General features: G+C 70.3%; 38 protein-coding genes and 1 pseudogene (2 of these 39 only partly in view). 18 read left to right on the top strand and 21 right to left on the bottom strand.

Features of this window, described 5'->3' with window-relative positions:
- From P3T34_RS39950 to P3T34_RS23925, 5 genes and pseudogenes are all read right to left on the bottom strand, one after another.
- A protein-coding gene (locus tag P3T34_RS39950) for an SDR family NAD(P)-dependent oxidoreductase (RefSeq protein ID WP_348534680.1) crosses the window boundary here: on the bottom strand, window positions 1–5,726 show its 5' portion. The gene continues 5,575 nt to the left of window position 1, outside the view; 5,726 of the gene's 11,301 nt are visible here — the first part of the coding sequence; its start codon is at window positions 5,724–5,726; its stop codon lies beyond the left edge, outside the window.
- 100 nt (window positions 5,727–5,826) lie between these two features.
- Window positions 5,827–12,897, bottom strand: a pseudogene (locus P3T34_RS39945) (type I polyketide synthase); the annotation flags it as partial.
- 169 nt (window positions 12,898–13,066) lie between these two features.
- Complete coding sequence (locus P3T34_RS23935) at window positions 13,067–14,608, bottom strand: long-chain fatty acid--CoA ligase (RefSeq protein ID WP_280668098.1); 1,542 nt, start codon at window positions 14,606–14,608, stop codon at window positions 13,067–13,069.
- Window positions 14,605–15,894 carry a 5-aminolevulinate synthase gene (hemA, locus tag P3T34_RS23930; RefSeq protein WP_280668097.1) on the bottom strand — a complete coding sequence of 430 codons (1,290 nt, stop codon included), beginning with the start codon at window positions 15,892–15,894 and terminating at the stop codon, window positions 14,605–14,607. The genes P3T34_RS23935 and hemA overlap by 4 nt, the downstream gene beginning before the upstream one ends.
- A gap of 55 nt (window positions 15,895–15,949) precedes the next feature.
- The gene (locus P3T34_RS23925; RefSeq protein ID WP_280668096.1) at window positions 15,950–17,533 is read right to left on the bottom strand and encodes a long-chain fatty acid--CoA ligase; all 1,584 of its coding nucleotides are present in this window, start codon (window positions 17,531–17,533) and stop codon (window positions 15,950–15,952) included.
- A gap of 288 nt (window positions 17,534–17,821) precedes the next feature.
- Here P3T34_RS23925 and lysS point away from each other — a divergent pair, with 288 nt between their 5' ends.
- Complete coding sequence (gene lysS / locus P3T34_RS23920) at window positions 17,822–19,477, top strand: lysine--tRNA ligase (RefSeq protein ID WP_280668095.1); 1,656 nt, start codon at window positions 17,822–17,824, stop codon at window positions 19,475–19,477.
- An 18-nt stretch (window positions 19,478–19,495) separates the two neighbouring features.
- Here lysS and P3T34_RS23915 read toward each other — a convergent pair whose 3' ends face one another.
- Complete coding sequence (locus P3T34_RS23915) at window positions 19,496–21,181, bottom strand: histidine decarboxylase (protein ID WP_280668094.1); 1,686 nt, start codon at window positions 21,179–21,181, stop codon at window positions 19,496–19,498.
- Window positions 21,182–21,292: 111 nt separating this feature from the next.
- On the opposite strand from P3T34_RS23915, the gene P3T34_RS23910 reads away from it, so the two are divergent.
- A complete protein-coding gene (locus tag P3T34_RS23910; protein WP_280668093.1) occupies window positions 21,293–21,784 on the top strand; it encodes an Lrp/AsnC family transcriptional regulator in 492 nt (163 codons plus the stop codon).
- Between the two features lie 35 nt (window positions 21,785–21,819).
- Here P3T34_RS23910 and P3T34_RS23905 read toward each other — a convergent pair whose 3' ends face one another.
- Entirely contained in the window at window positions 21,820–24,207 is a 2,388-nt protein-coding gene (locus P3T34_RS23905; protein WP_280668092.1) for an ABC transporter permease, read from the bottom strand.
- The gene (locus P3T34_RS23900; protein WP_280668091.1) at window positions 24,204–24,905 is read right to left on the bottom strand and encodes an ABC transporter ATP-binding protein; all 702 of its coding nucleotides are present in this window, start codon (window positions 24,903–24,905) and stop codon (window positions 24,204–24,206) included. Before P3T34_RS23900 ends, P3T34_RS23905 begins: the two co-directional genes overlap by 4 nt.
- 223 nt (window positions 24,906–25,128) lie before the next feature.
- On the opposite strand from P3T34_RS23900, the gene P3T34_RS23895 reads away from it, so the two are divergent.
- Window positions 25,129–26,442: a histidine kinase gene (locus P3T34_RS23895; RefSeq protein WP_280668090.1), complete on the top strand. Its 1,314-nt coding sequence runs from the start codon at window positions 25,129–25,131 to the stop codon at window positions 26,440–26,442.
- A complete protein-coding gene (locus tag P3T34_RS23890) occupies window positions 26,439–27,134 on the top strand; it encodes a response regulator transcription factor (protein WP_280668089.1) in 696 nt (231 codons plus the stop codon). Before P3T34_RS23895 ends, P3T34_RS23890 begins: the two co-directional genes overlap by 4 nt.
- Before the next feature lie 90 nt (window positions 27,135–27,224).
- Here the strand turns inward: P3T34_RS23890 and P3T34_RS23885 are convergent, their stop codons facing one another.
- Complete coding sequence (locus tag P3T34_RS23885) at window positions 27,225–27,863, bottom strand: TetR/AcrR family transcriptional regulator (protein WP_280668088.1); 639 nt, start codon at window positions 27,861–27,863, stop codon at window positions 27,225–27,227.
- A gap of 137 nt (window positions 27,864–28,000) precedes the next feature.
- Window positions 28,001–32,119, bottom strand: coding sequence for a beta-ketoacyl synthase N-terminal-like domain-containing protein (locus tag P3T34_RS23880; protein WP_280668087.1), 4,119 nt, complete (start codon window positions 32,117–32,119; stop codon window positions 28,001–28,003).
- A 337-nt stretch (window positions 32,120–32,456) separates the two neighbouring features.
- Between P3T34_RS23880 and P3T34_RS23875 the strand changes: the two genes are divergently transcribed.
- The 8 genes from P3T34_RS23875 to P3T34_RS23840 all read left to right on the top strand — a co-directional run bounded on the left by P3T34_RS23875 (window position 32,457) and on the right by P3T34_RS23840 (window position 42,493).
- Window positions 32,457–33,032, top strand: coding sequence for a hypothetical protein (locus tag P3T34_RS23875; RefSeq protein ID WP_280668086.1), 576 nt, complete (start codon window positions 32,457–32,459; stop codon window positions 33,030–33,032).
- Window positions 33,033–33,734: 702 nt separating this feature from the next.
- Window positions 33,735–34,715 (top strand): aldo/keto reductase, encoded by a 981-nt coding sequence (locus P3T34_RS23870; RefSeq protein WP_280672328.1) that lies wholly within the window; start codon window positions 33,735–33,737, stop codon window positions 34,713–34,715.
- A gap of 88 nt (window positions 34,716–34,803) precedes the next feature.
- Complete coding sequence (locus tag P3T34_RS23865) at window positions 34,804–36,489, top strand: GH3 auxin-responsive promoter family protein (RefSeq protein WP_280668085.1); 1,686 nt, start codon at window positions 34,804–34,806, stop codon at window positions 36,487–36,489.
- Window positions 36,486–37,364, top strand: coding sequence for an alpha/beta fold hydrolase (locus tag P3T34_RS23860; RefSeq protein ID WP_280668084.1), 879 nt, complete (start codon window positions 36,486–36,488; stop codon window positions 37,362–37,364). Before P3T34_RS23865 ends, P3T34_RS23860 begins: the two co-directional genes overlap by 4 nt.
- Window positions 37,357–38,532, top strand: coding sequence for an enolase C-terminal domain-like protein (locus tag P3T34_RS23855; protein WP_280668083.1), 1,176 nt, complete (start codon window positions 37,357–37,359; stop codon window positions 38,530–38,532). The genes P3T34_RS23860 and P3T34_RS23855 overlap by 8 nt, the downstream gene beginning before the upstream one ends.
- Window positions 38,529–40,283: a thiamine pyrophosphate-dependent enzyme gene (locus tag P3T34_RS23850; RefSeq protein ID WP_280668082.1), complete on the top strand. Its 1,755-nt coding sequence runs from the start codon at window positions 38,529–38,531 to the stop codon at window positions 40,281–40,283. Before P3T34_RS23855 ends, P3T34_RS23850 begins: the two co-directional genes overlap by 4 nt.
- A gap of 48 nt (window positions 40,284–40,331) precedes the next feature.
- Window positions 40,332–41,249: an FAH family protein gene (locus tag P3T34_RS23845; RefSeq protein WP_280668081.1), complete on the top strand. Its 918-nt coding sequence runs from the start codon at window positions 40,332–40,334 to the stop codon at window positions 41,247–41,249.
- Complete coding sequence (locus P3T34_RS23840) at window positions 41,246–42,493, top strand: hypothetical protein (protein WP_280668080.1); 1,248 nt, start codon at window positions 41,246–41,248, stop codon at window positions 42,491–42,493. The genes P3T34_RS23845 and P3T34_RS23840 overlap by 4 nt, the downstream gene beginning before the upstream one ends.
- A 9-nt stretch (window positions 42,494–42,502) precedes the next feature.
- On the opposite strand, the gene P3T34_RS23835 is transcribed toward P3T34_RS23840, so the two are convergent.
- Window positions 42,503–42,847 carry a helix-turn-helix domain-containing protein gene (locus P3T34_RS23835; protein WP_280668079.1) on the bottom strand — a complete coding sequence of 115 codons (345 nt, stop codon included), beginning with the start codon at window positions 42,845–42,847 and terminating at the stop codon, window positions 42,503–42,505.
- Between the two features lie 275 nt (window positions 42,848–43,122).
- Between P3T34_RS23835 and P3T34_RS23830 the strand changes: the two genes are divergently transcribed.
- From P3T34_RS23830 to P3T34_RS23820, 3 genes are read left to right on the top strand one after another with little or no spacing between them, the layout of a single operon-like run.
- Window positions 43,123–44,541, top strand: coding sequence for an MFS transporter (locus tag P3T34_RS23830; protein WP_280668078.1), 1,419 nt, complete (start codon window positions 43,123–43,125; stop codon window positions 44,539–44,541).
- Between the two features lie 21 nt (window positions 44,542–44,562).
- A complete protein-coding gene (locus P3T34_RS23825) occupies window positions 44,563–44,985 on the top strand; it encodes a 5-carboxymethyl-2-hydroxymuconate Delta-isomerase (RefSeq protein WP_280668077.1) in 423 nt (140 codons plus the stop codon).
- 37 nt (window positions 44,986–45,022) lie between these two features.
- On the top strand, window positions 45,023–45,736 hold the full coding sequence (locus P3T34_RS23820) for an SDR family oxidoreductase (RefSeq protein ID WP_280668076.1): 714 nt from the start codon (window positions 45,023–45,025) through the stop codon (window positions 45,734–45,736).
- Between the two features lie 102 nt (window positions 45,737–45,838).
- Here the strand turns inward: P3T34_RS23820 and P3T34_RS23815 are convergent, their stop codons facing one another.
- Both P3T34_RS23815 and mca read right to left on the bottom strand, forming a co-directional pair.
- Window positions 45,839–46,033 carry a hypothetical protein gene (locus P3T34_RS23815; RefSeq protein WP_280668075.1) on the bottom strand — a complete coding sequence of 65 codons (195 nt, stop codon included), beginning with the start codon at window positions 46,031–46,033 and terminating at the stop codon, window positions 45,839–45,841.
- A 112-nt stretch (window positions 46,034–46,145) separates the two neighbouring features.
- Window positions 46,146–47,042, bottom strand: coding sequence for a mycothiol conjugate amidase Mca (gene mca, locus P3T34_RS23810; RefSeq protein ID WP_280668074.1), 897 nt, complete (start codon window positions 47,040–47,042; stop codon window positions 46,146–46,148).
- A 118-nt stretch (window positions 47,043–47,160) separates the two neighbouring features.
- On the opposite strand from mca, the gene P3T34_RS23805 reads away from it, so the two are divergent.
- Both P3T34_RS23805 and greA read left to right on the top strand, forming a co-directional pair.
- On the top strand, window positions 47,161–47,574 hold the full coding sequence (locus tag P3T34_RS23805) for a DUF4307 domain-containing protein (RefSeq protein ID WP_280668073.1): 414 nt from the start codon (window positions 47,161–47,163) through the stop codon (window positions 47,572–47,574).
- A 199-nt stretch (window positions 47,575–47,773) separates the two neighbouring features.
- A complete protein-coding gene (gene greA, locus P3T34_RS23800; protein WP_280668072.1) occupies window positions 47,774–48,274 on the top strand; it encodes a transcription elongation factor GreA in 501 nt (166 codons plus the stop codon).
- A gap of 84 nt (window positions 48,275–48,358) precedes the next feature.
- Here greA and P3T34_RS23795 read toward each other — a convergent pair whose 3' ends face one another.
- The 5 genes from P3T34_RS23795 to P3T34_RS23775 all read right to left on the bottom strand — a co-directional run bounded on the left by P3T34_RS23795 (window position 48,359) and on the right by P3T34_RS23775 (window position 54,182).
- Window positions 48,359–49,222: an ABC transporter permease gene (locus tag P3T34_RS23795; protein ID WP_280668071.1), complete on the bottom strand. Its 864-nt coding sequence runs from the start codon at window positions 49,220–49,222 to the stop codon at window positions 48,359–48,361.
- Between the two features lies 1 nt (window position 49,223).
- A complete protein-coding gene (locus P3T34_RS23790; protein ID WP_280668070.1) occupies window positions 49,224–50,189 on the bottom strand; it encodes an ATP-binding cassette domain-containing protein in 966 nt (321 codons plus the stop codon).
- 126 nt (window positions 50,190–50,315) lie between these two features.
- Window positions 50,316–51,527, bottom strand: coding sequence for a threonine ammonia-lyase (gene ilvA, locus P3T34_RS23785; RefSeq protein WP_280668069.1), 1,212 nt, complete (start codon window positions 51,525–51,527; stop codon window positions 50,316–50,318).
- Between the two features lie 52 nt (window positions 51,528–51,579).
- Window positions 51,580–52,620 carry a ketoacyl-ACP synthase III family protein gene (locus P3T34_RS23780; RefSeq protein WP_280668068.1) on the bottom strand — a complete coding sequence of 347 codons (1,041 nt, stop codon included), beginning with the start codon at window positions 52,618–52,620 and terminating at the stop codon, window positions 51,580–51,582.
- Window positions 52,621–53,018: 398 nt separating this feature from the next.
- Complete coding sequence (locus tag P3T34_RS23775) at window positions 53,019–54,182, bottom strand: cystathionine gamma-synthase (RefSeq protein WP_280668067.1); 1,164 nt, start codon at window positions 54,180–54,182, stop codon at window positions 53,019–53,021.
- A 72-nt stretch (window positions 54,183–54,254) separates the two neighbouring features.
- Here P3T34_RS23775 and msrA point away from each other — a divergent pair, with 72 nt between their 5' ends.
- Window positions 54,255–54,920, top strand: coding sequence for a peptide-methionine (S)-S-oxide reductase MsrA (msrA, locus tag P3T34_RS23770; RefSeq protein ID WP_280668066.1), 666 nt, complete (start codon window positions 54,255–54,257; stop codon window positions 54,918–54,920).
- A 48-nt stretch (window positions 54,921–54,968) separates the two neighbouring features.
- On the opposite strand, the gene P3T34_RS23765 is transcribed toward msrA, so the two are convergent.
- From P3T34_RS23765 to P3T34_RS23755, 3 genes are all read right to left on the bottom strand, one after another.
- The gene (locus tag P3T34_RS23765) at window positions 54,969–56,210 is read right to left on the bottom strand and encodes an Ig-like domain-containing protein (RefSeq protein ID WP_280668065.1); all 1,242 of its coding nucleotides are present in this window, start codon (window positions 56,208–56,210) and stop codon (window positions 54,969–54,971) included.
- Window positions 56,211–56,339: 129 nt separating this feature from the next.
- Window positions 56,340–56,657 carry a hypothetical protein gene (locus P3T34_RS23760; protein ID WP_280668064.1) on the bottom strand — a complete coding sequence of 106 codons (318 nt, stop codon included), beginning with the start codon at window positions 56,655–56,657 and terminating at the stop codon, window positions 56,340–56,342.
- A gap of 447 nt (window positions 56,658–57,104) precedes the next feature.
- Window positions 57,105–57,671, bottom strand: partial view of a cystathionine beta-synthase gene (locus tag P3T34_RS23755; RefSeq protein WP_280668063.1) — the 3' portion only. Its footprint extends 834 nt past the window's final position; the window shows 567 of its 1,401 coding nt (coding positions 835–1,401); its start codon lies off the right edge, out of view — the gene reads right to left on this strand; the stop codon is at window positions 57,105–57,107.

Raw genomic sequence — 57,671 nt, 5'->3', positions numbered from 1 at the left:
CGTTCCTGGAGGGAGTTCCCGCCCGCCTGCTCGCCGACGGCGGCGCGCCGTGCCGGACGCACCAGGCCGTGGAAGAGCGCGGGCAGCGTGCCGTCCGCGCTCTGCGCCCGCAGTCCGGTGTAGTCCAGCAGCGCCGGAACGAGCACCGGCCGACGGGTCGCGAGGGCCGCGTCGAACAGCGCCAGCCCCTGCTCGCTGCCGATCGGGGCGATGCCGGCCCGGGACATCCGGGCGAGGTCGGCGCCGGTCAGGTGGCCGGTCATCCCGCTGCCCTCGGCCCACAGGCCCCAGGCCAGCGACGTACCGGGCAGGCCCAGGGCCTGGCGGTGCTGCGCCAGGGCGTCCAGATAGGTGTTGGCCGCAGCGTAGTTGGCCTGTCCCGGGGTGCCGACCGTACCGGCCAGTGAGGAGAACAGGACGAACGCGTCCAGCTCCAGGCCGGCCGTCAGCTCGTGCAGGTGCCGGGCGGCATCGACCTTGGGACGCAGTACGGTGTCGAGCTGCTCGGCCGTGAGGGCGTGCAGCGTGCCGTCGTCGAGGACGCCGGCGGTGTGCAGGACCGCGGTGAGCGGGTGCTCCGAGGGGATCGCGCCCAGCATCGCGGCGACCGCTACGCGGTCGGCCGTGTCACAGGCGACCACGGACACATCGGCTCCGTGAGCCGTGAGTTCGGCCTCCAGCTCCAGCATGCCCGCCGCGTCCCGGCCGCGGCGGCTCGCCAGCAGCAGGTGCCGTACGCCGTGTTCGGCGACGAGGTGGCGGGCGAACAGCTGGCCCAGGGTGCCGGTGGCGCCCGTGATGAGCACGGTGCCCTCGGGGTTGAGGGCGGGCACGGTGTCGCCCGCCGTGGGCGACGTGACCAGCCGCGGCACGAGCAGTGCCCCGTCCCGCAGGCTCACCTGCGCGTCCGGTACGGCCAGCGCACGCCCGAGCTCGGCCTCGGAGAGGTCCCAGTCCGTCAGGTCCAGCAGGCCGAACCGGCCGGGGTTCTCGGCCATGGCGGTACGCACCAGCCCCCAGACGGGAGCCGAGCCGAGTCCGGCCTCCGTGCGGGCGGTGGTCGCGTCACGGGTCACGAAGACCAGGCGCGAGTCGGCGAACCGCTCGTCGGCGAGCCACTCCTGGGCCAGCCGCAGCGCCCGGTGTGCCACGGCGCCGGGGCCGTCCTCGCCGGAGAAGGGGACCACGACGAGCGACGGGGTTCCGACCAGGCCGGCGAGGTCCGAGGAGGTGCCCAGCGGGGCGGGCAGACCGTGGCCGGAGTCGTCGAGGACGGCCCATCCGGCGGCCGGGGCGGCCTCCGGGGCGGTCGTCCACTCCACCTGGAGGAGCGGCTGGCGGGGGGCGCCCGAGCCGGCCAGCTGGGCGGGGTCCACGGCCCGCAGGCTGAGCGTCTGCACCGACGCGATCGGCGCACCGCTCGCGTCGGCGAGGGACAGGGCGGCACCCGAGCCTTCCGGGGTGATCCGTACCCGCAGCACGCTGGCGTTCACCGCGTGCAGCCGAACGCCGGTCCAGGCGAACGGCAGCACCAGGCGGCCGTCCTCCGCGAGCGCCAGCGGGTGCAGGGCGGCATCGAGGAGGGCCGGGTGGATCCCGAACTCGCCCGGGGGGACGTCCTTCGGGAGCGCGACCTCGGCGAACAGCTCCTGGCCGGCGCGCCACAGCGCCCGCAGGCCCTGGAAGGTGGGTCCGTACTGGAAGCCCCGCTCGGCGAGCGTGTCGTAGGCCACCGTCAGGTCGACCGGCTCGGCGCCGGCCGGGGGCCAGGCGGTGTCGGCCGGTACGCCCGCAGGTCCTTCCGCGTGACCCAGGACGCCGGTGGCGTGCAGGGTCCACGGGTGGATCGCGGCGTCGTCGGACTCGGGCTCCGGGCGGGAGTGGACCGACAGCGGGCGCCGGCCCTCCTCGTCCGGAGCGTCGACCACGACTTGGAGCTGCACTCCGCCGCGGCCGGCCAGCACCAGCGGTGCCTGGAGGGTCAGCTCGTCGAGCTGGTCGAGGCCCGTGTGGTCACCCGCCCGGATGGCGAGGTCCACGAAGGCGGTACCGGGGAGCAGCACGGTGCCGGCCACGGCGTGGTCCGCCAGCCAGGGCTGCGTGTTCAGGGCGATCCTGCTGCTCAGGACCAGCTTGTCCTCGTCGGCCATCCAGAGCGCGGCGCCGATCAGCGGGTGCCGCTCGGCGGCCATGCCGAGCCCGCCCGCGTCCCCGGACAGCGCCGGGCCCTCCAGCCAGTAGCGCCGGCGCTGGAAGGGGTAGGTCGGCAGGTCGACGACCGCGCCGGGTCCGCCGAGCACGGCAGCCCAGTCGAGCGGGGCGCCCGAGACGTGGGCCCGCGCCGCGGAGGCGAGGAAGTCGTCGAGTCCACCCTCGTTCCGGTGGAGCGAGGGCACGGTGACGGCGCTGTCGTACGACGTGTCGTCGATCGTCTCCTGGAGCGCGACGGTCAGCACCGGGTGGGCGCTGGCCTCGATGAAGACGCGGTGTCCCTGGTCGAGCAGGGTCCGGGTGGCCTCCTCAAGACGGACGGTCTGGCGCAGGTTGCGGAACCAGTACGCGCCGTCGAGCTCCGTGCCGTCCAGCGGCTGCCCGGTGACGGTGGAGAGGAAGGGCACCTTGACGGCGCGCGGGGTGAGCGAGGACAGGGCGTCGAGCAGCTCGTCCCGCAGGCTTTCGACATGCGCGGAATGGGAGGCGTAGTCGACCGCGATGCGCTTGGCGCGCATCTTGTTGTCCTTGCAGTAGGCGACCAGCTCCTCAAGAGCGATCACCCCTCCGGCGACCACCACGGAACGCGGGCCGTTGTGTGCGGCGATGTCGATGGCGCCGTCCCAACGGGTGATGAGCTCGCGGACCTCGTCGGCCGGCAGGGCCACCGAGACCATCCCGCCCGTACCCGCCAGCTTCACCAGCACCTGGCTGCGCAGCGCCACGACCTTCGCCGCGTCCTCCAGCGACAGCGCCCCCGACACCGCGGCCGCCGCGATCTCACCCTGCGAGTGACCGATCACCGCATCCGGCTCGATACCCACCGAACGCCACAACGCGGCCAGGGACACCATCACCGCCCACAGCGCCGGCTGCACCACCTCCACCCGATCGAAACCGGGCGCGCCCTCCGCACCGCGCAGGACCTCCAGCAGCGACCAGTCCGTGAACGGCGCCAACGCCCGCTCACACTCCACCAGCCGGGCGGCGAACACCGGGGAGGAGTCGAGGAGTTCCAGAGCCATGCCCTGCCACTGCGAACCCTGACCCGGGAAGACGAACACCGTCTTGCCCGAGCCCGTGACCGCGCCCTGCACCAGGTTCACCGCGGACCCACCCGAGGCCAGCGCCTCAAGACCCGCCAGCAGCTCATCCCGGCCGGCGCCCGAAACCGCTGCCCGGAAGGGGAGGTGCGGGACCCGGGTCGCGAGAGCCGAAGCCACCCGCGCCGGGTCGACGAGCTCCGAAGCCAGCAGCTCACGCACCTGGCCGGCCCGCGCCGCCAGGGCCGCCTCGCTCTTCGCCGAGACCACCAGCGGAAGCCCCGCCACCACCGGCTCACCGGCCACGACCGGCTCCGGGCCCTGCTCCAGGATCACGTGCGCGTTGGTACCACTGATACCGAACGAGGACACGCCCGCGCGACGCGGACGCGCCACCTCCGGCCACGCCCGACGCTCGGTGACCAGCTCCACCGCACCCGTCGACCAGTCGACGTGCGGCGTCGGCTCGTCCACGTGCAGCGTCGCCGGAAGCTCCCCGTTGCGCATCGCCATCAGCATCTTGATGATGCCCCCGACACCCGCGGCAGCCTGCGTGTGACCGATGTTCGACTTCAACGAGCCGAGCCGAAGCGGCTCTTCGCGGTCCTGGCCGTAGGTGGCCAGCAGCGCGTTGGCCTCGATCGGGTCACCGAGCCGGGTACCGGTGCCGTGCGCCTCGACCGCGTCCACCTCGTGCGGAGCGAGGCCGGCGTTGGCGAGGGCCTGGCGGATGACGCGTTCCTGCGAGGGCCCGTTGGGGGCGGTGAGGCCGTTGCTCGCACCGTCCTGGTTGACCGCGGAACCACGGATCACACCAAGGATGTTGTGCCCGAGCCGCTGAGCGTCCGACAGCCGCTCCAGCACCAGCAGGCCCGCGCCCTCGCCCCAACCCGTACCGTCCGCCGAGGCCGCGAACGACTTGCAGGTCCCGTCCGGCGACAGCCCACGCTGACGCGAGAACTCGACAAAGGTCGTCGGCGTGGACATCACGGTGACACCGCCGGCGAGTGCCATCGAGCACTCGCCCTGGCGCAGCGCCTGAGCGGCCAGGTGCACCGCTACCAGCGACGAGGAGCACGCCGTGTCCAGCGTCACCGCCGGCCCCTCGAAACCGAACGTGTAGGACACCCGGCCCGACAGGACACTCGCGATCGTGCCCGTCAGCAGATGCCCCTCGAAGCCCTCCGGAGCACTCGCCAGCCGCGACCCGTAGTCGTTGTACATCACACCCGCGTAGACACCGGTCGAGGAACCGCGCAGCGAGGCGGGGTCGACTCCCGCACGCTCCAGCGCCTCCCACGCGACCTCCAGCAGCACACGCTGCTGCGGGTCGGTCGCGGTCGCCTCACGCGGACTCAGACCGAAGAACTCGGCATCGAACTCCGCTGCCTGGTAGAGGAATCCGCCCTTGCGCGTGTACGACTTGCCGATCTTCTCGGGGTCCGGGTCGTAGAGGCCTTCCACGTCCCAGCCGCGGTCGGACGGGAACTCGTCGATCGCGTCCCGGCCCTGCGCCACGAGCCGCCACAGGTCCTCCGGTGAGGAGACCCCGCCCGGGTAGCGGCACGCCATACCGACCACGGCGATCGGCTCGTCCAGTCCCGGGGCGTGGGCGGCCACCGACGGGACGACAGCCGTTCCGGTCGCGTCGAGCCGGTCCAGCAGGAAGTCCGCCACCGCCTGGGGCGACGGGTGGTCGAACACGAGGGTGGTGGGCAGTCGCAGACCGGTCACCGAGTTGAGCCGGTTGCGCAGTTCGACACCCGTGAGGGAGTCGAAGCCGGTGGTCAGGAATGCCTTGGCGGGGTCGATGTCGGCGTTGGCCCCGCGCCCGAGAACCAGCCCCACGGTCTCCTTCACGGTCTGGAGTACGGCCTTTGCCCGCTCCTGCGCGGCCAGCGCTCTCAGCCGCTGGACCCACGACGAGTCGGCGCCGCGGGCGGCGCCGGCCGCCTGCCGGCGGCGGACGCGGACCAGGCCGGTGAACAGCTCGGGGAGCGCGTTCTCCTCGGCCCGGGCGCGCAGGGCGCCCAGGTCGAGTTCGGCGGGGACCAGCAGCGGCTCCGCCGAGGCGAGCGCCGCATCGAACAGCTCCAGACCCAGTTCCGGGGTCAGCGGGACGATTCCGCTCCGCTTCCACCGCGCGACGTCGGCGTCGGCGAGGGTTCCGGCCATGCCGTCGGCGCTGTCCCACAGGCTCCACGCGAGGGAGGTGGCGGGCAGGTCCTGGGCGCGGCGGTGCTGCGCGAGAGCGTCGAGGAAGGTGTTCGCGGCCGCGTAGTTGGCCTGGCCGGCGTTGCCCATGAGACCCGCGATGGACGAGAACATGACGAACGAGGCAAGGCCGAGGGACGCGGTGAGGCGGTGCAGGTTCCAGGCCGCGTCCACCTTCGGACGCATCACCCGCTCCAGCTGACCGGCCGACAGCGAGGCGACCGTCACATCGTCCAGGACACCGGCCGTATGCACCACGGCAGTCAGCGGACGCTCGACCGCGACCTCGGCCAGCAGACAGACCCGCCAGCGCGTCGAAGTCCGACACGTCACACGCCGCCACCCGAGCCCGCGCACCCAACTCCGCCAGCTCCGCCACGAACTCGGCAGCCCCCGGAGTCCCACCACCACGACGCGACACCAACAGCAGGTGCCGCGCACCGTGATGCGTCACCAACCGACGCGCCACCAGCCGGCCCAACGTCCCCAGAGCACCGGTCACCAGGACCGTACCCTCCGGATCCAGACCCTCCACCGCACCCGCCACGACACCCGCGGCACGCGCCAGACGCGGCACGAACAACCCGCCACCGCGCACCGCCACCTCAGGCTCACCCGAAGCCAGCACGGCAGGCAGCAGCTCCAGACCGCCCTCATCCACGTGGGCGAGGACCAGTCGGCCGGGCTGCTCGGTCTGCGCGGTACGGATCAGGCCCACGAGCGGGGCCGTGTGCAGCGCGCCGTCCGGCACGACGAGGACAAGGCGGCTCTCCGCGAACTGCGGGGCGGCCAGCCATTCCTGCACCGCCTCCAGCGAGCGCGCCGCCGTGGCGTGGGTCTGGTCGAGTACCTCACCGGTGCTGCCCACGACGAGCTCCTGCTCGCCGATCACCACGAACTCCGGTACGGCAGCTCCGGCGTCGACCGCAGCGCCGAGCGCGGCGCCGAGCGCGGCGAGGTCGGCGTAGGGCGTCTCGCCCAGCCGGACCCACTGCTGGTCGGCGACCGGCTCGGCCGCCGGGACGGCCTCCCAGGCCACCCGGTACAGGGACTCCACGGCCGGTGCGGCAACGGCGAGTTGATCGCGGGCGATCGGCCGCAGGGCGACCGACTCGATCGCCGCCACCGGAGCGCCGGCGCCGTCGGCGAGAACGAGACGGGCCGTGTCCTGGCCGGTACGGGTCCAGCGGACGCGCAGCACCGTGGCACCGACCGCGTGCAGCACGAAGCCCGAGAACGAGAACGGCAGACGGATCGTGCTGTCGTCCTGCGCCGAGGCCGCGGCCTCCAGCACGAGCGGGTGCAGCACCGCGTCGAGGGCGGCGGGGTGCAGGCCGAAGCGCGCGGCTTCGGTGTGGAGCTGCTCGGGCAGGGCGACCTCGGCGAAGAGGTCGTCGCCGGCGCGCCAGGCGGCGCGCAGGCCCTGGAAGGCCGGCCCGTAGCCGTAGCCCAAGTCGTCGAGGCGGTCGTAGACGCCGTCCAGCGGGATGGGGGTGCCATCGGCCGGGGGCCACTGGTCCAGGGAAACGCCCGGAGAGGGGACGGAGGACGTGAGCAGGCCGGCCGCGTGGGCGGTCCACTGCTCTTCGCCGGTCCGCGAGTACACGGTGAACTGACGATCACCGCGCGGGTCGGACCGGTCGACGGTCAGCCGCAGCTGAGCGCCCGTCCGCTCCGAGAGGATCAGGGGTGCCTGGAGGGTGAGTTCCTCGACGGTGGGGTAACCCAGCTGCTCGGCCGCGGTGCCCGCGAGCTCCAGGAACACCGTCCCCGGAACCAGGACCGTCCCACCGATCGCGTGATCAGCCAGCCACGGATGCGAGGACAACGACACCGAAGCCGAGAACTGCACCGCATCACCATCAGGCTCCGTGATCACCGCAGCCAGCAACGGGTGATCCACAGCCGTCAGACCCAGACCCGCCGCATCACCGGAACGCGGCGCATCCAGCCAGAAACGCTCACGCTGGAAGGCGTACGTCGGCAGCTCCACCACACCGGTACCCGGCAGGAACCGCTCCCAGTCCACCTCCACACCGTGTGCGTGCACAGCGCCCAAGGCGGCGAGCAGGGAACGCTTCTCGCCGCGGTCCTTGCGCAGCACCGGAACCACGACGATGCCCTCGGTGTCGGCCAGGCACTCGCCCGTCAGACCCGCAAGCGTCCCATCAGGACCCAGCTCCACGAACGCCGTCACACCAAGACCGGCCAGCGTGGCGACACCGTCGGCGAAACGGACCGCCGAACGGGCCTGCACAGCCCAGTACTCGGCAGTGAACTCCTCGACCACCTCACCGGTGACATTCGAAACGACCGGGATCCGGGGAGCCGAATAGGTCAGAGTCCGGGCGACCTCGGTGAGCTCCGCCAGCATTCCGTCCAGATGCGCGGAGTGGAAAGCATGGCTCACCTTCAGCCGCGTCGCCTTCACACCCTCCCCGCGAGCCAGCTCCAGGACCTCGAGCACTGCCGACTCGTCACCCGAAACCACCGTGCTGGCAGGGCTGTTGAACCCAGCCACGCCCACACCGGAACGACCCTCGAGCCACCCGGCAACACGCGCCTCACCCGCGTTCAGGGCAACCATCGCCCCACCCTGGGCAACACCCTCCATCAAACGCGCCCGCGCACAGACCAGACGCGCAGCATCCTCCAGCGACAGCACACCCGCCACATGGGCCGCCGCCAACTCACCCACCGAATGACCCACCAGATAATCCGGAGCCACCCCGTAATGCGACAGCAGACGGAACAGCGCCACCTCGACCGCGAACAACGCCGGCTGAGTGAACACCGTCCGCTGAAGCAGCTCCGACTCACCCTCGATCACCCCGGCGAGCGAACGCTCCAAATGGACATCCAACGCCCCGACAACCTCATCGAACGCAGCCGCAAACACCGGCTCCGCCCCATACAACTCACGTCCCATCCCCACACGCTGACTACCCTGCCCGGAGAACAGGAACGCCACCGAACCCGCCGGGACGGCCTTGCCCGGGGCCAGCGTCCGCAGAGCGTCCAGGAGTTCCTCGCGGGTCTCGCCCACGACCACCGCGCGGTGGTCGAAGCGAGCGCGCGATACGGCCAGCGAACGGCCCACAGCCACGGCGTCCAGCTCCGGCCGCTCCTCCAGGAACGACACCAGCCGATCCGCCTGCTCCGACAGAGCGGCCCCGGACTTGCCCGACACCACCCACGGCACCGGACCCGGCACCGACAGCTCCTCCACCGGAGCTTCGATCTCCATGGCCTGCTCGACGATGAGGTGGGCGTTGGTACCGCTGATGCCGAAGGACGAGATGGCCGCCCGGCGCGGACGGTCGAGCTCCGGCCACTCCTGGGCCTGCGTCAGCAGCTGCACCGCGCCGGCCGACCAGTCGACGTGCGAGGTCGGCTCGTCCACGTGCAGCGTCGCCGGGAGAACCCCGTGACGCATGGCCATGACCATCTTGATCACGCCCGCGACACCCGCCGCGGCCTGCGTGTGGCCGATGTTCGACTTCAGCGAGCCGAGTCGAAGCGGCTCTTCGCGGGCCTGGCCGTAGGTGGCCAGCAGCGCCTGCGCCTCGATCGGGTCGCCGAGCTTGGTGCCCGTGCCGTGCGCCTCCACCGCGTCCACCTCGGACGCCGACAGGCGGGCGTTGGCCAGCGCGGCGCGGATGACCCGCTCCTGCGAAGGCCCGTTCGGGGCCGTCAGACCGTTGCTCGCACCATCCTGGTTCACGGCGGAACCACGGATCACCGCGAGCACCTGGTGCCCGTTGCGCTCCGCGTCCGACAGCCGCTCCAGCACCAGCAGACCCACACCCTCGGCCCAGCCCGTACCGTCCGCCGACGAGGAGAACGCCTTGCAACGCCCGTCCGGCGACAGCCCGCGCTGCCGGGAGAACTCCACGAACATGCCGGGCGTGGCCATGACGGACACACCACCGGCGATGGCCACGGAGGACTCGCCCTGGCGCAGCGACTGCGCGGCAAGGTGGAGCGCGACGAGCGAGGACGAGCAGGCGGTGTCAACCGTCACCGCCGGGCCCTCAAGACCGAAGGTGTAGGCCAGCCGGCCCGAGGCCACACTGGCGCTGTTGCCCGTCAGCAGGTAGCCGTCGTAGCCGCCGGACGACTCGTGCAGCCGCGGCCCGTACTCCTGTGCCGTCGCGCCCACATACACACCGGTGCGGGTGCCGCGCAGCGCGGCGGGGTCGATGCCCGCCTGCTCGAAGGCCTCCCAGGCCGTCTCCAGCAGCAGCCGCTGCTGGGGCTCCATCGCCGCCGCCTCGCGGGGACTGATGCCGAAGAACTCGGCATCGAACCGGTCCGCATCGTGCAGGAATCCACCCTTGGTGGCGTAGGTCTTGCCGGGGCTGTCCGGATCGGCGGCGAAGAGCGAATCAAGGTCCCAGCCCCGATTGGTCGGGAATCCGTCGACCGCGTCGACCTCGCTGCTGACCAGACGCCACAGGTCCTCCGGAGAGGCGACCCCTCCCGGCAGCCGGCATGCCATGCCCACGATCGCGATCGGCTCGTCAAGGGCTGCAACCGCGTACACATCGTCATCCTGGCCCTGGCCCTGGTCCAGGCCGAGGAGTTGACCACCGAGGTATTCGGCGAGTACGACCGGGGTCGGGTAGTTGAAAAGGAGGCCGGCGGGCAGCGACAGCCCGGTGGCCGTATTCAGCGCGTTCCGAAGCTCGACGGCCGAGAGGGAGTCGAAGCCCAGGTCCTTGAAGGTCGTGTCAATGTCCACGTCGCGCGCCGATCCATGGCCAAGCACGGCTGCCACGTGCGCACGCACCAGCTCCAGCTCATCGCCTCGCGGCACGGACCGCTTCGGACCGCTCCGCCTTGCCGCAGCGGTCCGGACCTGGACCGGCCCGATCACCGAACCATCCAGCCAGAAGTGCTCACGCTGGAAGGCGTAGGTCGGCAGCTCCACCACACCGGTACCCGGCAGGAACCCCTCCCAGTCCACCTCCACACCGTGTGCGTGCACAGCGCCCAAGGCGGCGAGCAGGGAACGCTTCTCGCCACGGTCCTTGCGCAGCACCGGAACCACCACGATGCCCTCGGTGTCGGCCAGGCACTCGCCCGTCAGACCCGCAAGCGTCCCATCAGGACCCAGCTCCACGAACGCCGTCACACCAAGACCGGCCAGCGTGGCGACACCGTCGGCGAAACGGACCGCCGAACGGGCCTGCACAGCCCAGTACTCGGCAGTGAACTCCTCGACCACCTCACCGGTGACATTCGAAACGACCGGGATCCGGGGAGCCGAATAGGTCAGAGTCCGGGCGACCTCGGTGAGCTCCGCCAGCATCCCGTCCAGATGCGCGGAGTGGAAAGCATGACTCACCTTCAGCCGCGTCGCCTTCACACCCTCCCCGCGAGCCAGCTCCAGGACCTCGAGCACTGCCGACTCGTCACCCGAAATCACCGTGCTGGCAGGGCTGTTGAACCCAGCCACACCCACACCCGAACGACCCTCGAGCCACCCGGCAACACGCGCCTCACCCGCGTTCAGGGCAACCATCGCCCCACCCTCGGCAACACCCTCCATCAAACGCGCCCGCGCACAGACCAGACGCGCAGCATCCTCCAGCGACAGCACACCCGCCACATGCGCCGCCGCCAACTCACCCACCGAATGACCCACCAGATAATCCGGAGCCACCCCGTAATGCGACAGCAGACGGAACAGCGCCACCTCCACCGCGAACAACGCCGGCTGAGTGAACACCGTCCGCTGAAGCAGCTCCGACCCACCCTCGATCACCCCGGCGAGCGAACGCTCCAAATGGACATCCAACGCCCCGACAACCTCATCGAACGCAGCCGCAAACACCGGCTCCGCCCCATACAACTCACGACCCATACCCACACGCTGACTACCCTGCCCGGAGAACAGGAACGCCACCGAACCACCCGGGACCGCACGGCCCGACACCACACCAGCCGCGGGCACACCCGCAGCCAACGCCCGAACACCCGCCAGCAGCTCCTCACGGGTCTCGCCCACGGCCACCGCGCGGTGATCGAAACGAGCACGCGACACCGCAAGCGAACGGCCCACCGCCACGACGTCCAGCTCCGGCCGCTCCTCCAGGAACGACACCAGCCGATCCGCCTGACCGGCCACAGCCTCAGCCGACTTACCCGACACCACCCACGGCACCGGCCCCGACACCGACAGCTCCTCCGCCGCCGCCGACTCGGTGCGCCAGTCCGACAGCACGACGTGGCAGTTCGTACCGCCCATACCGAACGAGCTGACACCTGCGTAGAGCGGCTCGTCCGGCCGCGGCCATGGCTCGACGCTTCGCTGTACGGCGAGCTTGAACTCGTCGAACGCAATAGCTGGGTTGGGGGTTTCGAAGTTCAGGCTCGGCACGAGCTCGCGGTGACGGATGCAGAGCGCCGCTTTCAGCAAGCCGACGATGCCGGCAGCACCCTCAAGGTGTCCGACGTTGGTCTTCACCGATCCGACCCGCAACTCGGCACCGTCCACGCGGCCGTCACCGAGCACCGCGCCCAGAGCCGACGCCTCGATCGGGTCGCCCAACTTGGTACCCGTGCCGTGCAATTCGACGTACTGCACCTGCTCCGCGGACACCTTGGCACGCTCGTACGCCTGTCGCAGGACATCCTGCTGGCCGGCCGGACTCGGTACGGTGAGACCCTCGGTCGTCCCGTCGTTGTTCATCGCGCTGCCGTGCAGCACGCAGTAGACCGGGTCACCGTCCGCTACGGCGGCGTGCAGCGGCTTGAGCACCACGAACGCGCCGCCCTCACCGCGTACATATCCGTTCGCCCTCGCGTCGAAAGTGAAGCTGAGACCGTCTGGTGAAAGTGCGCCGAACCGCTCCGCGCTGATGGTGCTGTCCGGCACCAGATTGAGGTTGGCACCGCCGGCGATGGCCATGGCGGACTCGCCGCGGCGCAGGCTCTCGACTGCCAGGTGCACAGCGACCAGCGAGGAGGACTGGCCGGTGTCCACGGCCGCACTCGGTCCGTGCAGGCCCAGGGTGTAGGAGATCCGGTTGGCGACGACGCCGCGGTTGAGACCCGTCAGGGTGTGGCGGGTGATGCCTTCGGACCCCTGCTGATGCGTCAGGGCGGCATAGTCGTCGGCGATGACGCCGACGAAGACACCGGTCCGACTGTCGGCAAGATCGGACGGGAGGATCCTGGCGTCCTCCAGCGCTTCCCAGGCGAGCTCAAGCATGAGCCGCTGCTGCGGATCCATCGACGACGCCTCACGCGGACTGATGCCGAAGAAACCTGCATCAAAGCCGCTGACGTCCTCGAGATAGCCCCCCGGCCGAGAGGGCAGTTCGGGGCGGCCTGCCGGGGGCGTGCCGATCGCACTGCGGCCGTCCCGCAGCAGCTGCCACAGTTGCGCGGGGTTCTCCGCATGCGGCAGTCGGCAGGACATCCCGACGATGGCGATTGCCTCGGCCGATGTCGACGTGTCAGCTTGGAATTCAACCATGGTCGGGTCGCCTTTAACTATGAGCGGAGGCGTAGCACCCGCAGCCGTGCCGCGGGTGCTACGCCGATGTGAAGAACGATTCCGTCAGACAGTTGACTCGTTTCGTCTGCAGCTACGAGCCGACGGTCTGCTCGTATGTCGAGACGAGCATCCGCTTGAGAACTTTTCCGCTGGTTCCCATCGGGAGAGCGTCGGTGAACTCGACTCGACGAGGGTATTTATATGCGGCAAGGCGCTGCTTGCCCCATTCGATGATCTCTTCAGCCGGCCCAGAGGTGACGTCCTCCGACCGGGCCGGTACGACAATCGCCCAGACCTCCTCGCCGAGGACAGGGTGCGGAACACCGATAACCGCCACCTGCGCCACGGCCGGATGTCCGACGATGATCTCCTCGATTTCGCGCGGATAGACGTTGTAGCCGCCACGCAGAATCAAGTCCTTCTTACGGCCCACGACCGAAAGGTAGCCGTCGCCATCCAGCCTGCCGAGATCACCGGTGAGGAACCAGCCGTCGATCAGAACCTCGGCGGTGATATCCGGGCGACCGAGATATCCAGCCATGACACTTGGACCGCGCACCACGATCTCGCCCACGTCACCGACGGGCAGGAGGTCGATCCCGTCGGCATTCGGTCGCGCTATACCGACAGTGACGCCGGTGATCGGAACACCGACTGTTCCGGATCGAAAGGTCACACCGGGATAGTGATAGGCAACGCTGCAGGAGGTCTCGGTCATCCCGTAGCCCTCGTACACCGGACATCCGAACACACTTCGGATGTCCTCGAGGGTCTTGCCCGGAAGCGCCGATCCGCCGCTGTACACGCGGTCGAGCCGAGGAACCTGCTCTCCCTGGGCCACCGCACCGAGCAACCCGACATACATGGTCGGCACGCCCATGAACACCGTGCATCGGTGTTCCGTCATCAGCGCGAGGGCCTCCCGCGCGGAGAACCTCGACATCATGACCATGGATATGCCGGCGCGGAATCCGGTCAGCATGCCGCAGATCTGACCGAAACCGTGCGACAGCGGCAGACACCCGAGCAATACGTCGTCACTCCGGAACATGTACGGAGTGGCGACCATCCTCTCGACGTTGTACAGAATATTCCGGTGGGTGAGCATCACCCCTTTCGGCTTACCCGTCGTGCCGGACGTGTAGAACACGACCGCGACCTCGTCGGGCTCCCGCACCACGGAATCGTCGATCGGCGCTGCGTCCTGTGCCGCGCTCTCCAGGTCGACCGTGCCCGCGGGGCCCGGGCCGACGGTGAGGAGCACAATGCCGAGCTGCTCCGCCGCCTCGCTCGCCCGGGCGAGCAATGAGGCAGCGCACACCAGAAAACGGGCGTCGGCATCGGTCAGTACGTGATCGATCTCCGACGCGGTCGACATGACACTCAGCGGGATCGCGACGGCGCCGGCTGCCAGCACGCCGAAGTACACAACGGGAAACTGCGGGGTGTCGACCAGGAGCATGGCGACCCGGTCTCCTGGCCGTACCCCGTTGGCTCGCAGCACGGAGGCGTAGCGACGGGCCTGTTCCCACAGCCACCCGTAGGTGAAATGCTCGGACTCGTAGATCACGGCCGAATGGTCGGGTCGCCGCGCCGCCGTGTCGGCCAGCACGTCGGCAACTGACATGGTCATCGCGACAGCAGAACGGCTTCCGCGGCGGTGCGGACGCCGCCACCGCCGAGCCCGTACGTGACCCAGTCCCGGGCACTTGCGGTCGGGATGTTCAATTCCTTCCAGATTCCCTGAAGGGCGCGGGCGAAGTTCTCGACATCCTTCTCGTCGTGCACGGCAGACGGAGCGATCCGCAGGATCTCCTCGCCCGCGGGCACGCTGGGGGCATTGATGGACTGGACGTAGATCCCGTGCCGCTCGAACAGCAGCCGGGACGCCCGCTTGCACAGATCGTCGTCGCCGATGAAGGCGGCAACGATGTGGGAGTCCGTTGAAACGAACGGGATGTCGGCCGCGATCAGCAGGCTGTGCAGCTGCCGCGCGTTCTCCGAGAGATGCTTTCGCTCGACATCGGAGGACCGCAGGTACTGAACCGACGCCAGCGCACCGGCCGCGATCGCCGGCGGCAGCGAGGTGGTGAAGACGAACGAGCGCGAAATGGTCCGCACCGCGTCCACGAGGGCCGCCGGTCCCGCAATGTAGCCGCCGACCGTTCCGTACCCCTTGGCCAAGGTACCCATCACGACCGTGAACCGATCGGGGATGCCTTCCTGGGCGGCGATGCCGGCGCCCTGCGGGCCGTACATGCCGACCGCGTGGACCTCGTCGATGAAGGTCGTGGCACCGTACTTGTCCGCGATGTCGGCAATCTCGGCGAGCGGCGCAACGGTGCCCGACATGGAATAGACCGATTCCAGGACGATAAGCTTCGGGCAGTCGGCGGGAGCGGCCGCGATCAGTTCTTCCAGGTGGGCGACGTCGTTGTGCCGGAAGATGTGCTTCTTCGCGCCGCTGTGCCGGAGACCGTCGATGATCGAGGCGTGGTTCTTCGCATCGGAAAAGACGATGGTGTCCTTCGGCAGCGCCGCCAGCACGGAGAGAGAGCCCTCGTTGGCCGTGTATCCCGAGGTGAAAAGGAGAGCGGCTTCCTTGCCGTGCAGATCCGCCAGCTCATTTTCGAGGAGGGTGTGGTAGTAGTTGGTTCCACCGATGCTGCGGGAACCTCCGGAGCCTACGCCATGGGCATCGATCGCGGCTTGCATGGCCGCGATGACCTGGGGGTTCTGCCCCATTCCCAGATAGTCGTTGCTGCACCAGACACTGATTTCCGAATCCACCCCGTCGCGCCGCGCAGTGGCCATGGGGTATTTACCGGAAACACGGCCGATCTCCAGGAACTCGCGCTTGCCTCCAGTGACGGCGGCAGCGGTTTCCCCACTCAGGTATGATGCCAGGTGAAGATTCATTCACTCGCCTTCTCTACATAGCGATTGGATTGGCCTGCGAACCGAAAGGTTTGCGCTAGGCGAATTGCGATGCCAGGAGCGCCTTGTCGGGCTTGCCGTTGCTGTTCATCGGCAGGGCGCTCAGGACATGTATCTTCTCGGGCACGTGAATCGGGGACAGCGCTTCAGCAATTCTCGCGCGGATATCCTCCACTTCGACCACCTTGGCCGGATCGCACTCGATTGCGGCGTGGATGTGGTCGCTTCCGTCCGCGTCCCGCACGCTGTAGACGGCGGCGTGCCGGACACCCGGGGCGGCAAGAATTTCCGCCTCGAGAACTATGGGATGAACCTTGACGCCGCCGACCTTGATGACGTGGGCCACCCGACCCAGGAGAGTCAGATATCCTCGCTCGTCGAGGAAGCCGATATCTCCGGTGAAATACCAGCCGTCACGGAGAACTCGTGCAGTCAGTTCCGGGTCGCCGTTGTAGCCGTCCATCATCTGAGGCGAGCGGACACGGACCTCACCGATTTCCCCCGCCGCCAGCTGCTCACCCGAATCCGAGTTGCAGACGACGATCTCCGCCCCGGGGAAGGGCCGGCCGACCGTGGCCGCGAGATCCGGGTCGCCGTGCTCCAGAGGTGTCAGGGTCGTGATCCGACCGCTCTCACTCGTGGCGTACCCCTGCGCCAGCACAGGGCCGAAAAGCTGAAAAGCCTGGGCAATTCTGGCGGGTGCCGCGGGGCTGCCGCCGTAGACGATCCGCTTCAGTGAAGACAGGCCCGCAGCTTCCACGGCGTCCCTGTCGCGGATTCCTCGCTCGAGCAGATGGTCGATGAGTTGGAACACGTGATTTGACGCCATGAACGTCCAGGAGACCTCCTTCTCCGCGGAGACGGTGTGCACCAACTTCTCGGCATCGAAGGTCTCATGGAGATAGAGCGCTCCGCCCATGGCGAAGACTGCGTCCACCATCGGTGCAACACCATGACTCAGCGGGGTCGACACCAGGATCGACGCACAGCCGTATTCACGACCGAGATCCATCCATGCACGCACGGTGGCTTCCCACGCGCGGCCCGACAACCGGATGCCCTTGGGCCGTCCCGTGCTGCCACTCGTGAAGCCGATGAAGGCCAGCGCATCCGGATCCCATGACACCGCGTCGGGGGTATCGGCACCATCGACCCGGCCGACCTCATCGCGTTCCCCATGGTGAAGTCGCGTGACCGGGATCCCACTACCATCAGCGAGCTCCGCCGCGCGCTCCGCACATTCGGCATCGGCATAGACGGTCACGGCTTCGGTTTCGCGCAGGATCTGGATCTGGTGATCCAACGGAAGGATCGTTGCCCTGGTACCGGGATTAGTGGTCCGCAAATAGCACACGGCGCCGCCGAGCAGATGTGTCGCGTACCGCACGGTGAGCATCTCAGGGCTGTTGGGTGCGACCAGAATCGCTACGACATCCCCCTTGCCCACTCCGCGGTTGCGCAGCGCAAGGAACGTTTCCGTCACGGACCGAACCAGGTCACCGCCAGAGAAGCGTTCGCCACGCCAATGAACGACATCTCGATCCGCCGCGGCTGCGAGGAGTGAGAGGATCTCCGAGGCATAACTCTGACTTGCGCCCCACCAATGCTCGGGCAACCTCATGGGACCTTCCTTTGATTCTGCCAACTTCTAACGACGCCATCCGGTTGAGCGGTTCAATCTTGGCCATGCAATTGATGCAAGCGGTAGATCGATCGACCGGCTACAACGGAGTGTCGGAAAGGCATCCCAATCGGGGTAGCCGATCGGCGCGCGCCGAACGGCTACCCCGGGCGTCGGCGTTTGCGGTTGGCGATCCGGTCGGCGGGCTGTGGAATAACCGCCCGGCTGCTGCGCCTGCGCACCGTATCCTTGCGGTGTTCCAGCAGGCCGGCGAGCAGGAGGCAGGACGTGGCGGGCGTGAAGCAGGGCGATTGGGTGGTCGCGGCAGCGGATCAGGTCATCGCCGAGGGCAAACGCCGTGGCCAGGACGGTCCGCTGGTCTGCGCGTCCGGGATCAGCCCGTCCGGACCGATCCACCTGGGCAACCTGCGCGAGATCATGGTGCCGCACTTCGTCGCCGACGAGATCCGCCGTCGCGGCCTGGAGTGCCGGCACCTCCTCTCCTGGGACGACTACGACCGGCTGCGCAAGGTTCCGGCCGGCCTGCCCGCGTCCTTCGCCGAGCACATCGGGCGCCCGCTGACCTCGGTCCCCGACCCCTGCGGCGAACACGAGAACTGGGCCGAGCACTTCAAGATCCCGTTCCGCGCCGCGCTCGCCGAACTCGGCGTCGAGGTCAGCGAGATCAGCCAGACGCAGATGTACACCTCCGGCGCCTACCGGGAGCAGATCCTGCACGCCATGCGGCACCGGCAGGACATCGACGCCGTCCTCGGCCGCTACCGCACCGCCAAGAAGACCGAGGAGACGGACCCGGAGGACGACGAGGAGACCGCGGGCAGCGCCTACTACCCGTACAAGCCGTACTGCGCGGCCTGCGGACGGGACACCACCACCGTCACCTCCTTCGACGCGACCAGCACCGCGATCCGCTACAGCTGCGCGTGCGGGCACCAGGACGGCTTCGGCCTGGGGCAGGCCGACGGCGGCAAGCTGGTCTGGAAGGTCGACTGGCCGATGCGCTGGGCCTACGAGGGCGTGACCTTCGAGGCCGGCGGCGTCGACCACTCCTCCCCCGGCTCCAGCTTCACCGTCGGCTCGCAGGTCGTCCGGGAGATCTTCGACGGACAGCCGCCCAGCTACCTCGGCTACTCGTTCGTCGGCATCAGCGGCGTCGCCAAGATGAGCGGATCGGCCGGTGGCGCCCCCACCCCCACCGACGCGCTGCAGATCCTGGAGGCCCCGCTGCTGCGCTGGCTGTACGCGCGTCGCAGGCCGAACCAGTCGTTCACGGTCGCCTTCGACCAGGAGGTGAACCGGCTCTACGACGAATGGGACGCCCTCGGCCGCCGGGCCGCGGCGGGCGAGGCCGAACCGACGGAGCTCGCCGTGCGCGCACGGTCGATCGGCACGGCCACCCGCACGCTGCCCGCCACCGAACGGGCACTGCCCTTCCGCACCCTCGCCTCGGTACTGGACATCACCACCGGCCACGACGAGCAGACCCTGCGCATCCTGCGGGACTTCACCCTCGACGACCCGCTGAGCAGCCTCGACCAGGCCCGCCCGCGCCTCGACCGTGCCCAGGCCTGGGTGACCGGACACGTCCCGGCCGAGGAGCGCACCCAGGTTCGCACCGAACCGGACCACGCCCGTCTGGCCGGCCTCACGCCCACCGAACGGGAGGCGCTCACCCTGCTGCTGGACGGACTGGACGCCCACTGGTCGCTGCCCGGCCTGACCTCACTCGTCTACGGCGTCCCCAAGCTCCAGGCCGGTCTGGGATTCGACGCGCCCGCCTCGCCGGAACTGAAGACCGCCCAGCGCTCGCTCTTCTCGCTGCTATACACCCTGCTCGTCGGCCGGGAGACCGGCCCCCGGCTGCCCACCCTGCTGCTCGCCCTCGGCGCGGACCGCATCAGGATGCTGCTGACCGTCGCCTGACGCCGTGAATTCGCGGCGTCAGGCGGTCTGGACCGCAGCAGAATGACCTGCCGCCAGGTAGACCGGGTCGTCGGCCAGATCGGCCAGCAGGGCGTCCAGCTTGGCGCGGTCGACCGAGGACATCAGGAAGACGTGCACATAGCTGCGGCGGGTGGTCTCGTCGCCCGGGACGGTCAGGACGTCCTGCGAGGAGAGGGACCACTTGGCCACCAGCTCGGGGCTGGGCTTGCGGAACCGTACGGTGATGGCACCCGGGGTGCGGGCCGGCCAGAGGTCGATGCCCTTCTCCAGCTCCAGCAGAAGGAGCCGCTGCTCCAGGTAGGCAGCCAGCTGCTGGGAGCGGCGGATCCGGTCCACCTGGTCCTGGTAGGAGTAGCGGGAGAGGTGGTCCCAGAGCACCAGCGGTGAGAAGCCGTTGCGGGAGCCGGCGAAGGTGGTGTCGGGCGCTCCGGTGTACTCCGGCTGGGACGGGGGCGCGACCTGGTACTTGACCTTGGTCATGTAGATGCCGCACGGCCAGGGCGCGCCGGGCCACTTGTGGCCGCTCATGGCGATCGAGGAGACCATGTCGAGCTCGCCGAACTCCCGTGTGGGCAGGGTGATGCCGAAGTCGAACTCGGGCAGCTCCGTGTCGGGGGTCCAGCCGAAGCCCGCCGTGTCGTCGTCCTGGCCGGCCGCGCCGGCCATCCGCATGAACGGCACATAGCCGGCCCCGAGGGCACCGTCGACGTGGATCCAGAAGCGCCGGCGCAGGTCGACCTGCGGCTCGCCGGTGACCGGGTCCTTGCCGTGGACCACCTGCCCCTGGATCAGGCCGTGCTTCTCGAAGATCGGCAGCAGGCGCTCGCAGACGCCGCGCACGTCGTCGTGGGCGCCCTTGAAGGTGCTGCCGAGGTTGAGGCTGACGAAGACCGGGTGGCCCTTCGCCGCGAAGAACTCCACCAGCACCGCCAGGGCGTCGGTGTCGATCTCGCCGGTGCCGTCCCAGGAGTGGCCCGAGGGGCCGCTGCGCGAGGGCACCTCGGTGGGCCAGTCGCGCGGCTCCCCGGCGGGGCCGACCAGCGGGCACTCGCCCAGGTACTGCTCGGTGCCCACGGCGTGGAAGGTCTCGACGCCCAGCACGCAGACGGCCTTGGCGAAGGAGTAGTGGGTGTCCTCGGAGTAGAAGGCCACCGGGCGGCGGGCGTTGGGGCTGGCCGGCCCGACCGCCTGGTCGCCCGAGGTCCCGGTCGACGGCTGGATCAGCGGCTTGCCGCTCAGGTAGTCCCGGGCGTTCCAGAGCGCGTACATGTTGCCCTCGGTCGAGCCCATGGAGAGCACATAGCCCCAGTACGACTCGGGGGCGTCCGGACGGTGCGGGCCGTCGGCGTGCCACAGGGCCGCGTAGTAGTCGAGCACGGCGCGCTCGATGACCTTGGTGTTCGGCTTGTAGCCGCCGCTCTGGAACGGGTCGCCGAGGTTGTTGATGTTGTGCTGCATGAACCGGCCGAGGTCGAAGGCGCTGCCGCCCATCTCCTGGGTGGCCTGGAAGCCGAGCAGGTGCCGACGCTTCCTGGTCAGGTACTCGTCCATCCGGTTGAGGGCCCGCAGTCGCTGCTCCTGGTCCAGCCCAGCCGCCGGTATCGCGAACTCGCGGGCGTCCGGCTCCAGCCGACTGGGCTGGTCGTGGGCCGCGAAGGCGGGCAGGGTCTCGGTTCGGATCATGGGAGCCAGAATGAAACCCATAGCGGCTTAATGGGAAGCAATCCGCAGAAGATTCGGAATCGGCCGCTGATGGTTTGCATATCATCGGCACGAGCAGCGACCCTGGACTCCGTGCCGAATAATCCTCACGCCCGACACGCGCCCCTCGACGACGTGGACCGGGCGATCCTGCGCATCCTCACCGACAACGCCCGCATCCCGAACAACGCGCTGGCCGACGCGGTGGGCATCGCCCCCTCGACCTGCCTGGCCCGCGTACGCGCGCTGCGCGAGCGCGGGGTCATCCGCGCGTTCCGGGCCGAGATAGCCCCCGCGGCGATCGGGCTGCCGCTGCAGGCGATGATCTCGGTCCGGCTCCGGGCCCACACCCGGGAGCAGAACGAGAGCTTCCGGGCCACCGCCCCCGACCTCCCCGGCGTGGTCGCCGTCTTCCATATGGCCGGCTCCGACGACTACCTGCTGCACGTCGCCCTCGCCCACCCCGATGCCCTGCGCGACTTCGTGGTCGACCACCTCACCACCCACCCCGCGGTGGCCCAGACCCGGACCAACCTGATCTTCGAACAGATCGCCGGCCGCCGACAGCTGACGCCAGGCCCGTGAGGCGGAGCGATTCACGGGACCGGCGATCCCTCTGATCACTCCGTCCGCAGCGCCGTGGCCGTCCGTGCCTTGGCCGCCCAGCCGGCCGGGAGCATCGCGCCGCACAGCGCGATCGCCACACCTGCCACTCCGAGAAGCACCAACTCCGGTATCCCGTAGACGTTCTGGACCTGTGGCGGGGTCCCGCTGCCGGCCGCCCGCATCACCAGCGGGATGATGACGTCGTGCAGCGCGAGCCCGACCGGCACGCCGACCGCCCCGCCCAGCAGTCCCGCCCCGGCGACCGAGGTCAGTACCTGGGTGATGGTCTGCCCCGGCGTCATCCCGATGGCCTTGCACACCCCCAGGTCATGGACCCGCTCCCGGGTGTCGAGGACCACCGAGTTGAGCACTCCGAGCCCCGCGACCGAGACCAGCATCAGGGTGAGCAGCACCGCCATGGCGTCGAAGGCGACGACGGTGGGATTGAGGTGCCCCGCCTGGGTGGCCTCGACGTGGGCGTTGGTCGACTGCAGCGCGTTCCTGAGCCCCTCGACGTAACCGGCGACCGACGTACCGGGCTTGAGCGTCACATCGTAGAAGTCGGGGTGCAGCTTCGGCTGGGCTGCGGCGAGGGTGGCCATGTCGGTGTTGATGACCAGCCCGGCGTTGCCGGGGTCGAAGTCCTCGCCGACGATCCGCACCGGAACCTGCACTCCCTGGTCGACCAGGGTGATGCTGTCGCCCACCTTGTGTCCTGTGGTGTCCAGGAAGTGCGTCGGCACCACCACCTCGCCGGGGCCGTTGAACCAGCGGCCGGAGATCAGCGCGAAAGCCTCGGCATTGGACTGGCCCTGGTAGAGCCGCACCCGGATCGCGCCGGTGCCGCCGGCGACGGTAACGACGCCCTGGCTCTGCCCGATGGCGGCGGCCGTGCCCAGCTGGGCCTGGATCAGCGCGAGCGTCTTCACGGGGTCGGCGGCGGTGTCGCCGCCTTGGGGCGCGGGACTCCCCGGATCGCCGGGGGAGGCGAGGAACACCGAGACCGGGATCCTCTGACCGGGTTGCCGCGCCGTGGTCACCGCGCTGGCGGAGGAGGTGAGCCCGATGGCGAAGGTAGCCGCCGTGGTGCCGAACAGCACCGCGGCCAGCAGCGCCGCCGAACGGACCGGACGGGCGAAGGGCGAGGCGAGCCCGAGTGTCACCGCCCTGGGCAGCGGCAGCCGGGCAGCGAGCCGCTGGGCCCACTGGCCGCGCCCACTGCGGGGCGCGCGGCCGACCGCGAGCGCCTCAACCGTGCGCAGCCTGCCCGCCCGCAGTGCGGGCACCAGCGCCGCCAGGGCGACCACGGCCAGCGCTGCGCCGGGCACCGCCAGGTCGATCCACCAGGCCACCCCCGGCGATCCGCCGCCGTACATCTGCCCGGCGTCGCCCATCAGCGGCATCGCCAGCAGATTGCCGAGAAGCACTCCGCTGACCGCCCCGATGGCCGAGGGGACAAGCGCCTGGGCCAGATAGGTCCGCACGACCTGACCTGGTGTCAGTCCGATGGACTTGAGGATGCCGATCCTGCGGATCTGCGCGCCGACGGCCCCGCTGACCACACTGGCGATGATGATCACGGACATCAGCAGGCCCAGCACCCCGAACGCCATCATCACCGGGACGAACAGCGCCGTGTTCTCGTCGGCCGCGAGCTTGACGTCGAGGTAGGACTGCGCGCCGGTGATCGCGCCAGCAGGCAGCGCGGCGGCGACGGCGGCGCGGTCGGCGTTCATCTCGGCCGTGCTGGCGGCGGCGCTGAAGCGGTAGAGCATCTGAGCGCTGCCGGGAGCACCGGACGCCCGTAGCGCGGCGATCTCCGCCGGGACGACCCAGCCGTCGGCGCTGTCGGTGACCGACGAGGCCAGGCCGACGATGGTCAGGGTGGGGCTGCCGGCGGCGGGGGAGATCTGCAGGATGCTACCGACCTTGGTGCCGGGGCCGGCCGAGTTCGCATCCATCGAGAGGACGATCTCCCCCGGATTGGTCGCCCAGCGACCGGACCGGAGCACGAGATCGTCCACGACACCGGTGGGGGCGGACCGCCCGACGATCGTCTGCGACTGCTGCATGTCGAGCCCGCCGGGGCCGGGCGGGTCGATCTGCGCCGTCTGGTACGGGCCCGAGCTCGCGGTGACCCCCGGCAGCTGCCCGGTGGCAGCGATCCGGTCGACGCCGGTGCTGCTCTCATCGATCTGTGCGGTGAGCTGTGCGCCGTGCTGCTGCGCGAACGCGGCGTCGAACGGCGCCGAGGCGCTCACCATCAGCGACCCGGCGACGACGGCGGAGGCCACCGCCATCAGCACGGACAGCGTCATCACGATGGTCTGCACCCGCCGCCGGCCGACCCGGCCCAACCTGATGCGGCGACCAGCACCGCGACTCCCACGGAAGGCGCTCATCGCACGGCCTCCGCGTTCTTGCTGCGGTCCACCGCGATGTGCCCGTCGACCAGTTGGATGGTCCGCTCGGCGCAGGCCTCGGCGAGCGCCAGGTCATGCGTGACCAGGACCACGGTCTGACCGCTGCGGTGCAGGTCGACCAGCAGTTGCCGCACCTCGTGCCCTGAAGCGGTGTCGAGTGCCCCGGTGGGCTCGTCCGCCAGCAGCAGCGCCGGACGGTTGATCAGCGCCCTGGCGACCGCGACCCGCTGCCGCTCACCCCCGGAGAGCCGCCCCGGGTAGGCGCGACCGTGCTTGGCGATGCCCAGGACCTCCATCAGCTCGGCCGCCCGCTCCATCGCCTTGCCCCGGGCCGCACCGGCGAGTTGGGCCGGCAGCAGGATGTTGTCGACGACGGTCAGATCGTCCAGCAGGTTGAAGAACTGGAAGACCATCCCGATCCGCTCCCTGCGGAACCGCGCCAGCGCCTTCTCGCCCAGGCCGTCGATCCGCAGGCCGCCGACCCAGACCCGACCCTCACTCGGCTTGTCCAGCCCCGCCACCAGGTTCAGCAGAGTCGACTTGCCGCTGCCGGACGGGCCGGTGATCGCCACGGCCTCCCCCTCCGCGACGGTCAGGCTCAGCAGCCCCAGTGCGGGAGCGCCGGCGCTGTCGTACCGCTTGACCACGCCTTCCAGTTCGATCACATTCCCGGCCACAGGGTCCGTCCTTGTCCTCGTCGCTTCACTGCCGGCGGCTTTTCCCGGCCTCAACGAAGCTACGAGCAGCACGGGTTGGCCCGCGTCGGCCGTCGAACGGACCTTTCGTCGGCCGAGGGGACGATCCCGCATCAGCGTCATCCCTGCGATGTACTCCGCTCGGCGACGAAGAGGGCTACAGCGAGGGATGCGCACGGCAGCGGACGGCCCCGAGAATGACGCCATGGAACTGCTGGAAGGGCGCGAGCTGCGCCGACAAGTGCGCGCCGTGCTCTGGCCCGAGCGGCAGGCGCCCAAACTGCCCCGCTGGTCGTTGTGGGCCGACGTGGTGCTCGCGGTGCTGGTGACGGTCGTGGTGCTGCTCTCGATGCGCCACGGTGTGATCGCCTGGCAGGGCACCGCACCGGTGCCGCCCGCCCCCGCCGTAGCGCCGCTGCCGCCCGGCCCCGCTGCCCTGCCCCAGATGGTGGTCCCGGTGCCGCCGGCCGCCAAGGACTATGTCGTCGCCTCCCTGGCGGCCCTGATGCTGGCGGCACGGCGCCGGCTCCCCCTCGCCACGTTCTGGGTGGTGCTGATCGCCGCCCGCGCCGACTTCTTCCTGCCGACCTTCGTCACCGTGCTGACCTGCGGGATCGCCATTGGCGCCGCCGCGTTCCACAGCCGCAACCCGGCACCCGTGATGGGCAGTTTCGCGCTGGCCGCCGTGCTGGTCACCACGACCTTCCAGAACGCCGCGCCCAACCAGCGGGAACTGCTGGTCATCCTGCTGATCCTCGGCCTGCTCGGCAGTGCGGGACGGTTCTGGCAGCTGCGATACACCACCGCCCGACTGCGCTTCACCGAGCTGCAGGAGGAGCAGGAGGCCGCGATGCGTCGGGCCGTCGAGGAGGAGCGCTCGCGGATCGCGAGCGAGCTGCACGACGTGGTCACCCACAACGTGAGCGTGATGGTCATTCAGGCTGGCGCCGCGCGCACGGTGTTGGACAGCTCACCGGAGATGGCCAAGGAAGCCATGCTCGCCGTCGAGGCCGGCGGCCGGGCCGCGATGGCCGAACTGCGGCATGTGATGGGCCTGCTGGCGGTCCCGGGAACCGGCGCAGGCGGGGAAACGGCCGACGGTCGGCCCTCCCCCGACGAACTCGAACCCCAGCCAGGACTCGGCCAGCTCAACGCCCTGGTGCAGCGGGTGCGCGCCACCGGGCTGCCCGTCACCGTCTCCATGTCGCTTCCACCCGGACCGATGCTGCCCGGAACAGACCTGACGGCCTATCGGGTCGTCCAGGAGGCGCTGACCAACACCATCAAGCATGCGGTCGGGGCCGAGTCCACCATCACCATCGACCACGACGACCACTGGCTGACCATAGAGGCCGTCGACACCGGCGGCACCCCGGGAGTTCAGTCCCTGTCCGGCAACAGCCGTGGCCTGCTGGGCCTGCGCGAACGCCTGGCCGTCTACGGCGGGGCACTCGACGCGGGGCGTACGATCGGCGGCGGTTACCGGCTGAAGGCCCGAATCCCCTGGAGCACCCCGTGAGTCAACCGCCCCTGCGCGCCGTCATCGCCGACGACCAAGCGCTGGTCCGCACCGGATTCCGGATGATCCTCGCCGCCGACGGCATCGAGGTCGTCGCCGAGGCGGTCAACGGCGCCGACGCCGTCGCCGCCGTCCGGCGCACCCAGCCCGATGTGGTGCTGATGGACATCCGGATGCCGGAACTGGACGGCCTGGAGGCCACCCGGCAGATCATGGCGAGCGGCACGGCGGGCGGCACGGACGGCACCCGGGTCCTGATCCTCACCACCTACGACCTGGACCACTACGTCTATGCGGCCCTCACGGCAGGCGCCAGCGGCTTCCTGCTCAAGGACGTCACCCCGGAGCATCTGGTGGCCTCGGTCCGCCTGGTCCGCTCCGGCGACGCCCTGCTCGCCCCGACCATCACCCGCCGGCTGATCGAGCGCTTCGCCCCCCGCGACGAAGCCAGGTCCAGCGTGCACCGCGACCTCTCCGAGCTGACACCCCGCGAACTGGAGGTGCTGCGTCTACTGGCCACCGGCCTCAGCAACGCCGAGCTGGCCGAGCGGCTCACCCTCAGCGCGACCACGGTGAAAACCCATGTGGCCCGGATCCTGTCCAAACTCGGCCTGCGCGACCGGGTCCAGGCCGTTGTGCTCGCCTACGAGACCGGTCTGATCTCCCCGGGCACGCCATCCGAGCGCGGATAACCGCGCCCGCCGATCCCTCCGGCCTGGCCCTCCCCCGCACGGGCCCAGCCGAGGCCGCGGTGGGTCGGCCCGTAGCGGGCCGCCCCCGCGCTACCTCTGAGCAGCGGGACGGCTGGCGATGCCGGTGAGCACGATACGCAGGACCTCGTACAGCTCGCGATGGAGGTCGAACTGATCGTTGGTGTGCTGGGTCCAGCGGTAGAGGGTGCCCAGGTAGGCATCCCGCAGGACGTTGCCGACCCGCTGCGGGTCGATGCCCTCGATGATCTCGCCGCGCTCGCGACCGGCGGACACCGCCTCGGCGAAGATCTCGGTGGCGTACGGCTCCTCAAGCAGGGGCCGACCGGCCCGGACCCAGGCCGTCAGCATGGCCTTGGTGCTGTCGCGATCCTGCTCGTTGATGTTTGCCAGCACCTCCATACAGCGGTGCAGCACCACCGTGGCACCGTCGTCCTGAGCCGCGGCGGACGCTTCGAGGCCGAGCCGCAGCTTCATCCGGCGCTGCTCCCCCCACGCAGTGATGAGGTCTTCCTTGCGCTGGAAGTAGTTGAAGAACGTTCCTCGGGCCACATCGGCGCGCTCCGCGATCTCATCGATGGATGTCTGCTCGTACCCCTGCTCAGAGATAAGGGTGATGGCGGCCGTATAGAGCCGCTCCTTGACCCGCTGCTTATTGCGCTCCCGGCGGCCGGTGGACTCGCCCGCGCCACTGAGGACTGTCTGATTCATTCTCTGCTCCTGCCCGCCAGGACGATCATGACTTGCCTCGGCACCCTCGCCAGGGCGAAACCACTCTTACCCAACCCACTATATACTAAGATCTAATATTGGATCCAAGTATCAATTTTTTTCCTGTCCCCAGACACTCACGCCGTCACACTCACCGAGCCCGCCGCCATCGCAGTGCCCAGCCAGTCGGTCAGGCTTCCCGTGCCCTCGGTGCCGAGCAGGCGCGAGAGTGAGACGTCGACGCCGTACGCGGCCCGCAGCCGACTGCGCAGCTGCGTCGCCATCAGGGAGTCCAGACCGTAGTCTCGCAGCGGCCGGCGCGGATCGATCCGCTCTTCGGACATTCCCAGGACAACGCCCGCGTGGCGCAACAGAATTCGCCCGTCGGACGCAGAGACAGGGGCAGCAGCAGGGGCAGCGACGGCAGGAGTAGGGGTGGCGGTAGGGCCAGCGGCAGGGATGATGGGAGTGGGTGCAACGGTCGGCACCGACGCCGGTACCGGCGGCCGCACGGAGACGGCCTGGCCGATCGGGAGCCGGCGGCCCACCGGAGCGACCCGCCGGCCCAGCGCGCAGAGCGCACTCGCCGCACCGCTGCGCACTGCCTCCACCGCTTCCACCGCCTGCGCGGGCAGCACAGGCAGCACCGGACGCGCGAGCCGCAGCAGCCGACCGCCCACCCCCGTGGCCCCGGAGCAGCGCGGACCGGACAGCCTGCGCAGCCGGATCCCGCGCAGCTCCACCAGAACCTGCCCCTCGGGACCCGAGAGCACCACGTCGGCCCGCGCCGAGTCGGCCGCCCGGCTCGCCCTGAAGGTCACCCGGCTCCAGAACTCCTCGGTCAGCGGCGCGAACTGGCGGACGTACTCAAAGGAGAGCGGGATGTAGGTGCCGTCCCCCGGGCCGCCCGAGGGCAGCGCCGCGAGCAGCGGCTGCAGCCCGGTCTCCAGCACCGCCGCCTGCGGGGTGCCCGACGGCCGCAGGTGGGCGACGGCCTCACCGTCGCGGCGCCACAGCCGGGTGACGGCGCGGAAGCCCTCGGCGATCTCGTACCCGCGCCCCTGGGCCAGCCGGTGGAAGTCGGCAGCCGACCGGAACTCCCCGCAGCGCGCCATCGCCGCGTCCAACTCAGTTGCCACGGAAGGTGCCTGGGAAGGCGTCTGCCCGTCCTCGGCGGTCTGGTCGGCGACCCGGCGCAGCCGCGCCGACAGGCAGCGCGTACGCAGGTGGTCGGCGCCGGCGGGGGCCGCCGTCTCCACCACCACCGACCGGCTGCCGTCCACCGCCTCCGGGCCGATCCGCACCTGGGCCACCCGCGCCTCGCCGGCCATGAAGTCCACCATCTCCTGGCCCAGTTGGACCTGCTCCAGGGCAAAAGCGGACGAGCCGACCAACTGCTCGGCGGCCTCCCGTACCGCCGAGAGGAAGGCGGCCGGCGGCACCGGGGCCACCCCGCGCAGCGAGACCCCGGCGATCTCCGGGTCGAGCGTGAACTCCGTGACGTTCCAGGCTTCTTCGACCGAGGCCGGGGTCAGCTCGCGCGGCGTGCGGCGCAACTGCTCCATGTCCCACGGGTAGGCGGGCAGCGGCACATTGCGGGCGCCCTGCGGGTACCAGCAGCTCCAGTCCACCGTGCCGCCGTGGCCGAACAGCCGCCCCACCGAGCGGGTCAGCTCGGCTCGCTCGTCCAGTCTGCGGCGGGCCGAGGCCAGCACGGCCGACGGTGCGCCGAGCGCGGCCAGGTTCGCCTCAAGGGCCGCCACCAGCACGGGATGCGGGCTGATCTCGACGAAGATGTTCTCCGCCTCCTTGGTCAGCCGCTGCACGGAGTCGGCGAAGCGGACCGGACCGCGCAGGTTCTCCATCCAGTAGCCGGCGTCGAGTTCGGCTCCACGGACGGTGTCGGCGCGAACGCTGGAGACCATCGTGGTGCGGGTCGCACCGGGGGTGAGGTCGGCCAGTTCGGCCAGCAGGTCCTCACGCAGCAGCTCCATCTCCGGCGAGTGCGAGGCCACTTCGACCTTCACAAAGCGGCTGAACACCCCCCGGCCGTCCAGCTCCTGGGCTATCCGGCCCAGCAGCGCAGGCTTGCCCGCCAGCACAGTGGACGAGGCCGAGTTCTCCACCGCCACGCAGACCGCGTCCCCGTGCGGGGCGGCGATCCGGCGGGCCTCACTGGCCGAGAGCTCGACGGCGAGCATCGCACCGCGACCGGCGAGGCGCTTCATCAGCCTGCTGCGCCGGCAGATCACCGCCGCTGAATCGCGCAGCGAGAGGGCGCCACTGAGGTAGGCCGCCGCGGCCTCCCCCATGCTGTGGCCGACGACCGCGTCCGGGCGCACCCCGAACGAGCGCCAGACGGCGGCGAGCGAGATCTCCATCGCCCACAGGGCCGGCTGGACGACGTCGATCGAGGTCGGGAAGTCGCCGGCCTCGGCGCCCTCCACTGCCCCGCGGGTGAGCAACTCAATGAGCGACCAGCCGAGTTCGGCCTGCACCGCCTCGTCGCAGGCGGCCATCGCCGCCCCGAACGCCGGGACGCTCCGCAGGAGTCCGCGGCCCATGCCGAGCCACTGCGAGCCCTGACCGGGCAGCACGAAGACGACCTGCCGGGCCGGACCGAAGCCCGCCTCGCCGATCCCACCGTCCGGGATCTCCGCGCCGTCCGCCAGCAGCCGCAGTTTCGCGGCCAGTTCGTCGTGCGAGCTGCCGATCACCCAGAGCCGGTACGGGTGCGGGTCGCGGCGCAGGGCGGCGGCGGCGCAGATCTCCCGCAGCGGGTGGCGGCGGCCGGCGCCGTTCGGTCCGAGGTGGTCCGCGTACGCGGCGGCGAGCCGGCGCAGCGAGCGGTCCGAGCGGGCCGCCAGCACCAGCAGTTGGGGCGCCTCGGTCTCGGCCGGCTCATCGCCGTTCGAAGGACGTTCGACCTCATCAAAGGAGGAGTCGGGGACGAACTCGGCCAGCACCACATGCGCGTTGGTCCCGGAGAGCCCGAACGAGCTGACGCCGACCAGCGCCGCGGGCCCGGCCTTCGCCAGCGGCTCGTTGCGTCGCACCACCTCCACCGGCATCCGCCAGTCGGCGAGCACGGGGTGCGGCTCGCGCACGTGCAGGGAGGCGGGGACCACCCCGTGCCGGGCGACCAGCACGGCCTTGATCATGCCCGCGATCCCGGCGGCGGCCTCCGCGTGCCCGATGTTGCTCTTGGCGGAGCCGATCCGCAGCGGCCTGGTGAGCGCCTGGTCACCGGCCAACGCCTCGGCCAGGGCCCGCAGTTCGACACCGTCGCCGACCGGGGTCCCGGTGCCGTGCGCCTCCACGTAGTCCAGCTGGGCCGGGACGATGCCGGCGCTGCGGCAGGCCTCCCTGACCATGTCGACCTGACCGGACACCGCCGGCTGGATCAGGAACCCGCTGCCGCGCCCGTCGTTGGTGACCGCGCTGCCCAGCAGCAGGGCCAGCACCTGGTCCCCGTCGCGCCGCGCGTCGGCCAGCCGCTTGAGCACCACCACACCCACACCCTCGCTGCGCACGAAGCCGTCCGCGCCGGCGTCGCCGAACTTGCAGCGGCCGTCGGAGGAGAGCATCGCCGCCTGCGAGTAGGCGATGGCATCCCGGGGCGAGACGATGATGTTGACGCCGCCCGCGATCGCCAGGCTGCTCTCACCGGTCAGCAGGCTCTGCCGGGCCGCGTGCACGGCCACCAGCGAGGAGGAGCACGCGGTGTCCAGCACCAGGCTCGGACCACGCAGGTCGAGCGCATAGGAGACCCGGCCGGCGGTGACGGCCCGCAGGTGGCTGCCGGTCGCCTCGCGCAGGTCGTGCTCGGCCAGCGATCCGGACGACTCCGCGTACTCGGCGGTCGCCTGGCCCACGAAGACCCCGGTACGACTGCCGGCCAGTGCGGACGGCAGGATCCCGGCGTCCTCCAGCGCCTCCCACACCACCTGGAGCAGCACGCGCTGTTGCGGGTCCATGCTGCGCGCCTCCACCGGGGAGACGCCGAAGAAGTTGGCGTCGAAGCCGAACGCGTCGTCGAGGAAACCGCCGTGGCGCTGGCTGGTCTTGCCCGGCGTGCCGGCCTCGGGGGCGTAGTGGGCGGCGGAGTCGAAACGGCTCTCGGGGATCGGGGTGATCGCGTCGATGTTCTCGGTGAGGAGCTTCCAGTACGCGTCGATGCCCGCCGCCTGGGGGAAGCGGCAGCCCATTCCGATGATCGCCACGGCGTTCTCGTTGTCCTTGGCCATGGGTTCCATGCGCGCACCTACCTTTGATAGGAGGAGAGAAATGTCCGTTTTGAGCGAGGTGGGATGCGCCGGCGGCGTCCGGGCACGAACGGGAGTCTGATTCAAAAATGGACCTTGGGTCAAGATTATTCTCAAGGCAAACTCGAGTCTCGCTCTCAACCTTGACGACCCATCAGCAGGGAAGTCGACTTAAATGTCTGATTTGCGAACTCTGCCACCAACCGCAGTGTGACAAGCATCACACCATTGATGTCCTGTAGGTCAATCGTGGACTCAAGTGTAAGATTCGTTTCGAATCCAGACTTCGCCGAACGCTGGCAGCCCTCACGGAAACGGAGACATCGGCATGCGCACCCCAGGAGCACCGGCTCTGGCCCCGATCGGCACCGAGCGACTGAAGAGCGAGCTGTACGGGCTGGTGGACCTCTACGCGGAGTGCGAGCAGCTGCTCTGCCGCACCCGCAGCGGGCTCCGCGAGCGGGTCAGCGGCCACCGGGCGAACGGCATCCCGCTCAACGAGGAGGCAGTGGAGGCCCGCACCAGGATCACCGGCTTTCTGGTCGCCTGGTCCGGGCTGGTGCTGGACCAGCAGGGCGGCGCCGGCCCGGAGAGCCGCGAGCCGCGGGCCCTGGCGGCCTTCCTGGTCCGGCACCTGGACTGGTTGACCGCGCACCCCGCCGCGGCCGAGCTGGTCGCCGAGCTCGACGAGCTGACGGCCCGGGTCAGCCGGCTCACCGGGCCCACCCCGGACCTCCAGGTGGACCTCGGCCCGTGCGCCCACCCCGGCTGCGGCAGCACGGTGTACGCCGTACTGGACGTCGGCGGCACACCGTCGGCTCAGGGGGTCGGCTGCGCCGCCGGCCATGCACTGCCTCCCCGGCAGTGGCTGCTGCTGGCTCGCCGCACCGGACAGCGCGCATGAGCGGGGCGACGAAACGACGGACCGTACCGACCGAACTCGCCGCATTGGCCACCGGCGTTACGGAAGCGACAATTCGCAAGTGGGCAAGTCGCGGAAAGCTCACGCGATATGGGAGCAGAGGCCGCGCCGAGTACGACTTGGACGAACTGATGAACCTGGCAGAGCGCCGTTAAGGAATTCCACCGGCCGACCTGACCACCCTTGGCATACCTGCTCCCACCTGCACGTTTCCCTACCCAGCCGCAGCACCGACCGCGGCCGCGAACTCTGCGGCCGCGGTCTTCTTGGTTTTCCCGGAAATATCCCGAAGCCCGGTGTTGACAGGTCAATTGACGACGTGTCACGCTTCTCTCGTGGCAAAGCTGCGCCCGCAGGTCGGGCAAGCAGCAAGCGACAGCTCGGCAGCCTTCACCCGCGCATAAAGAGCGCACAGGGCGGCGCCGAATCGCCCACACCCCCTCGCGAAGTCCCCCGCACCCACCCACTCGGCTCGCGGCGCACCCGCCGGCACGTCTGATGCCGTCGGCAGCTGAATCCATCCGGCCTTGGTGAGCGCCGAGTTGCGGCCCTGCCCCCACGGCACCCCCCACTGCGCCCCACCGCAGCACCCCCACGCGAGGGCCACCTCGGCCACCCCACAGGCCGGATCAACCAACCGCTGATCAACCAACCCGCTACCGAAGACATCGGAGAAACACCGTGCTGGAGCAGAACAAGCTGGGCAGCCAGGGACTGGCAGTCTCCCGGGTCGGCCTCGGCTGCATGGGCATGAGCCAGTGGTACGGCGAGACGGACGACGCCGAGTCGATCGCCACGATCCACCGCGCCCTGGAGCTCGGGATCACCATGCTCGACACCGCCGAGGCCTACGGCCCCTTCCTGAACGAGGAGTTGATCGGCAAGGCGCTCAAGGGCCGGCGCGAGCAGGCGGTGATCGCCACCAAGTTCGGCTTCCCGACCGGCGGCAGCTTCGACGGCGTCGACAGCCGGCCCGAGCACATCGTGGGGCTCGTCGAGGCGTCGCTGCGCCGCCTGCAGACCGACTACGTCGACGTGCTCTACCAGCACCGGGTGGACCCCTCGGTGCCGATCGAGGAGGTCGTCGGCGCGATGGCGGGCCTGGTCGCCGAGGGCAAGGTCCGCTACCTGGGCCTGTGCGAGGCGGGCGAGGCCACCATCCGCCGGGCGCACGCCGTGCACCCGCTCTCCGTGGTGCAGGCCGAGTACTCGCTCTGGGAGCGCAACCTGGAGGACGACGTGCTCCCGGCGCTGCGCTCGCTGGGCATCGGACTGGTCGGCTTCTGCCCGCTGGGCCGCGGCTTCCTGACCGGGACGGTGGACCGCGCCGAGAACTACCCGGCCGACGACTTCCGCAGCCACGACCCGCGTCTGCAGGGCGAGAACTACGACCTCAACATGGCGATCGCCCGGCGGATCAAGGAGCTGGCCGCCCGGCACGACCTGACGCCGGCCCAGCTCGCCGTCGCCTGGGTGCTGCACCAGGGCGACGACATCGTCCCGATCCCGGGGACGAAGCGGCGCAAGTACCTGGACGAGAACGTCGGCGCCGCCGCCGTGCGGCTGAGCGCCGAACTGCTCGCCGAGATCGAGCAGATCGTCCGCTCGGGCATGGTCGCCGGCCCCCGCTACAACGAACGCATGATGGCGGCGATCGACCGCTGAGCAGCACCAAAACGGAGCAGCACCGCAATTGAGCAGCACCGCAACGCCCCTGAGAACCCCGCTGATTGACTTCGGAGAGGAATGGATCATGGAACAGACGACGAACTGGCTGGCGCACTGGCGCAGCCGACGGGACCCCTTCATAGCGGAGTGCGTGCAGGCCCGCGCCGACCTGCTGACCGATCTCGCCAACCCGCAGGCCGCACAGGACCGGGTGCTGGACGACATCATCGGCATCAGCAGCAACGCACTGCTCTGGAAGGAGCTGAACTACGACGTCGTCGCCGACGACCGCAGCGCCTTCCGCAAGATCCTGCCGATCATGCGCTACGACGACTTCGCCCCGGCCATCGAGCGCGAGACCCGCACCAAGGGCGGCGTGCTGACCTGCAGCCCGGTGCTGCGCTGGCTGAAGACCAGCGGCACCACGGGCACCCCCAAGCGCGTCCCGTACACGCTGCACTGGCTGCTGACCTACCGCATCCCCGCCATGAAGGCGATGTGGGGCACGTACTTGGAGAGCCACCCGGAGATGCTCGCCGGCCCGTTCTCCACGCTGGACACCCAGACCGTCCGCGAGGACGTCTACGACTTCGTGCACGGCGTCGCCCACCAGGCGATCAGCAACCGCCACCCGCAGATCAACACGCTGGACTGGAACCCGCCGTGGTACCAGGCCCCCTGGTTCGGGCCGGAGACGCCGAGCACCCACGACGGCCGGATGTACCACCGGATCCGCCACCTGCTCGGCCAGGAGCTGCACTACATCTCCTCGATCAACCCCAGCACGCTGATCTCGCTGCGCGACCACATCGCCCTGCACGGCGAGCAGTTGGTGCGGGACCTGTTCGACGGAACGCTGCAGGGCGAGCCCTTCGGCGACCCCGACCCGCAGGCGGCCGCCCGGCTGGAGGCGGTGCTGCGCAACCCCGACTTCAGCCTGAAGGACGTCTGGCCCTCGCTGACGCTCTACAGCTGCTGGATGTCCTCCTCGGCCGGGCTCTACCAGAGCAAGCTGGACGCCGCCTTCCCGGGCGTCGACAAGCTGCCCTTCATGAGCTGCGGCACCGAGGGCGTCACCACCATCCCGGTGGACGGGACGCTGCACAGCCAGCCGCTGGCGGTCGGCCAGGCGTACTTCGAGTTCGTCCCGGCGGCGGTGCCGCTCGGCGAACTCCTGGAGCGCGGCGAGTCGGTGGAGACGCTGCTCTTCGACGAGCTGCGGGCCGGCGAGGACTACCACCTGATCATGTCGCAGGGCAACGGCCTGTTCCGGCTCTGGACCGGCGACATCTACCACGTCGACCGCGTGGTGGGCGACGTGCCGTGGATCCACTTCCTGCGCCGCGACGGCGTGTTCCACTCCTTCACCGGCGAGAAGATCACCGAGGCCCAGGTGACCCAGGCGATCACCCAGGGTCTTGAGCGGCTCAACGTCGATATGGGGCTCTACATGTGCGGCCCGCACTGGGCCGAGCCGCCGAACTACGTCGCCCTGGTCGAGACGACCAACGGCCTCGGCGCCTCGGACAGCGCGATCTCGGCCGGCATCGACCGGGAGCTCAAGGAGATCAACATCGAGTACGCGTCCAAGCGGGACAGCGGCCGCCTGAACCCGATCAAGGTCGTCTCGGTGCCGCCGAACGCGATCAACGCCTACTTCGAGAGCAAGCGGCTGGGCAGCAACGCCACGCAGTACAAGTACAAGCCGTTCCAACGCGACATCGACTTCCTTTCCGAGATCACCGGCCAAGAACTGGGAGAACGGGCATGATCGAGCTCAAGAAGGCGCCGCAGGACATCCGCCGCGAGATCCACGGAGTGCCGGTCGGCGGCACGGAGTTGGCGCTGCACCTGTGGCGCCCCAAGAACGTCAAGGGCGCGGTCTTCTACTTCCACGGGCTGCAGAGCCACGCGGGGTGGCTGTGGGAGGTCGGACCGCAGTTCGCGGCCAACGACATCGCCTTCTTCACCCTGGACCGGCGCGGCTGCGGCATCAGCGGCGGCGAGCGCAGCGAGCTGGCGGACGCCGACAGCGTGCTCGGCGACTACCTGGCGGCGCTGCGGACCGTGCGCGAGATGATCGGCGACGACATCCCGCTCAACCTCTTCGGCCACTGCCTGGGCGGCTCGTTCCTGGCGGCCCTGCTGCACGACGAGAGACTCGACGTCCGCTACGACTCGGCCGTCTTCTGCTCCACCTGGCTGGGCCGGCTGCACTCGACGCTCTCCGCCGACCAGCGGCGCACCCTGGCCGCCGAGCAGCGGACCGACCTGTGGGACGCCGGGCTGCAGTCCGCCGACTTCACCGACCACCCCAAGTACCGCGAGTACATCGACCAGGACGACCTGGCCACCCGGTATCTGACGCTGCGCTCCCGGCGGACCCTGCTGGAGCTGGAGGACCGCTACCTGAACAGCTCACGCGTGCTGCCCGGGGTGCCGACCGCGTACGTCTCCGGCCTGGTCGACCCGGTGATCGACCTCGCCTCCGCCCGCCACGCGTTCAACGAGCTGGTCGACGGTCGCGGCAGCCTGCTGCAGTTCCCGACCGACAAGCACTACCTCTTCTACACCGACGTACGGGCCGAACTGGTCAACTGGGCCTCGGCGTTCACGATGATACCGGCCCTGCAACACCATGGCTGAGGCACTGCTGCACCACGCGACGCTGCCGATGCGGGTCGGCTTCGACCACCCGGCGGCCCGCCGCAGCCGCTCGGACAGCCTGGTGCTGCGGCTGACGGTCGACGGGGCGAGCGGCCTGGGCGAGTGCGCACCGCGCTCCTACGTGACCGGCGAGACCAGCGCGAGCGTGACGGCGGCGCTCGGCGCGCTGTCCCTGGACGGGCTCTTCGAGCGGCTGCGGCACACCGACAGCCGCGAGCTGCTCGCGGCGCTGCGGGCGGACGGCTTCGAGCGGACCTTCGGCCTCGGTGGCGGCAACAACCTGGTCTGCCTGCTGGAGACGGCGGTCCTCGACCTGCTGGCCCGCCGGCTCCAGCTGCCCATCGCCCGGGTGCTCGGGCCGGACACGCCGACCGGTGCCGCGCTGCCGGTCTCCCAGGTGCTGGATCTGGGCCTGCCGGTGGAGGAGTTCCTGGCCACCCGCGGTCCGTTCCACTTCGTCAAGATCAAGGCGTCCGAGTCCATCGAGCGCGACGTCCGCACCGTGCGGGCCGTGCGGGACAAGCTCGGCCCGGACGTGCCGGTGATGGTCGACGCCAACATGAGCTGGGACGTCGAGCAGGCCGTGCGCCACATCGGCGCGCTGCGCGGACACGGCGTCGACCTGGTCGAGGAGCCGGTACGCAAGGGCGCGTACCGCGAGCTGGCCGAGATCCGGCGCCGCACCGGCATGGCGATCATGCTGGACGAGTCGCTCAGCAGCCTGGCCGACGCCCGCACGGCGGTGGCGGCCGGTGCCTGCGACGCGTTCAACGTCCGGGTCGCCAAGTGCGGTGGCCTGCTGCGCTCGAACGAGCTCATCGAGTTCGCCCGCGAGCACGGCGTCGCCTACCAGGTGGGCGTGCAGGTGGCCGAGGTCGGACCGCTGATCGCGGCCGGCCGGGCGCTGGCCTTCCACCACGGCGACGCCGTCACCGTCGAGGCCGGTCAGTCCGACCGCTTCTTCGCCACGATGATCGTCTCGCCGGCGCCGGGTGTCGACCGCCTGGGCAACACCATCTCCCCGGCCACGGGTGCCGGGTTCGGCATGGAGCTCGACGCGAGCGCCGAACCGTACGCCGTGGCCGCGTTCACCGAAGGTCAGGACCACTGGCGCCCGCTGGGCGTGTCATCGAAGGCAGAGGCATGACGAAATACTTCTCCGACACGGTCGTCGAGTTCCTGCACCAGCAGGACATCGACTATGTGAGCTTCAACCCCGGTGCTTCCTTCCGCGGTGTGCACGACTCACTGGTGCACGCGGAGAACGCGGACATCGCCCCGGAGATCATCATGGCCTGCCACGAGGAGATCGCGGTCGCGGTCGCCCACGGCTACCACAAGGCCTCGGGCCGGCACATGGCCGTCTTCGTGCACGCCAACGTCGGCCTGCTGCACGCCTCGATGGCCATCTTCAACGCGTGGTGCGACCGGGTGCCGCTGCTGGTGCTGGGCGGCAACGGCCCGCTGGACGCCGGCGAGCGGCGCCCGTGGATCGACTGGATCCACACCTCGCAGCACATCGAGTCCGTGGTGAAGGACTACGTGAAGTGGTGCGACCAGCCGACCAGCCAGTGGGCCACCGTCGAATCCCTGTACCGCGCCTTCAAGTTGATGAACACCGAGCAGCAGGCTCCGGTCTTCGTGGCACTGGACTTCGAGATCCAGGAGCAGCCGCTCAAGGACGGCGTCGAGCTGCTGCCCAAGTCCACCACCCGGCCGGCCGAGCTGCCCGGTCTTGACGCCGAGCGGCTCACCGCTCTCTGCGAGCGACTGCTGGCCGCTGAACTTCCGGTGCTGATCGTCGACTTCGCCGGCCGCAACCCGCAGACCGTGGCCCCGCTGGTCGCCCTGGCGGAGCGCCTGGGCCTGGCCGTGGTCGACCGCGGCAACCGGTTCAACCTGCCCAACACCCACGAGTTGAACCTGTCCGGCGCGCAGGAGCAGCTGCTGGCCGACGCGGACCTGGTGATCGCCCTCGAAGTACAGGACCTGGTGGGCGCGTTGGGCTCGTTCCTGGAGCTCACCCCGCAGGGCCGGCCGGTCGGCGGCGCCGAGGTGGTCAGCATCGGCAGCAACGACCTGCTGGTCAGCAAGTGGGCCGCGGACTACCAGCAACTCGTCCCGGTGCAGGACTCGTTGATCGCCGACAGCGTCAAGACCCTGACCGCCCTGCGGACACTGGCCGAGGACGAGGACGGCGCGTTCGCCACGGCGGAGTTCACCGCCCGACGGGACGCCCGGGCCAAGCGGATCGCCGCCGTGCACACCCAGGCCCGACTCGGCTGGGCCGAGCAGGCCGAGCAGGCGCACCAGCGGCCGGTGATCAACGTGGCCGCCGCCGTGGACGAGATCCACCGAGCGGTGCGCGACGAGCCCTGGGTGCTGACCAACACCGGCAGCCTGACCATCGACGGCTGGGTGAAGAAGCTCTGGGCGATCGACCGGCCGGGCAGCTACCTGGGCCTGAACGGCGGCGGCGGCCTCGGCTACGGTCTCGGCGCCTCGATCGGTGCCGCGATCGCCCACCAGGGCGACGGGCAGCTCTGCATCAACCTCCAGGCGGACGGCGACCTGCTCTACACCCCGAGCGCGCTGTGGACGCTGGCGGCCTACGACGTGCCGCTGCTGGTCATCGTGATGAACAACCGGCTCTACCTGAACTCCACCCAGCACGCCGCCCGGATCGCCGAGAACCGCGACCGCGACATCGACCGCTCGCACATCGCGACCAGCTTCTACGACAACCCGGTCGACTTCGTCGCTCTGGCGCAGTCCTTCAACATCCACACGCTGCCCCGGGTCGAGGCGATCGGCGACGTGGCGTCCAGCGTCCGCGAGGCCGTCGCGTACATCAAGGAGCACGGCAAGCCGGCCCTGGTGGAAATCCTCATGGAGTGAGCCACCGCCGCCCCCCGGACCTCGACACCTCACGAAAGGCAGTTCCCCATGAGCATGTTCTTCGAGTGCGACTTCGACAACGAGCGCTACCTGGGCTTCGAGCGTCCGGTGGACGGTGAGCCGGTCCGGGTGCACCGGGTGGGTGCCGCCGGAGCAGCGGTCTGGCTGACGGCCGCGTCCGGCGATCCGGACGAGTTCCGACGAACCGTCGAAGCGGCCTGCCCCCCGGTGCTGATACCCGCGGCCGACCGCGACGGCCTGCGGATGCGCCCGCCGCTGCTGCCGGCCTCCCCCTCCGACGCGACGCTCAGCGGCTTTATGCAGACCCACAACGTCAAGGTGACCGCACCGACGTCAAGCCCGGCCGCCGCCGACGCCGAGCCGGCCCGGCCGAACTGGTTCTTCAAGGGCCTGGGCCACTCCCTGCGGGTGACCGGCCAGGCGCTGACCGTCCCGGGCTCGGCGGTCGCGATCTGCGAGGAGGCCGAGGTCGTCCTGGTCTACCTGACCGACCAGGAGGGCACCCCGCGCTACCTCGGCTACACCTTCGGGAACGACCTCACCGACATCGGCCGCTTCAAGCGCAACAACGGCCACCTCTCCTACGCCAAGCTCTGCGAGTGCTCGGTGGCGCCGTGGCTCTTCCTCGGCCCGCCGCCGCGCTCGGTGACCGGCACGGTGGCCATCGAGCGCGCGGGCGAGACCGCCTGGAAGGGCGACTTCCGGACCGGACTGGACGCGCTGCACTACGAGTTGGCGGACATGATGGAGAACCTCTTCTCCTTCCCCGTGCTCAGCGAGCCGGGCCGGGTGCACTACGTCTTCATCGGCGCCGACCGCAGCAGCTTCCACGACGGCTTCCGGATCGAGCACGGCGACCGGATCGGTATCGACGTGAGCAGCCACGACGTGCGGCTCTCCGATGCCGTGCACTGGGCGGGCAGCCCGACCACGGAGGCGTCATGAAGGCCATCCGCCGACTGAGCGACGTCGAGGCCTCGTTCGCCCTGCTGCACGCCGCGCTCGCGGGCACCACCCAGGTCGCCACGCTGGTCACCGTGGACGGGCTCTTCGAGCGGCGGGCGCTGACCGTGGGCGTCCGCAGCTGGGCGCGGCGGCTGCCGATCCTGCGGCTGCGGATCGTCGAGGAGCGGGACTCGCTCTGGTTCGCCGAGGGCCCGGACGGCATCGAGCCCGGGCAGCTGCGGATCGGCCTGCTGCCGTCGTTCCTCTCCCCCGAGGACCTGCTGACCGCGGAGCTGAACGACGTCCTGCCCACCGGCGGACCGCTCTGGCGGCTGCGGGTGGCGGCGGACCCGGCGAGCGGCCGCACGCACCTGCTGTTCGTGCGCAACCACGCGATCTCGGACGGCTACTCGACGTCCTGGATCGTCCGGGAGCTGCTGGACCGGCTGTTCGGGGCGGCCCGCCCGACGGACGACGCGCACGCCCGGGTGTCCCGCAACGGCGACGAGCTGACCGCCCGGGCCCTCGGCGGCCGGCCGCCGCAGGAACCGGCGAGCAGCGCCGCGCTGCCGTTCTTCGCCCGGCGCCGCTGGCCGGAGCGCGGCACGGGCTTCGAGTCCCTGTCGTTCTCCCCCGCCGAGAGCCAGGCGATCAAGCGGTCCTGCAAGGAGGGCGGGATCACGGTCAACCAGTTCTTCGCCGCCGCCCTGACCGAGGCCTTCGGCAGCGTCACCGGCCGCACCGAGCTGGACTTCTTCACAGCGGCCTCGCTGCGCGGCCGCTACCAGGAGGAGCCGGCGCTGGCCGATCTCGGCTGCTTCATCACCGTGCTGAAGCAGCCGGTCCGGGCCGACGGGCTGCCGCTGCCGGCCGCGGCGCAGCGCTACCGGTCCGGATTCGGGCAGGCCGACGCCGCCTGGCGCCCGACCCGGCGCACGCACGCCGAGATCCGCCGCTCGGTGCTGGAACTCGGCGCGCTGGAGGCGTTCCCGGGCATCTGCATCACCAACCTGGGCGTGCTGGACCCGGCGCTCGGCCCGCACGCCGAGCGGGTGACGGCCTTTCGCACCGTGGTCAACCGCACCGCGGCCAACTACGCCGTGGTGCTGCACCTGTCCACCTTCAAGGGCGCCTTCGAGGCGGCACTGGCGTACGGCACGCCGGCGATGGACCCGGCGGTGGCGGCCGACACCGCCCGGCTGCTGCGCGAGCTGGCCCTCGCGGAGCTGGGCGCCCTGGTGTAGGCGCCCCCGCTACTCCTGGGCCCGCAGCACGGCGTCCAGCAGCCCCGGGAAGCGCTCGTCGAACTCGGCGCGCCGCAGCCGGTTGAACCTCCGCGGCCCGGCGTCGCGCTGCTCGATCAGCCCGGCGGCGCGCAGCACCGCGAAATGGTGGCTCAGCGCCGCCTTGCGGACCGGGACGTCGAAGCTGCCGCAGGACCGCTCCCAGTCCTGGGCCGAGGCCACCTCGCGCACCAGGGTGAGCCGGACCGGGTCGGCCAGCGCCGCGAGCGCGGCCTCCAGCGTCACCTCGTCCAGCACGGCGTGCTCCGGCGGGGTCCGGTGCCGCGGCGTCGCGGCGGGCGGGTCGATGGTCATGTCGGCCTCCCTGATGACGGATTGCTCAGTCTTCATTGCTCAGTGCAGTGCTCAGTGCATTGCTAAGTGTTCGACGATTGTCATACACTCTAACTGTTCGCGCTTCATCGAACAGCCTACCCCGCGGGGAGCCCTTTACCGCGCCCGCCATCGCGCCCGCCATCGCGCCCGCGATCGGGCCGCGGGGTTCCAGCGGCTTCTCGCCGGCCTCCCTGCTCGACACGAAATGTAGGGTCCCCATGTCTGAAAACGAACTCCCTGCCATGAAGCGTAAGTTGACGCTACTCGCAGCCTGCCTCGGCTTCGTCGTCGTCATCCTGGACGTCAGCGTCGTCAATGTGGCGACCGACGCGCTGCGCCGCGACCTCGGCGGCAGCATCTCCGGCCTGGAGTGGGTGATCAACGGCTACACCCTCACCTTCGCCGCCTTCCTGCTCACCGCCGGCGCCTTCGGCGACCGCTTCGACCTCAAGCGGATCTTCCAACTCGGCTTCGCGGTCTTCGCGTTGGCCTCCTTCGCCTGCGGCGCCTCGGACACCCTGGTGATGCTGATCATCGCGCGGATCGTGCAGGGGGTCGGCGCGGCGCTGATCGTGCCGTCCTCGCTCGCGCTGGTGAACCAGGCCTTCCCGGTGCCGGCCGAACGCGGCAAGGCGGTCAGCCTCTGGGCAGCGGCCGGCGGCCTCTCGCTGGCGCTCGGTCCCGTGGTCGGCGGGATCCTGATCTCGCAGCTCGGCTGGCAGTCGATCTTCTTCGTGAACGTGCCGATCGCGGTGGCCGGCATCTGGCTGATCGGCGCCAACGCGCCCGCCCCCAAGCCCCGTACCGGCGCGGCCCGCTCCTTCGACCTCCCCGGCCAGGCGCTCGCGGTGGTCGGCCTCGGCACCCTGACGGCCGCCATCATCGAGGCCAACGGCCTGGGCTGGACGGCACCCCTGGTGCTGGCCTGCTTCGCGGTCTTCGTGCTCTCGGTGGCGGGCTTCATCGTGGTCGAGGGCCGCAGCGCGGACCCGATGCTGCCGCTGAAGCTCTTCCGCAACAAGGCGTTCACGGCCTCCTCGCTGATCGGAGTCTCCGTCAACTTCTCCTTCTACGGCCTGATCTTCATCTTCAGCCTCTTCTTCCAGAGCGTCTGGCACTACACCCCGATCCGGGCCGGCCTGGCCTTCCTGCCGATGACCGCCACCATCATGATCGCGAACCTGGTCTCCGGTCGGCTCACCAAGCGCCACGGTGCCCGCCCGGTGCTGATCTCCGGCAGCCTGCTGGCCGCACTCGGCTACCTCACGATGCTGCCGGCCGTCGGCTCCGCCTCCTACCTCTCCATCGCCCTCCAACTGCTGGTCGCCGGCGCCGGTATCGGCCTGGTGGTGCCCGCGATGACCAACGCCATGCTGTCGGCGGTGGAGCAGGGGAACATCGGCATCGCCTCCGGCGTGCTGAACGCCTCACGCCAGCTCGGCGGACTGATCGGCGTCGCGACGATGGGGCTGCTGGTCGGCCACGTCGCCGGCGCCGGCTTCCTGACCGGACTGCGCTACGCCCTGATCGCGGCAACCGCCGTGCTGGTCCTCGGTGCGCTGCTGAGCGCCGTGGGAATCCAGCGGATCCGTCCCGTGGCCGCCCCCGCGGTCCGGGAGCCCGTCAAGCCGGTGCCGGCTGTCGCCGAATGCGCCGGCCTGTCCACGAAGTGACGACAGACAAGGAAGTACCCCATGCCGCATGTGATGCTCGAATACTCCGGCAACGTCCGTGAAGACCTCGACGTCCCGGGCCTGTTCGTCGAACTGCACGCGCTGCTGGCGACCGCGGGCGAGTTCCGGGTGCAGGACTTCAAGAGTCGCGCCGTCCGGATGAACGACTACTTCATCGGCGACGGAACGTACGAGCAGGCCTTTGTGAACCTGGACATCCGCACCTTCGCCGGCAAGTCCGACGAGCTGCGGGGGCGGATCAGCCGGGCGGCCCTGCGCGTGCTCACCGAGCACTTCCAACGCACCATGGACGAGGTCGCCTGCGACATCTCGGTGCAGATCACCGAACTCGACCGGAAGAGCTTCGCGCGCGCCCGCTCCGAGCGCCCAGCAGCCGCGCGCGCCGCCGCCCCCGTCCCCATACCGGTCCCCGTGTCCGTGTGACCGCCCCCGTCCGATCGACGATATGAGGAGAAGGCAAGTGAACGCGTTCGAAGGACAGCGGGTCCTGGTGGTCGGAGGAACCTCCGGCGTGGGCCTGGCGACGGCGGCGGGCTTCGCCGCGGCGGGCGCCGCGGTCACCGTGGTGTCGCGGTCCCAGCAGAAGATCGACGAGGCGCTGAAGTCGCTCGGCGACCGCGCCCAGGGTCGCACCCTGGACATCCGCGACGACGAGGAGGTCGAGCGGTTCCTGGAGGCGGCGGGCGCGTTCGACCACGTGGTGGTCTCGGCCGGGGTGACCCCCACCGGCCGGGCCGACACCCTGCCGCTGGACGACGCCTACGCGGCGATGGACAGCAAGTTCTGGGGCGCCTACCGGATCAGCCGCAAGGTCTCGATCCGCTCGGGCGGCTCGCTGACCCTGGTCTCCGGCTACCTCTCGGTCCGGCCGAGCCGGGCCTCCGCCCTGCAGAGCGCCATCAACGCGGCGCTGGAGGCGCTGGCCCGCGGCCTGGCCCTGGAGTACGCGCCGATCAGGGTCAACGCGGTCTCCCCCGGCCTGATCAAGAGCCCGCTCTGGGACGGGCTGGCCGAGGCCAACCGCGAGACCATGTACGAGGGCGCCGCCCAGCGGCTCCCGGTCGGCCGGGTGGGCCGGCCCGAGGACGTCGCCGAGGCGATCCTCTACCTGGCCGGCAACGGCTACAGCACCGGCACGACGGTCTTCGTCGACGGCGGCGGGTCGATCGCCTGACCCTGCCCGCACTGCCGGTCCCATGGAAACGCCAAAGGGGCCCGAGCCGGTTCGCCGGCCCGGGCCCCTTCCTGCGTGCCAGCCCCCGATCAGCCGGGGCTACTACTCCTTGGTGACTTCCGGCTCCTCGACGAAGTCCACGCGCTTCATCCGCGCGTTCATCGACTTCAGCAGGAACCAGGTGGCCACGCCGAGCGCGGCGAAGACGACGAAGCCCAGCAGGCCGGGCGTCACCTTGTCGTCGTTGTTCAGCACCGCGGCAGCGGCGAGGTGGGTCATGGTCGCAGAGGTGCTCATCCCCCCATGGTGACCCGACTCATCTGGAGCCGGGCCACCGGGGTGGGCGTGTCGGCCGAAACCCTCGCCGACCTCGGCTTTCGCGCCCCTACTGGTGCTACTTGTGCCAGTGCTACTTGGCGGACTCGCTCGCCAGGCTGCTCGCCCGCAGGCCCGCGAACAGGTCGTCCTCGGGCAGGTCGGTGTCGACCAGCGAACGCGCCAGCTCGTAGTCCTCGGTCGGCCAGACCTCCCGCTGGACGTCCAGCGGCACGCGGAACCACGGGCCGTCCGGGTCGATCTGGGTGGCGTGCGCGATCAGCGCCCGGTCCCGGGTCTCGAACCAGTCGGCGGAGTGCACCCGCGTGGTGATCTCGCGATCCTTGCGCCCGCTCTTCTCCCAGCCGGCGATCCACTCGCCGTACGGGGAGTCGAAGCCGTGCTCGGTGAGGTAGGCGTGCAGGGCGCGGATCCGGCCCATCGGGAAGCCGTGGTTGTAGTACAGCTTCAGCGGCTGCCACGGCTCACCCGCCTCGGGGTAGGCGTCCGGGTCACCCGCGGCGTCGAAGGCCCGCATGGTGATCTTGTGGGTCATGATGTGGTCAGGGTGCGGGTAACCGCCGTTCTCGTCGTAGGTGGTGATCACCTGGGGCTTGAACTCGCGGATCAACCGGACCAGCGGCTCGGCCGCCGTCTCGACGTCCTGCAGGGCGAAGCAGCCCTCCGGGAGCGGCGGCAGCGGATCGCCCTCGGGCAGCCCCGAGTCGACGAATCCCAGCCAGGCCTGCTCGACCCCGAGGATCTCGCGGGCCGCGTCCATCTCCTTGCTTCGCACCTCGTGGATGTTCTCCTCGATGTACGGGTCCCCCTGGAGCTTCGGATTGAGCACAGAGCCGCGCTCCCCGCCGGTGCAGGTCGCAACCAGCACCTCCACGCCCTGGGCGACATACATGGCCATGGTGGCCGCACCCTTGCTGGACTCGTCGTCCGGGTGCGCATGCACCGCCATCAGCCGCAACTGCTCAGTCAACGCCTGGTTCCTTCCGGGAATGTCCGGCTCAGCATCGTTCCCCCTATAGTGACGGACTGGAGGACCCGAGCATTCCCGCGCACCACCCGAGGGCCTTCCGGGAAGGACTGATCCAGCCATGAGCGGCACCACGACGGCCCCGACCGGCGTCCCCGAAGGCCGGTACGGCACCACCGGCGACCAGGCCGACCGTCGGCTGAAGTTCGTCGGCGCGGGCCTCGCCGTGGTCATCCTGGGCCTGATCGCCTGGCTGGGCGGCTCCTACCTGCTGCAGCAGTCCAAGCTGAACGGCACCGTGATCGCGTTCCAGGTGGTCTCGGACAGCCAGGTGCAGGTCGAGCTCGCGATCAACAAGGACTCCGGTACCAGCGGCACCTGCACGCTCCGCTCGCAGTCCCCGGACGGGACGGTGGTCGGCCAGACCGACGTGGACATCCCGTCGCACGGCACCGCCTTCCAGCAGGTGGTGACGATCCGCACCACCGCGCGCGGGACCACCGGCGAGCTACTGAGTTGTACGCCGACGAAGTAACCCGTCCTGATGGACCATCGGCCGCCTGAGCAGGCCGTCCAGCGGGTATCCCCCGGCATGCCGGGCGACAACGCCGCGTCAACGACCCTCCCGTCGGCGACCGGACATTGTTAGGCTCGTGGTTTCGCCCATCGCACGACCCTGACCACTCCTGCTGACAAAACCCTCAGCACAGCCCCAGCACCGACGAGGAGCACCTGTGACCCAGACCAGCGAAAACGTGACCTGGCTCACTCAGTCCGGCTACGACAAGCTCAAGGCCGAGCTGGAGTACCTGACCGGTCCCTGGCGCGTCGAGATCGCCCAGAAGATCGAGGCGGCGCGCGAAGAGGGCGACCTGAAGGAGAACGCCGGCTACCACGCCGCCAAGGAGGAGCAGGGCAAGCAGGAGCTGCGGATCCGCCAGCTCAACCAGCTCCTGGAGCGCGCCAAGGTCGGCGAGGCCCCCGAGGACTCCGGCGTGGTCGCCCCCGGCATGGTCGTCACCGTCGCCTTCGACGGCGACCCGGACGACACCATGTCCTTCCTGCTCGGCTCCCGCGAGGTCGCCGGCGACGACGAGCTGGACGTCTACTCGCCGCAGTCGCCGCTCGGCCGGGCGATCGACGGCAAGCAGATCGGCGACGACGCCACGTACGAGCTGCCGAACGGCAAGAAGGCCGGCGTGCGGATCCTCGAGGTCAAGCCGTACGTGGGCTGACCCCTCCCTGCACCTGCGCGTCGGGCCCCGGACCTCACTGAGATCCGGGGCCCGACGGCTATCCGACCGCAGAGCGGACCCCAGCTATCCGACCGCGGAGCGGTACTTGCGCACCGACAGCCAGGAGAACACCGCCAGCACCACCAGCGAGGACCCGATCGACACGCCGATCGCGTGCTGCATCGGCCAGGCTGAGTCCACCGGCCCGACCTGGTTGCCGAACAGGTTGCGGCAGGCCTGCACCGTCGCGCTGAACGGGTTCCAGTAGGCGATCGGCTGCAGCCAACCCGGCATCTTGCTGATCGGCACGAACGCGTTGGAGATGAAGGTCAGCGGGAAGAGCCAGATCAGCCCGGCCGAGGTGGCCGCCTCGGGACTGCGCACCGACAGGCCGATCAGCGCGCCGATCCAGGAGAACGCGTAGCCGAGCAGCAGGAGCAGTCCGAACGCGCCGAGCGCCTCCAGGACGCCGTGGTGGATCCGCCAGCCCACCAGCAGCGCGACCATCGCCAGCACCAGCAGCGTGAACGCGGTCTGCACCAGGTCGGCCAGGGTGCGCCCGACCAGCACGGCCGAGCGCGTCATCGGCAGCGAGCGGAACCGGTCCACCAGCCCCTTGGTCATGTCCTCCGCGATGCCCGCCGAGGCGCCCGCCACCGCGAAGGTCACGGTCTGCGCGAAGATGCCGGCCATCAGGTACTGGATGTAGATCGACGAGCTGGCCCCGGCGCCGGGGATCTGGATGGCGCCGCCCATCACGTACGAGAAGAGCAGCACGAACATCACCGGCTGCATCAACCCGAAGACCACGATCTCCGGGATCCGGGTCATCCGGCGCAGGTTGCGCTTGGCGACCACCCAGGAGTCGTGCAGGATCGCGGCGACCCCGTGGCGCTGGCGCGGCACCGCGCCGCCGATGGCGTGCTCGGTGGCGGTGGACGTGGTCATCTCAGGCCTCCGTTCCGTTGTCGGCTTCGGCGGTGGCGTGCCCGGTCAGAGACAGGAAGACGTCGTCCAGGGTGGGTCGGCGCAGGCCGATGTCATCGATCTCGATCGCGCGCCCGTCCAGCTCGCGGATCACGTCGGCGAGCACCTTGGCGCCGCCGGTGACCGGGACGGTGATCCGGCGGGTGTTCTTCTCCACACTGGGCTCACCCACCGCGAAGGTCTTCAGCGCCTCGACGGCGGTGGCGATCAGCTCGCGGTCGTGCACCACCACCTCGACCCGCTCGCCGCCGATCTGCGCCTTGAGCTGGTCGGCGGTGCCGCGCGCGATCACCTTGCCGTGGTCGACCACGCAGATGTCGTGGGCGAGGCGGTCGGCCTCCTCCAGGTACTGGGTGGTCAGCAGCAGCGTGGTGCCCTGCTCGACCAGCGTCTCGATGACCTCCCACAGAGCAAGTCGGTTGCGCGGGTCCAGGCCGGTGGTCGGCTCGTCCAGGAACATCACCGGCGGCCGGACGACCAGCGCGGCGGCCAGGTCGAGCCGGCGCCGCATGCCGCCGGAGTAGGTCTTGGCGGTGCGGTCGGCCGCCTCGTCGAGGTTGAACCACTCCAGCAGCTCGCGGGCCCGGGCCTTGGCGTCCCGCACGGTCATCTGGTAGAGCTCGCCGACCATTTGGAGGTTCTCACGGCCCGTCAGGTACTCGTCGACGGCGGCGTACTGACCGGACAGGCCGATCAGGCTGCGAACCCGGTTCGGGTGCTTGAGCACGTCCACCCCGGCGACCACGGCGCGGCCCGAGTCGGGGCGCAGCAGGGTGGTCAGCACCCGGACGGTGGTGGTCTTGCCGGCGCCGTTCGGGCCGAGCAGGCCGAGCACCGTCCCCTCCGGCACGTCGAGGCTGACGCCGTCGAGGGCTCGCACGTCACCGAATGTTTTGACCAGGTTCTCAGCTTCGATGGCTGGCGCCATGGGCCCGCCTCATCTCCTCGGACTCGAAAGTGGTCACGTCCACACTCTGGCCCGGGAGCCGGGCCAGAGCGACCCGACGACACTAGGGAAACGCGATATATCGCGTCAAGCGAATTCCCATATTCCTCAGCTCGACACCACATAGCCGGCGTCGCCCAACTCCCCCACCACGGTGCGGCAGTGCTCTTCGCCCTTGGTCTCCAGATGCAGATCGACCTCCACCTCGGCGAGGCCGAGTCTGGGGTCGGTGCGCACATGCGCGATGTCCAGCACATTGGCGTCCACCGCGGTGAGCACGCCCAGCAGCGTCGCCAGCGCGCCCGGGCGGTCGGCCAGGCGCACCCGCAGCGAGAGGTAGCGGCCGGCCGCCGCCAGGCCGTGCCGCAGCACCCGCTGCATCAGCTGCGGGTCGATGTTGCCGCCGGAGAGCACCGCCACCACCGGCCCCTCGAAGCCGTCCGGCTGCTCGAGCAGCGCCGCGAGCGGGCTCGCCCCCGCCGGCTCGACCACCAGCTTCAACCGCTCGAGGCCCAGCAGCAGCGCCCGCGAGAGCGACTCCTCGGAGACCGTGCGGACCCCGTCCGCCAGCGCGTTGACCAGTTCGAACGGGATGTCGCCGGGGCGGCCGACCATGATCCCGTCGGCCATCGTGTGGAAGGACGGCAGGGTCACCGGCCGACCGGCCGCCAGCGAGGGCGGGTACGCGGCCGCGCCGGCTGCCTGCACGCCGATCACCCGGATGTCCGGGCGCAGCGCCTTCACCGCCACCGCGATCCCGGCCAGCAGCCCGCCGCCGCCCGTCCCGACCAGGATGGTGCGCACCTCCGGGCACTGGTCCAGGATCTCCAGGCCCACGGTGGCCTGGCCGGTGACGATGTCCGCGTGGTCGAAGGGGTGGATGAACACCGCGCCACTCGCCTCGGCGTACCGCTGCGCGGCGTCCAGCGCCTCGTCCACCGTGGTGCCGTGCAGCCGGACCTCGGCGCCGTACTCCCGGGTGGCCGCGACCTTGGGCAGCGGCGCGGTGCGCGGCATGAAGACCGTCGAGCGCACCCCGAGCAGCGAGGCCGCCAGCGCGACGCCCTGCGCGTGGTTGCCCGCGCTGGCCGCCACCACGCCGCCGGCCCGCTGCACCGGCGACAGCCCGGCGATCCGCACGTACGCACCGCGCAGCTTGAACGAGCCGGTGCGCTGGAGGTTCTCGCACTTCAGGTGGACCGGCGTGCCGACCAGCGCGGAGAGGTAGCGGCTGCTCTCCATCGGGGTGACCCGGGCGACCCCGGCGAGCATCTTGTGCGCACCGAGGACGTCGTCGATGGTGATCGGCCAGCTCTGCATGCGGCCAGCCTAGACCGGTCGGTCCCAGGCCGCCCGGGACCTCCCGTCGGTCTCAGCGGGCCCAGTTGGGGTCGGAGAGCACTTCCAGGATCATCACGCTCCAGGTGAAACCGATGCCCACGCCGAGCACCAGCACCAGGTCCCCCGGCGTGACCCGGCCGCTGGTGGCCAGGTGGTCCAGGTTCACCAACTGGTCGGCGGCGCCGATGTGCCCGTAGTCGCGGCCCCACTCGTAGACGGTCCGGTCGGCGTCGATCCCCAGCGGCGCGTAGAAGGCGTTGCGGACCGTGCCCTCACCGGTGTTGGGGTGCACCACGTGCGCGATGCCGTCGAGGTCGGTCCCCGCGTCCCGCAGCGCCGAGCCGACGGCGTCGAGCAGATTTCGCTTCATCCGCGCGATCGCCTGCCCGGCGCGGTCCGGGCCGGCCGCGAGGTAGTGCACCTTGCGGTTGCGCATGTCGATCTGCCGACCGCTCGCGAAGGGGCCGGTGGTCCAGCCCTCGGCGCCGCGGTAGAGCGACTCCAGGGTCGGGTCGGAGACCGTCACGGTGGCCCGGATCCGGGCGAAGCCCGTCCGGGAGGAGAGCACCGCCGCGCCCGCGCCGTCGCCGTACACCTGGAAGTCGTCGCTGTTCCAGCGGTCGAAGTACGGCAGCTGGAACCAGTCGGCGGAGGTCACCAGCGCGGCCTCGGCGGGCCGGGCGGCCAGCCAGGAGGCGGCCAGCTCCAGGGCCACCAGCGAGCCATTGGAGCCCTGGCGGACCTCGGCGACCAGCCCCGAGCCGCCCACCGAGTTGTTCTGGACGTAGGACGCCGGCTGCCAGAACTCCTGGCCCTGGTGGCCGAAGCAGGCGTGCACCACCAGGCCGAACTCCTCGTCGGCGTGCCTGGAGCGTTCGACCGCCTGGCGCGCGGCGACGGCGGCCATCACCGGCGGCGCCTCGGCGGGATCGGCCACCCGCACCGCGCGGATGCCGTTGGCCGCGGCCGCCGCGGCGTCGTAGCGTCCGGCGGCGACCGCGTCCTCGGCCTTCTCCACCCGCTCCGGCAGATAGGTCCCGAGCCCGGCAAGGTACAAGTTGTCCCAGCGCATGAGCACACCTCTGTCTACTGGCCGGAGCCCTGCTCCGGAATCGCCCCCGTGGCCCAAGTGACAGCCTCCCGGTGTCCCCTCAGCAGCCCGTCGAACAAGGTCTGCCCGCCGGAACGCCCGCCCGCAGGCCGGCCGTTCCGACGGGCCGTCGCGGGCCCACCGGTGTTGCTCTCGGTGAGATCCTTGCCGATCGTGCTGACGCGGACCTGACGCGGACCTGACCGCGCGCTGACGTACCGCCTGGGCCTCTCTCGACCGGCGATCGGTTTCCGCAAGGGTGCCCTGGTCCAGCGCTGACATGGCCAGGTAAAGCGCAACCGACCAGGATGAGGACAGCCGGTGACAGGAAAGGACCCCGGAGCCCGCGCGGGCTCCGGGGTCCTTGGACCGCGGACCGGTCAGTAGTCCAGCGCCTGGGCCAGGTCGGCGACCAGGTCGGCGCCGGACTCGATGCCCACCGAGAGCCGCACCAGGTCGGCCGGCACCTCCAGCGCGGAGCCCGCGACCGACGCGTGGGTCATCCGGCCCGGGTGCTCGATCAGCGACTCGACGCCGCCCAGCGACTCGCCCAGGGTGAAGAGCTTCGCGCGGTTGCAGACCTCCACCGCCGCCTCCTCGCCGCCCGTCACCCGGAACGAGACCATCCCGCCGAAGGCCTTCATCTGCTTGGCCGCGACCTCGTGGTTCGGGTGCTCGGCCAGACCCGGGTAGTACACCTGGGTGACCTTCGGGTGCCGGGTCAGCAGCGCCACGATCTCCTCGGCGTTGGCGGTGTGACGGTCCATCCGGACGCTCAGCGTCTTGATGCCGCGCAGCACCAGCCAGGCGTCGAACGGGCCGGAGACGGCGCCCATCGCGTTCTGGTGGTACGCCAACTCCTCACCCAGACCGGCGTCGGCCGCCACCAGGGCGCCGCCGACCACGTCCGAGTGCCCGCCCATGTACTTGGTGGTGGAGTGCACGACCACGTCCGCGCCCAGCGCCAGCGGCTGCTGCAGGTACGGGCTGGCGAAAGTGTTGTCCACCACCAGCAGCGCACCCGCGTCGTGCGCGATCTGCGCGACGGCGGCGATGTCGGTGATGCCGAGCAGCGGGTTGCTCGGGGTCTCCACCCAGACGGCCTTGGTGTTCGGGCGCAGCGCCTCGCGCACCTTGGACGGGTGCTGGGTGTCGGCGACCGAGAACTCCACGCCCCACCGGCTCAGCACCTTGGCGAAGAGCCGGAAGGTGCCACCGTAGGCGTCGTTCGGGATGACGATGTGGTCACCGGGCTGCAGCACGGTGCGCAGCAGGGTGTCCTCGGCGGCGAGGCCGGAGGCGAAGGCCAGACCGCGCTGCCCGCCCTCCAGCGCCGCCAGGCACTCCTCCAGCGCCGTACGGGTCGGGTTCGCGGAACGGCTGTACTCGTAGCCGCCGCGCAGGCCGCCGACTCCGTCCTGCTTGTAAGTGGACACCTGGTAGATGGGAGGGACGACGGCCCCGGTCTGGGGGTCTGCTTCCTGACCCGCGTGGATGGCAAGGGTCTCGAAGCCCTGGGGAGACTGGTGCTGGTGCTCGCTCATGGCACCTGAGCGTAGTGGCACGTCAGGATTCTCTCGCGGAATCTCTGACGGCTCGGCGGCGTTGGGACGACCATGCTGTTCAACCGTCACAAGACCGAGCTCGTCACCCCCGACCGCGCCCTGCCCGGTCGGGCGGTCCCCGCATTCACGTCCACCGAGTCGCACACCGTGCTCGGCACGCCGCTCACCGGGCCGTACCCGGCTGGCCTGGAGATCGCCGACTTCGGGCTCGGCTGCTTCTGGGGTGCCGAGCGCACCTTCTGGAAGCTGCCCGGCGTCTGGACCACCCTGGTCGGCTACCAGGGCGGCCACTCGCCGAACCCGACGTACGAGGAGGTGTGCAGCGGGCAGACCGGGCACACCGAGGCCGTCCGCGTGGTCTACGACCCCGCGGTGATCAGCTACGAGACGCTGCTGAAGACCTTCTGGGAGGCGCACAACCCCACCCAGGGCTTCCGCCAGGGCAATGACGTGGGCACCCAGTACCGCTCCGCCGTCTACACCCACTCCGCCGCGCAGCTGGCCGCCGCCGAGGCCTCCAGGGACGCCTTCCAGCCCGCCCTGACCGCGCTGGGCCTGGGTGCGATCACCACCGAGATCGCCCCCGCCGGCCCGTTCTACCCCGCCGAGCCCTACCACCAGCAGTACCTGTCCGATGCCAAGAACCCCGGCGGCTACTGCGGCCTGGGCGGCACCGGAGCCAGCTGCCCGATCGGCGTCGCCAGGACCGACGGCTGACGCCCCGGCTCCCACCCCCCGACGTTCCGCACGTCGGGGGGTGGGAGCTCAGAGCGCGCTGCCGGCCTTCCAGTCCGCCCAGGACAGGTTCCAGTCGCCCAGGCCGTTGGCCGGGTCGACCGTGCGGTCACCGGAGTTCACCACCTCGACCACGTCGCCGACCATCGAGCTCCGGAAGAACTTCGCGGCGTCCGTGCCGGGATCGTCGGCGCCCTGGACGTCCCGCAGGGCCACGCAGCCGTGGCTGGTGTTGGCGTTGCCGAAGGCGGCGGGCGCGGACCAGTAGTTGCCGTGCACAAAGGTGCCGGAGGCGGTCAGGCGCTGGGCGTGCGGCACGTCGGGGATGCTGTACTCGTCGCCGAGGCCGACCGTGGTGGAGTCCATCTTGGTCTGCTGGAACTGCTCGGAGATCACCATCTTGCCCGCCCAGGTGCGGTGTTGGGGTGCCCCGCCGATCACCTGGTAGGTGGCGGTGACCTGGCCGTCGGTGGTCACGGTGAGGGTGTCGGCACTCAGGTCCGCGACGCTGGTCTGACTGCGGCCGATGGTGAAGTGCACGTCCTTGGCCTGGGTGCCGTAGACGCCCGTCGCCCCCTCGACGTCCTTCAGGCGCAGCTGGAGGGTGACTCTGGTGCCCTTGGCCCAGTACTGCTCGGGGCGGAAGTCCAGCCGGGTGCTGGAGTACCAGTGGCCGGCGATCTCCACCCCGGGGTCGGCGAGGACGGTGATCGCCTGCTGGACCGCCTTGCGGTCGGTGACCGGGGTGTTGAAGGTGATCGAGACCGGCATCCCGACGCCGACCGTGCTGCCGTTCTCCGGGGTGAAGTAGGCGACGAAGGTGTGGGCGGGGGCGGCGGTGGTGAAGCTGGTGTCGGCGTTCGCCTGAAGCTTGTTCTTGTCCACCGCGACCGCGGCGACGACGTACCTGGTGGCGCTGCTGAGCGCGGTGGTGGAGGTCCAGCTCGCCCTGTCGGGGGCGAGCCGGCCGGCTATCTGCCGGCCGGCGGCGTCGGTGACCGTGACCGAGGCGAGGGTTCCGGACGCCACGCCGACCTGGACGGGTGCGGTGAACGGCGCGTCGGCGGTGCCGTCCGCCGGGGAGACGGTGATCGCGGCTATCGAGGTCCGGGGCGCGGCGGCGCCACCCGCGCCGGAGGCCGTCCCGCCGCTCCTGGCGGAGTCACAGGCCGCCACCAGCAGGACCGGAGCCCCGAGCAACCCGGCCAACACCCCGCGCCGACTCATGCCCCCGCCGGCAACGCCGCACTCCTGCTGATCCTGTGCCGTCACGTCGTGGTCTCCCTGCTGCTCGCGAGGACGCAGGATCAGATCGTATGAGATGCGATGAGATACCGCCAAAAATGGACATACCGCCCAGCCGGAAGATCGGCGGAGCGGTATGTGAACGAGCGGACGGAACTACTCGACCTCGAACTCGTAGCTGTCGTCCTCCGGGTCGAACTCGGTCTGGGCGGACTCCCAGGTGGCCTGGGTCAGCTCGATGCCGGGGACGTCGCCGAGCAGCGCCACCGGGTCGATGAAGTGGGCGAGCGAACCCGAGGGGTCCACCTCGATCGCCTCGACGGACTGGGTGCGCTCCTCGTCGTCGAGGTACTCGTCAGCCTCGACCTGGGCGAGCGCGGCCGCCTTGAGAGCACCCTCGTCGGTGATCTCGGCGATCAGCTCGATGCTGAGGCGGACATAACGGGGGGCATCGGAAGCTTCGGTGCTGGTCATGTGGCGAGCGTAGGGGAGAACCGAGCCGGTGCCCAACCCCAGCGGGAAACAGCAGGGGCCGGTCCCGGTTGAACCGGGACCGGCCCTGCCCGCTCCGTCCGACTCCCCCACCCGGGAGCCGCGGAACCGCGCCATGACGGCGCGAGGTGCCGTGCGGGCCGTCGCACCCTGCGGGCGCGGCCGGAGCCGCACCGACAGGGGCGGGACGACGACGACCCCCACGAGAGGCCCCTCCAGCGCAGTGCGAAGGCCTGGAGGGAGACACAGTCCGCCGGTTTCAGGTCCGGCGCCCGTGTGTCGGGACGGCCGCGGGACCGGGGAGCCGCTCCCGGTCACCACCACCGTCACGCTTCGGCGTCTTGCCGTGACCCCTACGATGCACGACCGTTGTTAACCAAGTGATGCGGGCAGGTGTCGCGGGTGTACCAGATCGTGAGACACCCGCCCTTAGTGAGCCGTGCGACCCGCCATGAAGGAGAGCAGGTCCTGCCGGGTGACGATGCCCTGCGGCTTGCCCTCCACCAGCACCACCGCGGCGTCGGCCTTCTCCAGCACGCTCATCAGACCGGTCACCGAGCCACCCGAGCCGACCACCGGCAGCGGCTTGGACATGTGCTTCTCCAGCGCGTCGGTCAGCTGGGCGCCGCCGCTGAAGAGGGCGGCCAGCAGGTCGCGCTCGGCCACCGCGCCGATCACCTCGCCCGCCATGATGTCCGGGTGCCCGGCACCCGGGGAGACCACCGGCATCTGCGAGACGCCGAAGTCGCGCAGCACCTGCACCGCCTCGCCGACCGTCTCGTTGGGGTGCATGTGGACGAACTGCGGGGTGCCCTCGTGCGCGATGGCGTCCTTGCGGGCCAGCACCTCGCCGATGGTCGCCTCGTCCTCGGCGGTGGGCAGGAAGCCGTAGTCGGCCATCCAGTCGTCGTTGAAGATCTTCGACAGGTAGCCGCGGCCGCCGTCGGGCAGCAGTACCACGACGATGTCGTCCGGGCCGAGCCGCTTGGCGACCTC

Origin of the sequence: Kitasatospora sp. MAP12-44, assembly GCF_029892095.1 — a bacterium.
Lineage (GTDB): Bacteria > Actinomycetota > Actinomycetes > Streptomycetales > Streptomycetaceae > Kitasatospora.
The sequence above is the reverse complement of the archived record's forward strand: the minus strand, read 5'-3'. Positions and strand labels throughout refer to the sequence as shown.

Coding starts and splice junctions, on each gene's coding strand:
- P3T34_RS23935 (WP_280668098.1), bottom strand. CDS start 14,608: ATGACCATGTCAGTTGCCGACGTGCTGGCCGACACGGCGGCGCGGCGA.
- hemA (WP_280668097.1), bottom strand. CDS start 15,894: ATGAATCTTCACCTGGCATCATACCTGAGTGGGGAAACCGCTGCCGCC.
- P3T34_RS23925 (WP_280668096.1), bottom strand. CDS start 17,533: ATGAGGTTGCCCGAGCATTGGTGGGGCGCAAGTCAGAGTTATGCCTCG.
- P3T34_RS23915 (WP_280668094.1), bottom strand. CDS start 21,181: ATGATCCGAACCGAGACCCTGCCCGCCTTCGCGGCCCACGACCAGCCC.
- P3T34_RS23905 (WP_280668092.1), bottom strand. CDS start 24,207: ATGAGCGCCTTCCGTGGGAGTCGCGGTGCTGGTCGCCGCATCAGGTTG.
- P3T34_RS23895 (WP_280668090.1), top strand. CDS start 25,129: ATGGAACTGCTGGAAGGGCGCGAGCTGCGCCGACAAGTGCGCGCCGTG.
- P3T34_RS23885 (WP_280668088.1), bottom strand. CDS start 27,863: ATGAATCAGACAGTCCTCAGTGGCGCGGGCGAGTCCACCGGCCGCCGG.
- P3T34_RS23880 (WP_280668087.1), bottom strand. CDS start 32,119: ATGGAACCCATGGCCAAGGACAACGAGAACGCCGTGGCGATCATCGGA.
- P3T34_RS23875 (WP_280668086.1), top strand. CDS start 32,457: ATGCGCACCCCAGGAGCACCGGCTCTGGCCCCGATCGGCACCGAGCGA.
- P3T34_RS23865 (WP_280668085.1), top strand. CDS start 34,804: ATGGAACAGACGACGAACTGGCTGGCGCACTGGCGCAGCCGACGGGAC.
- P3T34_RS23860 (WP_280668084.1), top strand. CDS start 36,486: ATGATCGAGCTCAAGAAGGCGCCGCAGGACATCCGCCGCGAGATCCAC.
- P3T34_RS23855 (WP_280668083.1), top strand. CDS start 37,357: ATGGCTGAGGCACTGCTGCACCACGCGACGCTGCCGATGCGGGTCGGC.
- P3T34_RS23850 (WP_280668082.1), top strand. CDS start 38,529: ATGACGAAATACTTCTCCGACACGGTCGTCGAGTTCCTGCACCAGCAG.
- P3T34_RS23845 (WP_280668081.1), top strand. CDS start 40,332: ATGAGCATGTTCTTCGAGTGCGACTTCGACAACGAGCGCTACCTGGGC.
- P3T34_RS23840 (WP_280668080.1), top strand. CDS start 41,246: ATGAAGGCCATCCGCCGACTGAGCGACGTCGAGGCCTCGTTCGCCCTG.
- P3T34_RS23835 (WP_280668079.1), bottom strand. CDS start 42,847: ATGACCATCGACCCGCCCGCCGCGACGCCGCGGCACCGGACCCCGCCG.
- P3T34_RS23825 (WP_280668077.1), top strand. CDS start 44,563: ATGCCGCATGTGATGCTCGAATACTCCGGCAACGTCCGTGAAGACCTC.
- P3T34_RS23815 (WP_280668075.1), bottom strand. CDS start 46,033: ATGAGCACCTCTGCGACCATGACCCACCTCGCCGCTGCCGCGGTGCTG.
- P3T34_RS23805 (WP_280668073.1), top strand. CDS start 47,161: ATGAGCGGCACCACGACGGCCCCGACCGGCGTCCCCGAAGGCCGGTAC.
- P3T34_RS23795 (WP_280668071.1), bottom strand. CDS start 49,222: ATGACCACGTCCACCGCCACCGAGCACGCCATCGGCGGCGCGGTGCCG.
- P3T34_RS23790 (WP_280668070.1), bottom strand. CDS start 50,189: ATGGCGCCAGCCATCGAAGCTGAGAACCTGGTCAAAACATTCGGTGAC.
- ilvA (WP_280668069.1), bottom strand. CDS start 51,527: ATGCAGAGCTGGCCGATCACCATCGACGACGTCCTCGGTGCGCACAAG.
- P3T34_RS23780 (WP_280668068.1), bottom strand. CDS start 52,620: ATGCGCTGGGACAACTTGTACCTTGCCGGGCTCGGGACCTATCTGCCG.
- P3T34_RS23775 (WP_280668067.1), bottom strand. CDS start 54,182: ATGAGCGAGCACCAGCACCAGTCTCCCCAGGGCTTCGAGACCCTTGCC.
- msrA (WP_280668066.1), top strand. CDS start 54,255: ATGCTGTTCAACCGTCACAAGACCGAGCTCGTCACCCCCGACCGCGCC.
- P3T34_RS23760 (WP_280668064.1), bottom strand. CDS start 56,657: ATGACCAGCACCGAAGCTTCCGATGCCCCCCGTTATGTCCGCCTCAGC.